At 28.8% G+C, this 56,123-nt stretch carries 63 protein-coding genes, 1 tRNA gene and 1 pseudogene (2 of these 65 cut by a window edge); 26 read left to right on the top strand and 39 right to left on the bottom strand.

Annotated features, from left to right (window positions below; all coding sequences use genetic code 11):
- The 5 genes in view from ribF to AC5SL0_RS05725 are tightly spaced (at most 12 nt apart) and all read left to right on the top strand, a layout consistent with a single transcriptional unit that may run on beyond the window.
- A protein-coding gene (gene ribF, locus AC5SL0_RS05745; protein ID WP_494577860.1) for a riboflavin biosynthesis protein RibF crosses the window boundary here: on the top strand, positions 1–138 show its final stretch. Its footprint begins 780 nt before the window's first position; only the last 138 of its 918 coding nucleotides appear in the window; its start codon lies beyond the left edge, outside the window; the stop codon is at positions 136–138.
- A gap of 1 nt (position 139) precedes the next feature.
- Entirely contained in the window at positions 140–2,857 is a 2,718-nt protein-coding gene (ileS, locus tag AC5SL0_RS05740) for an isoleucine--tRNA ligase (RefSeq protein ID WP_494618077.1), read from the top strand.
- Between the two features lie 12 nt (positions 2,858–2,869).
- Complete coding sequence (lspA, locus tag AC5SL0_RS05735; protein ID WP_271726355.1) at positions 2,870–3,370, top strand: signal peptidase II; 501 nt, start codon at positions 2,870–2,872, stop codon at positions 3,368–3,370.
- On the top strand, positions 3,357–3,809 hold the full coding sequence (locus AC5SL0_RS05730) for a DUF3035 domain-containing protein (RefSeq protein ID WP_494618075.1): 453 nt from the start codon (positions 3,357–3,359) through the stop codon (positions 3,807–3,809). Before lspA ends, AC5SL0_RS05730 begins: the two co-directional genes overlap by 14 nt.
- A gap of 4 nt (positions 3,810–3,813) precedes the next feature.
- Positions 3,814–4,956, top strand: a complete 1,143-nt coding sequence (locus AC5SL0_RS05725) for a phosphoglucose isomerase-related protein (RefSeq protein ID WP_278387138.1) — start codon at positions 3,814–3,816, stop codon at positions 4,954–4,956.
- Here the strand turns inward: AC5SL0_RS05725 and rsmD are convergent.
- Both rsmD and purD read right to left on the bottom strand, forming a co-directional pair.
- Positions 4,948–5,514 (bottom strand): 16S rRNA (guanine(966)-N(2))-methyltransferase RsmD, encoded by a 567-nt coding sequence (gene rsmD / locus AC5SL0_RS05720; RefSeq protein WP_484014174.1) that lies wholly within the window; start codon positions 5,512–5,514, stop codon positions 4,948–4,950. The two genes, AC5SL0_RS05725 and rsmD, sit on opposite strands and share 9 nt — an antisense overlap.
- Positions 5,511–6,776: a phosphoribosylamine--glycine ligase gene (gene purD, locus AC5SL0_RS05715; protein ID WP_020169736.1), complete on the bottom strand. Its 1,266-nt coding sequence runs from the start codon at positions 6,774–6,776 to the stop codon at positions 5,511–5,513. Before purD ends, rsmD begins: the two co-directional genes overlap by 4 nt.
- A gap of 21 nt (positions 6,777–6,797) precedes the next feature.
- Here purD and AC5SL0_RS05710 point away from each other — a divergent pair, with 21 nt between their 5' ends.
- Complete coding sequence (locus AC5SL0_RS05710; RefSeq protein WP_018413565.1) at positions 6,798–6,986, top strand: DUF2093 domain-containing protein; 189 nt, start codon at positions 6,798–6,800, stop codon at positions 6,984–6,986.
- A 4-nt stretch (positions 6,987–6,990) separates the two neighbouring features.
- Here the strand turns inward: AC5SL0_RS05710 and AC5SL0_RS05705 are convergent, their stop codons facing one another.
- The 5 genes from AC5SL0_RS05705 to ubiA all read right to left on the bottom strand — a co-directional run bounded on the left by AC5SL0_RS05705 (position 6,991) and on the right by ubiA (position 12,627).
- The gene (locus tag AC5SL0_RS05705) at positions 6,991–7,851 is read right to left on the bottom strand and encodes a lysophospholipid acyltransferase family protein (RefSeq protein WP_494618072.1); all 861 of its coding nucleotides are present in this window, start codon (positions 7,849–7,851) and stop codon (positions 6,991–6,993) included.
- Positions 7,838–8,782, bottom strand: a complete 945-nt coding sequence (gene lpxK, locus AC5SL0_RS05700) for a tetraacyldisaccharide 4'-kinase (protein WP_494618070.1) — start codon at positions 8,780–8,782, stop codon at positions 7,838–7,840. Before lpxK ends, AC5SL0_RS05705 begins: the two co-directional genes overlap by 14 nt.
- A complete protein-coding gene (locus tag AC5SL0_RS05695) occupies positions 8,763–9,953 on the bottom strand; it encodes a 3-deoxy-D-manno-octulosonic acid transferase (protein ID WP_494618068.1) in 1,191 nt (396 codons plus the stop codon). Before AC5SL0_RS05695 ends, lpxK begins: the two co-directional genes overlap by 20 nt.
- A 71-nt stretch (positions 9,954–10,024) precedes the next feature.
- Complete coding sequence (locus tag AC5SL0_RS05690) at positions 10,025–11,764, bottom strand: ABC transporter ATP-binding protein (RefSeq protein ID WP_494618067.1); 1,740 nt, start codon at positions 11,762–11,764, stop codon at positions 10,025–10,027.
- Positions 11,764–12,627, bottom strand: coding sequence for a 4-hydroxybenzoate octaprenyltransferase (gene ubiA / locus AC5SL0_RS05685; RefSeq protein WP_494618066.1), 864 nt, complete (start codon positions 12,625–12,627; stop codon positions 11,764–11,766). Before ubiA ends, AC5SL0_RS05690 begins: the two co-directional genes overlap by 1 nt.
- Positions 12,628–12,679: 52 nt before the next feature.
- On the opposite strand from ubiA, the gene AC5SL0_RS05680 reads away from it, so the two are divergent.
- A complete protein-coding gene (locus AC5SL0_RS05680; RefSeq protein ID WP_011281502.1) occupies positions 12,680–13,084 on the top strand; it encodes a DUF2721 domain-containing protein in 405 nt (134 codons plus the stop codon).
- Here the strand turns inward: AC5SL0_RS05680 and AC5SL0_RS05675 are convergent.
- The 5 genes from AC5SL0_RS05675 to AC5SL0_RS05655 form a co-directional block, all read right to left on the bottom strand.
- Complete coding sequence (locus tag AC5SL0_RS05675) at positions 13,081–14,055, bottom strand: quinone oxidoreductase family protein (RefSeq protein ID WP_018413559.1); 975 nt, start codon at positions 14,053–14,055, stop codon at positions 13,081–13,083. The two genes, AC5SL0_RS05680 and AC5SL0_RS05675, sit on opposite strands and share 4 nt — an antisense overlap.
- Entirely contained in the window at positions 14,055–14,894 is an 840-nt protein-coding gene (locus AC5SL0_RS05670; RefSeq protein WP_494618064.1) for a pirin family protein, read from the bottom strand. Before AC5SL0_RS05670 ends, AC5SL0_RS05675 begins: the two co-directional genes overlap by 1 nt.
- Before the next feature lie 9 nt (positions 14,895–14,903).
- Positions 14,904–16,442 (bottom strand): glutamate synthase-related protein, encoded by a 1,539-nt coding sequence (locus AC5SL0_RS05665; protein ID WP_494573947.1) that lies wholly within the window; start codon positions 16,440–16,442, stop codon positions 14,904–14,906.
- Positions 16,443–16,538: 96 nt separating this feature from the next.
- On the bottom strand, positions 16,539–16,949 hold the full coding sequence (locus tag AC5SL0_RS05660) for a DoxX family protein (RefSeq protein ID WP_018413556.1): 411 nt from the start codon (positions 16,947–16,949) through the stop codon (positions 16,539–16,541).
- On the bottom strand, positions 16,949–17,185 hold the full coding sequence (locus AC5SL0_RS05655; protein ID WP_006997769.1) for a CDGSH iron-sulfur domain-containing protein: 237 nt from the start codon (positions 17,183–17,185) through the stop codon (positions 16,949–16,951). Before AC5SL0_RS05655 ends, AC5SL0_RS05660 begins: the two co-directional genes overlap by 1 nt.
- 94 nt (positions 17,186–17,279) lie before the next feature.
- Here AC5SL0_RS05655 and AC5SL0_RS05650 point away from each other — a divergent pair, with 94 nt between their 5' ends.
- Entirely contained in the window at positions 17,280–17,639 is a 360-nt protein-coding gene (locus tag AC5SL0_RS05650; protein WP_006997770.1) for a winged helix-turn-helix transcriptional regulator, read from the top strand.
- Here AC5SL0_RS05650 and AC5SL0_RS05645 read toward each other — a convergent pair.
- Positions 17,632–18,294 carry a haloacid dehalogenase type II gene (locus tag AC5SL0_RS05645; RefSeq protein ID WP_006997771.1) on the bottom strand — a complete coding sequence of 221 codons (663 nt, stop codon included), beginning with the start codon at positions 18,292–18,294 and terminating at the stop codon, positions 17,632–17,634. The genes AC5SL0_RS05650 and AC5SL0_RS05645 overlap by 8 nt on opposite strands.
- 17 nt (positions 18,295–18,311) lie before the next feature.
- Here AC5SL0_RS05645 and AC5SL0_RS05640 point away from each other — a divergent pair, with 17 nt between their 5' ends.
- From AC5SL0_RS05640 to AC5SL0_RS05600, 9 genes are all read left to right on the top strand, one after another.
- A complete protein-coding gene (locus tag AC5SL0_RS05640) occupies positions 18,312–19,013 on the top strand; it encodes an RsmE family RNA methyltransferase (protein ID WP_011281498.1) in 702 nt (233 codons plus the stop codon).
- A 61-nt stretch (positions 19,014–19,074) separates the two neighbouring features.
- Positions 19,075–19,890, top strand: a complete 816-nt coding sequence (gene coxB / locus AC5SL0_RS05635; protein ID WP_271623272.1) for a cytochrome c oxidase subunit II — start codon at positions 19,075–19,077, stop codon at positions 19,888–19,890.
- Between the two features lie 2 nt (positions 19,891–19,892).
- Positions 19,893–21,527 carry a cytochrome c oxidase subunit I gene (ctaD, locus tag AC5SL0_RS05630; protein WP_011281496.1) on the top strand — a complete coding sequence of 545 codons (1,635 nt, stop codon included), beginning with the start codon at positions 19,893–19,895 and terminating at the stop codon, positions 21,525–21,527.
- Positions 21,528–21,559: 32 nt separating this feature from the next.
- Positions 21,560–22,471, top strand: a complete 912-nt coding sequence (gene cyoE, locus AC5SL0_RS05625; RefSeq protein ID WP_494618063.1) for a heme o synthase — start codon at positions 21,560–21,562, stop codon at positions 22,469–22,471.
- Between the two features lie 121 nt (positions 22,472–22,592).
- Positions 22,593–23,129, top strand: coding sequence for a cytochrome c oxidase assembly protein (locus AC5SL0_RS05620; protein ID WP_011281494.1), 537 nt, complete (start codon positions 22,593–22,595; stop codon positions 23,127–23,129).
- A gap of 2 nt (positions 23,130–23,131) precedes the next feature.
- Positions 23,132–23,920: a cytochrome c oxidase subunit 3 gene (locus AC5SL0_RS05615; RefSeq protein WP_006997778.1), complete on the top strand. Its 789-nt coding sequence runs from the start codon at positions 23,132–23,134 to the stop codon at positions 23,918–23,920.
- Between the two features lie 10 nt (positions 23,921–23,930).
- Positions 23,931–24,584 (top strand): SURF1 family protein, encoded by a 654-nt coding sequence (locus AC5SL0_RS05610; protein ID WP_011281492.1) that lies wholly within the window; start codon positions 23,931–23,933, stop codon positions 24,582–24,584.
- Positions 24,585–25,964, top strand: coding sequence for a threonine synthase (gene thrC / locus AC5SL0_RS05605; RefSeq protein ID WP_494618061.1), 1,380 nt, complete (start codon positions 24,585–24,587; stop codon positions 25,962–25,964).
- Complete coding sequence (locus AC5SL0_RS05600; RefSeq protein ID WP_006997781.1) at positions 25,961–26,446, top strand: peroxiredoxin; 486 nt, start codon at positions 25,961–25,963, stop codon at positions 26,444–26,446. The genes thrC and AC5SL0_RS05600 overlap by 4 nt, the downstream gene beginning before the upstream one ends.
- Here AC5SL0_RS05600 and rnhA read toward each other — a convergent pair.
- The 15 genes and pseudogenes from rnhA to AC5SL0_RS05525 all read right to left on the bottom strand — a co-directional run bounded on the left by rnhA (position 26,438) and on the right by AC5SL0_RS05525 (position 39,121).
- On the bottom strand, positions 26,438–26,863 hold the full coding sequence (gene rnhA, locus AC5SL0_RS05595) for a ribonuclease HI (protein WP_011281491.1): 426 nt from the start codon (positions 26,861–26,863) through the stop codon (positions 26,438–26,440). The two genes, AC5SL0_RS05600 and rnhA, sit on opposite strands and share 9 nt — an antisense overlap.
- Positions 26,863–27,829, bottom strand: a pseudogene (locus tag AC5SL0_RS05590) (homoserine kinase). The gene rnhA and the pseudogene AC5SL0_RS05590 overlap by 1 nt, the downstream one beginning before the upstream one ends.
- Positions 27,830–28,774: a 4-hydroxy-3-methylbut-2-enyl diphosphate reductase gene (gene ispH, locus AC5SL0_RS05585; protein ID WP_494618060.1), complete on the bottom strand. Its 945-nt coding sequence runs from the start codon at positions 28,772–28,774 to the stop codon at positions 27,830–27,832.
- Positions 28,764–29,702, bottom strand: a complete 939-nt coding sequence (locus AC5SL0_RS05580) for a Brp/Blh family beta-carotene 15,15'-dioxygenase (RefSeq protein WP_494618058.1) — start codon at positions 29,700–29,702, stop codon at positions 28,764–28,766. Before AC5SL0_RS05580 ends, ispH begins: the two co-directional genes overlap by 11 nt.
- The gene (locus AC5SL0_RS05575) at positions 29,692–30,768 is read right to left on the bottom strand and encodes a lycopene cyclase family protein (RefSeq protein ID WP_271580177.1); all 1,077 of its coding nucleotides are present in this window, start codon (positions 30,766–30,768) and stop codon (positions 29,692–29,694) included. The genes AC5SL0_RS05580 and AC5SL0_RS05575 overlap by 11 nt, the downstream gene beginning before the upstream one ends.
- Positions 30,755–31,606, bottom strand: coding sequence for a phytoene/squalene synthase family protein (locus tag AC5SL0_RS05570; protein ID WP_494574860.1), 852 nt, complete (start codon positions 31,604–31,606; stop codon positions 30,755–30,757). The genes AC5SL0_RS05575 and AC5SL0_RS05570 overlap by 14 nt, the downstream gene beginning before the upstream one ends.
- Complete coding sequence (gene crtI, locus AC5SL0_RS05565; protein WP_494618056.1) at positions 31,606–33,063, bottom strand: phytoene desaturase family protein; 1,458 nt, start codon at positions 33,061–33,063, stop codon at positions 31,606–31,608. Before crtI ends, AC5SL0_RS05570 begins: the two co-directional genes overlap by 1 nt.
- Before the next feature lie 39 nt (positions 33,064–33,102).
- On the bottom strand, positions 33,103–33,609 hold the full coding sequence (locus AC5SL0_RS05560; protein ID WP_006997789.1) for a F0F1 ATP synthase subunit B family protein: 507 nt from the start codon (positions 33,607–33,609) through the stop codon (positions 33,103–33,105).
- Positions 33,590–34,180: a F0F1 ATP synthase subunit B family protein gene (locus tag AC5SL0_RS05555; RefSeq protein ID WP_494617019.1), complete on the bottom strand. Its 591-nt coding sequence runs from the start codon at positions 34,178–34,180 to the stop codon at positions 33,590–33,592. The genes AC5SL0_RS05560 and AC5SL0_RS05555 overlap by 20 nt, the downstream gene beginning before the upstream one ends.
- Before the next feature lie 5 nt (positions 34,181–34,185).
- Positions 34,186–34,413: a F0F1 ATP synthase subunit C gene (locus AC5SL0_RS05550; protein ID WP_006997791.1), complete on the bottom strand. Its 228-nt coding sequence runs from the start codon at positions 34,411–34,413 to the stop codon at positions 34,186–34,188.
- 19 nt (positions 34,414–34,432) lie between these two features.
- On the bottom strand, positions 34,433–35,167 hold the full coding sequence (locus AC5SL0_RS05545; protein ID WP_006997792.1) for a F0F1 ATP synthase subunit A: 735 nt from the start codon (positions 35,165–35,167) through the stop codon (positions 34,433–34,435).
- A gap of 12 nt (positions 35,168–35,179) precedes the next feature.
- Positions 35,180–35,455 carry an AtpZ/AtpI family protein gene (locus AC5SL0_RS05540; RefSeq protein WP_006997793.1) on the bottom strand — a complete coding sequence of 92 codons (276 nt, stop codon included), beginning with the start codon at positions 35,453–35,455 and terminating at the stop codon, positions 35,180–35,182.
- Positions 35,456–35,463: 8 nt separating this feature from the next.
- Positions 35,464–38,037 (bottom strand): chromosome segregation SMC family protein, encoded by a 2,574-nt coding sequence (locus AC5SL0_RS05535; RefSeq protein WP_011281482.1) that lies wholly within the window; start codon positions 38,035–38,037, stop codon positions 35,464–35,466.
- Between the two features lie 8 nt (positions 38,038–38,045).
- On the bottom strand, positions 38,046–38,636 hold the full coding sequence (locus AC5SL0_RS05530) for a thioredoxin domain-containing protein (RefSeq protein ID WP_041185766.1): 591 nt from the start codon (positions 38,634–38,636) through the stop codon (positions 38,046–38,048).
- Positions 38,633–39,121: a DciA family protein gene (locus AC5SL0_RS05525; RefSeq protein ID WP_011281480.1), complete on the bottom strand. Its 489-nt coding sequence runs from the start codon at positions 39,119–39,121 to the stop codon at positions 38,633–38,635. Before AC5SL0_RS05525 ends, AC5SL0_RS05530 begins: the two co-directional genes overlap by 4 nt.
- Between AC5SL0_RS05525 and AC5SL0_RS05520 the strand changes: the two genes are divergently transcribed.
- Positions 39,122–40,102: an A/G-specific adenine glycosylase gene (locus tag AC5SL0_RS05520; protein WP_494618054.1), complete on the top strand. Its 981-nt coding sequence runs from the start codon at positions 39,122–39,124 to the stop codon at positions 40,100–40,102.
- Positions 40,102–41,253: an FAD-dependent monooxygenase gene (locus AC5SL0_RS05515; protein ID WP_494618052.1), complete on the top strand. Its 1,152-nt coding sequence runs from the start codon at positions 40,102–40,104 to the stop codon at positions 41,251–41,253. Before AC5SL0_RS05520 ends, AC5SL0_RS05515 begins: the two co-directional genes overlap by 1 nt.
- Here the strand turns inward: AC5SL0_RS05515 and AC5SL0_RS05510 are convergent.
- The 3 genes from AC5SL0_RS05510 to AC5SL0_RS05500 all read right to left on the bottom strand — a co-directional run bounded on the left by AC5SL0_RS05510 (position 41,250) and on the right by AC5SL0_RS05500 (position 43,733).
- On the bottom strand, positions 41,250–42,320 hold the full coding sequence (locus tag AC5SL0_RS05510) for a site-specific DNA-methyltransferase (RefSeq protein ID WP_494618050.1): 1,071 nt from the start codon (positions 42,318–42,320) through the stop codon (positions 41,250–41,252). The genes AC5SL0_RS05515 and AC5SL0_RS05510 overlap by 4 nt on opposite strands.
- A gap of 121 nt (positions 42,321–42,441) precedes the next feature.
- Positions 42,442–43,002 carry a ribonuclease HII gene (rnhB, locus tag AC5SL0_RS05505; RefSeq protein WP_494574848.1) on the bottom strand — a complete coding sequence of 187 codons (561 nt, stop codon included), beginning with the start codon at positions 43,000–43,002 and terminating at the stop codon, positions 42,442–42,444.
- Positions 43,002–43,733: a uracil-DNA glycosylase gene (locus AC5SL0_RS05500; protein ID WP_494574846.1), complete on the bottom strand. Its 732-nt coding sequence runs from the start codon at positions 43,731–43,733 to the stop codon at positions 43,002–43,004. The genes rnhB and AC5SL0_RS05500 overlap by 1 nt, the downstream gene beginning before the upstream one ends.
- An 11-nt stretch (positions 43,734–43,744) precedes the next feature.
- Between AC5SL0_RS05500 and AC5SL0_RS05495 the strand changes: the two genes are divergently transcribed.
- The 4 genes from AC5SL0_RS05495 (at position 43,745) to AC5SL0_RS05480 (ending at position 47,663) form a co-directional block, all read left to right on the top strand.
- Complete coding sequence (locus AC5SL0_RS05495) at positions 43,745–45,430, top strand: tetratricopeptide repeat protein (protein ID WP_494574844.1); 1,686 nt, start codon at positions 43,745–43,747, stop codon at positions 45,428–45,430.
- A 3-nt stretch (positions 45,431–45,433) separates the two neighbouring features.
- Complete coding sequence (locus AC5SL0_RS05490) at positions 45,434–46,279, top strand: 4-(cytidine 5'-diphospho)-2-C-methyl-D-erythritol kinase (RefSeq protein ID WP_011281473.1); 846 nt, start codon at positions 45,434–45,436, stop codon at positions 46,277–46,279.
- Between the two features lie 32 nt (positions 46,280–46,311).
- Positions 46,312–46,385 (top strand) — tRNA-Gln (locus tag AC5SL0_RS05485).
- Between the two features lie 3 nt (positions 46,386–46,388).
- Entirely contained in the window at positions 46,389–47,663 is a 1,275-nt protein-coding gene (locus AC5SL0_RS05480; protein WP_011281472.1) for a CCA tRNA nucleotidyltransferase, read from the top strand.
- Here AC5SL0_RS05480 and greA read toward each other — a convergent pair.
- Genes greA through AC5SL0_RS05465 form a run of 3 tightly spaced genes read right to left on the bottom strand, consistent with a single transcriptional unit; the run spans position 47,660 to position 49,426 of the window.
- A complete protein-coding gene (greA, locus tag AC5SL0_RS05475) occupies positions 47,660–48,136 on the bottom strand; it encodes a transcription elongation factor GreA (protein WP_006997805.1) in 477 nt (158 codons plus the stop codon). The two genes, AC5SL0_RS05480 and greA, sit on opposite strands and share 4 nt — an antisense overlap.
- Position 48,137: 1 nt before the next feature.
- The gene (gene hemF, locus AC5SL0_RS05470; RefSeq protein ID WP_494618048.1) at positions 48,138–48,965 is read right to left on the bottom strand and encodes an oxygen-dependent coproporphyrinogen oxidase; all 828 of its coding nucleotides are present in this window, start codon (positions 48,963–48,965) and stop codon (positions 48,138–48,140) included.
- Positions 48,965–49,426, bottom strand: a complete 462-nt coding sequence (locus tag AC5SL0_RS05465) for a tRNA (cytidine(34)-2'-O)-methyltransferase (RefSeq protein WP_006997807.1) — start codon at positions 49,424–49,426, stop codon at positions 48,965–48,967. Before AC5SL0_RS05465 ends, hemF begins: the two co-directional genes overlap by 1 nt.
- Positions 49,427–49,512: 86 nt before the next feature.
- On the opposite strand from AC5SL0_RS05465, the gene petA reads away from it, so the two are divergent.
- Genes petA through AC5SL0_RS05450 form a run of 3 tightly spaced genes read left to right on the top strand, consistent with a single transcriptional unit; the run spans position 49,513 to position 52,075 of the window.
- On the top strand, positions 49,513–50,022 hold the full coding sequence (petA, locus tag AC5SL0_RS05460; protein WP_011281471.1) for a ubiquinol-cytochrome c reductase iron-sulfur subunit: 510 nt from the start codon (positions 49,513–49,515) through the stop codon (positions 50,020–50,022).
- Between the two features lie 9 nt (positions 50,023–50,031).
- Positions 50,032–51,291 carry a cytochrome b gene (locus AC5SL0_RS05455; RefSeq protein WP_011281470.1) on the top strand — a complete coding sequence of 420 codons (1,260 nt, stop codon included), beginning with the start codon at positions 50,032–50,034 and terminating at the stop codon, positions 51,289–51,291.
- Positions 51,292–51,295: 4 nt separating this feature from the next.
- Positions 51,296–52,075, top strand: a complete 780-nt coding sequence (locus tag AC5SL0_RS05450; RefSeq protein ID WP_011281469.1) for a cytochrome c1 — start codon at positions 51,296–51,298, stop codon at positions 52,073–52,075.
- On the opposite strand, the gene ychF is transcribed toward AC5SL0_RS05450, so the two are convergent.
- The 5 genes in view from ychF to pgeF are tightly spaced (at most 45 nt apart) and all read right to left on the bottom strand, a layout consistent with a single transcriptional unit that may run on beyond the window.
- Complete coding sequence (gene ychF, locus AC5SL0_RS05445; protein ID WP_006997811.1) at positions 52,052–53,125, bottom strand: redox-regulated ATPase YchF; 1,074 nt, start codon at positions 53,123–53,125, stop codon at positions 52,052–52,054. The two genes, AC5SL0_RS05450 and ychF, sit on opposite strands and share 24 nt — an antisense overlap.
- Positions 53,125–53,685, bottom strand: a complete 561-nt coding sequence (gene pth, locus AC5SL0_RS05440; RefSeq protein ID WP_011281468.1) for an aminoacyl-tRNA hydrolase — start codon at positions 53,683–53,685, stop codon at positions 53,125–53,127. The genes ychF and pth overlap by 1 nt, the downstream gene beginning before the upstream one ends.
- A 45-nt stretch (positions 53,686–53,730) precedes the next feature.
- Positions 53,731–54,417 (bottom strand): 50S ribosomal protein L25/general stress protein Ctc, encoded by a 687-nt coding sequence (locus AC5SL0_RS05435; RefSeq protein ID WP_011281467.1) that lies wholly within the window; start codon positions 54,415–54,417, stop codon positions 53,731–53,733.
- Between the two features lie 44 nt (positions 54,418–54,461).
- Positions 54,462–55,394, bottom strand: coding sequence for a ribose-phosphate pyrophosphokinase (locus AC5SL0_RS05430; protein ID WP_006997814.1), 933 nt, complete (start codon positions 55,392–55,394; stop codon positions 54,462–54,464).
- 6 nt (positions 55,395–55,400) lie between these two features.
- Positions 55,401–56,123, bottom strand: the 3' portion of a protein-coding gene (gene pgeF, locus AC5SL0_RS05425) for a peptidoglycan editing factor PgeF (RefSeq protein ID WP_267878655.1). The gene runs 39 nt beyond the window's last position; 723 of the gene's 762 nt are visible here — the last part of the coding sequence; its start codon lies beyond the right edge, outside the window — the gene reads right to left on this strand; the stop codon is at positions 55,401–55,403.

Here is a 56,123-nt window from a genome sequence, read left to right as displayed (position 1 = left end):
AATTTTTCTGGAAATCTTTATAATAAGTATTTATCAGTAGAGTTCACAAAATTTATAAGAAAAGAGAAAAAATTCAAAAACGTTGATCAATTAAAAAAACAAATTCAAAGTGACTTAAAAGTTGCTAAAAAAAGTTAATATGAGCAAAGAAAATATAAATTTACCTAAAACAGCTTTCTCCATGAAAGCAAATTTACAGAACAAAGAACCTGAAATTTTAGAATATTGGAAAAAAATTGACCTTTATAAGGAGTTGAGAAAATCTAATAAGGGAAAAGAGAAGTTCATACTTCACGATGGCCCACCATATGCGAATGGTAATATTCACATGGGTACAGCTTTAAATAAAATTTTGAAAGATATCATTGTTAAATTTCATCAAATGGATGGTAAAGATTCTGTATATGTTCCAGGATGGGATTGTCATGGTTTACCGATTGAGTGGAAAATCGAAGAGCAATATAAAAAAAACAAAAAAAATAAAAATGAAGTTCCAATAACAGAATTTAGAAAAGAGTGTAGAGAGTTTGCTGAAAAATGGATTGAAGTTCACAAAACACAATTTAAACGATTAGGTGTTGTTGGAGATTGGGAAAATCATTACGCAACAATGAGCTTTGAAGCAGAAGCTCAAATCGTAAGAGAATTAGGAAAATTTTTAAAAGAAGGAAGTCTTTATAGAGGTTTTAAACCTGTACTTTGGTCAACTGTAGAAAAAACAGCTTTAGCAGATGCTGAGGTTGAGTATCAAGATCATAAATCAGATACAATTTATACAGCCTTCCCAGTTAAGAAAACAAATATAAAAGAATTAGAAAATACAGATGTTATTATATGGACTACCACTCCATGGACCATACCTGCAAACAAAGCTCTAGCATATAATGAAGCCTTAGATTACTTAATAATTGAATTAGGTGATGAAGGAGATTTTAAGAATAAAAAAATAGTTGTTGCGGAAGCTCTACTAGAATCTGTGATCAAAGATTGTGAAATCAAAAGTTATAAAGAAATAAAAAAATTTAAGGGTAAGGATTTTAAAGATACAATTTGTAGTCACCCTTTCTTAGAGCTAGGTTATGATTATGATATACCAATGCTTGAAGCAAGATTTGTTACAACAGAACAGGGAACAGGCATTGTTCATTGTGCACCCAGTCATGGTCCTGATGATTTTAATCTTTGTTTAAAGCATGGGATAAAAGCCATAGAGACAGTAGATGGTGATGGTAAATACACTAAAAACCTTCCTTTATTTGAGGGAACTCATATTTTTAAAGCTAATCCAATTGTTATTGAAAAATTAAAAGAACAAAAAAAGTTATTATCTAATGGGGAACTAGTTCATTCATATCCACATTCATGGAGATCAAAAGCACCTCTTGTTCATAGAGCAACTCCGCAATGGTTTATTTCTATGGAAAGTCATGGCTTGAGAAAAAAAGCATTAAAAGCTCTTGATGATACTAAATTTTATCCAGACAAAGGCAGAGAAAGAATAAAAGCAATGATTGAAACAAGGCCAGATTGGTGTGTTTCAAGACAAAGAGTTTGGGGAGTTCCACTTCCAATATTTGTTCATAAAACTACTAAAGAAATTTTAGTAGATGATAATGTAAATGAGAATATTGCGAGCATTTATGAAAAAGAGGGTTCTGATTGTTGGTTTTCTGATAGTCCTCAAAGATTTTTAGGGGATAAATATAAAGCAGAAGATTACGAAAAAATAAGTGATATTGTTGAAGTTTGGTTTGATAGCGGTTGCACTCATGCATTTGTTTTAGAAAAAAGAGAAGATCTTCAATGGCCAGCATCAATGTATTTAGAGGGTTCAGATCAGCATAGAGGATGGTTCCATTCGTCACTTTTAGAATCTTGTGGAACAAGAGGGAGAGCGCCTTATGAGTCAATATTATCACATGGATTTGTTGTGGATGGCAAAGGTCTGAAAATGTCAAAATCTGTAGGAAATGTAATTGCACCTGAGGATATTTTAAAAAAGTATGGTGCAGATATTTTAAGAATATGGGTTGCATCATCTAATTATGCTGAAGATTTAAGAATTGATTATTCTATTTTAGAACAACACGCTGATTCATATAGAAAAATTAGAAATACATTTAGATATTTGCTAGGTAACTTAAATGATGATTTCCAAAAAATTGATATGGAAAGTCTAGACATTAAACAATTGCCAGAGCTAGAGAGATATATGCTACATAGAGTGTATGAGCTAAATAATAATTTTAAAAATTATTTTAAATCTTATGATTTTCACAATCTTTATAAAGAGCTTTTAAATTTTTGCACAGTAGACCTATCTTCATTTTATTTTGATATTAGGAAAGACGCTTTATATTGTGACTCAAAAAATTCTGATAGAAGAAAGAGTAGTATAGTAGTTTTAAATATTATTTTAGAATCTTTGGTTAAATGGTTTGCACCAATACTTTCATTTACAACTGAAGAAATTTTTACCCTGATAAACAAAGAGCAAAAAAGTATTCATCTTGAACAATTCATGAAATATCCAGAGTCTTTTCAAGATGAAGAACTGCATAAGAAATGGATAGAGTTAAAAAAAATTAGAGATATCTGTAATATAAGTATTGAAGCAAAAAGAGCTAGTAAAGAAATAGGATCAAGCTTAGAAGCTAGTCTAATTATTAATCTAAATAAATCATTATTCGAAATTTCAAAAAATGTAGATTTTTCAGAAATATGCATCACATCTTCTGCTTTAGTTCATCAATCGAGCACTGATGAAATAATTATTGAAACGATTAAAGCTGAAGGAAATAAATGCCCAGTTTGTTGGAAAATCAATAAAGTTAAATGTGAGAGACATTCAGATTAACTAAAAAGGTTGATGAACAAAATTAACTTAAAAAACTTTTATTTAAATTTAGTAATTATATTAGTAGTTTTTATATTTGATCGTACAACAAAACTATATATTTTAAAACTTGCGGAAGTAGAAACTTCGGTTGATATTTATATCACTCCTTTTTTGAACTTATTTTTAATCTGGAACAAAGGAATAGCTTTTGGTTTATTTTCAATAGATGGAAGTGTTATTTATAATTTTATTACAATCTTAATTGGTCTTATTATTATTGGTATTATTTTTATGATGTTAAAAAATAATAATATTCAGCGTTACTTTTTTGCATTAATTGCAGGTGGTGCTTTTGGGAACTTTTATGACAGGATAGTTTATACCGCTGTTCCAGATTTTATTGATTTACATTTTTATGGCTTTCATTGGTTTGTTTTTAATGTAGCTGACATATTTATTACCATTGGAGTTTTTTGCCTTATTTTAGTAGAACTTTTCTTTAATAATAAAAATACAAATGAAAAAAACTAATCCATTAATAGCTTCTTTTTTAATACTTATTTTCTTAAATTCCTGTGGAACAGTTGCCGAAGGATTGGGAGGAAGCAAAAAAAAAGGAAGTGACGAATTTTTGGTTGAAAAAAAGTCTCCATTAGTACTACCCCCTAGCTTTGGAGAGTTACCAGAACCTGGAAAGGAACCTGAAGAAAACATAATATCAGATAAAAAAGATACATCAGACATTGAAGATATAATAAATCAAAGCTCTTCTATAAGCACAAGTGAAAAAAGTGATGATGCAAAAAATTCTATTGAGCAATCTATTATTAAAAAGATTAATGAAAAAAAAGTTAATTTAATAAAAACTACAGAAATAAATTTAGATGAAGTTATAGAAGATAATGAAGAACCAAAAAAAAAAGGTTTTTTTAAAAAACTAAAAGATAAATTCAATAATCTAGAGCACTAAAGAAATGATATTTAAAAATTTTTTAAATATCAAAAGTTCTAAAATAATAAAAAAAGATTTTTTAAAACTACTAAAAAATCAGCCAGCATTGTTTGAAACTTTAAAACCCACATATAAATATAGCTATTCAAAAAAAATAATTAAAAAATATAAAAAATTATCAAATTTAAGAATAATTGGTATGGGTGGATCTGTTCTTGGCTCTGAAGCTATTTATGATTTTTTAAAACCTAAAATAAAAAAAAAAATTACTTTTGTAAATAATTTAAACAGCAATGCAGATTATTTTAATAATAAAAATATAAATTTAAATTTAATTATTTCTAAATCAGGAAATACATTGGAGACAATAGCGAATGCCAATGCATTAATTACCAAAAAAGAAAAAAATATTATTATTACTGAGTCAAAAAATAGCTATCTAACTAACTTAGCAGCAAAACTAAAGGCAGAAATATTTGAGCATAAAAATTATGTAGGAGGCAGGTATTCTGTGTTGTCAGAAGTTGGAATGCTACCTGCAGAATTAATGAATCTGAATGAAAAGAAATTTAAGCAATTCAATAATCTTATTAAAAATAAAAATTTTATTAATAATTTAGTAAGCAACGTGTCAACTACCTTAAACTTAATTAAGAGTGGAAAACAAACGTCAATAATTTTAAATTATGATGAGCAATCTGAAAATTTATTTAAATGGTATCAGCAACTAATAGCTGAAAGTTTAGGAAAAAAATCACTTGGATTATTACCCGTTGTTTCTTCAATGCCAAAAGATAATCATAGTTTAATGCAGCTTTATCTAGATGGCCCAAATAAATATTTTTATACATTTTTTAATGTTCTAGAAAATAGAAATGTTAAAATTAAGAATGATAGTGTGTTAAATACTCATAAGTTTTTAAAAAACCTATCAATAGAAAAAATAAAACAATCTCAAATGATTGCTACAGAGAAAGTTTTTATTTCAAAAAAAATACCTTTTAGAAGCTTTAGAATTTTAAAAAGAAATGAACAGTCTCTAGGTGAATTGTTCTGTTTCTTTATATTAGAGACTATTTTACTTGGTCGAGCTTTAAATGTTAATCCATTTGATCAACCTTCTGTTGAGTTGATAAAAATAGAAACAAAAAAAATATTAAGTTAAAATATTTCCAAATATAATTTTTGAAATACCATAATTTTTTTCTAGAATTAGGTTGAATTCCTTTGGTAGGTCGTCATCTTCTTTTTTATGTCTATGAATAATTATGATGCCATCTGTGTTAAGCAATTCTAATTTAGTTATTGCATTCAGCAGAAAAGGTAATTTTTTTTCCTTATAGGGAGGGTCCATAAAAATAATATCAAATTTGTCATTTAATAGTTTAAGTGTATTTTCAGAAAAAATATCTTTTTCAATTATTTTTGTTTGATTTTGTTGATTTAAATTATCTATATTTTTTTTTAAAATATTTAATACTTCTGTGTAACTCTCTAAGAAGGTAATATTTCTAGCTCCTCTTGATAAACATTCGAGACCAAATGATCCAACACCTGAAAATAAATCTAAAATATTAGAATTTTCTAACTCTACATTTAATAATTTAGAATGTTTTAATATATTAAAAATTGACTCTTTTGTTAAATCTTTGAGAGGTCTTGTTAGTTTATCTTTAGGTAGAAGAATTTTTTTGCCTTTAAAATTTCCTGAAATAATTCTCATTCATCAATCACCTTATGACCAATATCTTTTCTATAGAAACCATCTTTCCAATTAAGTTTTTTAATTAAACTTATAGCTTTATCTCTACTATTTTTAAAATTTGATGACAGACTAACAAAATTAATTACTCTTCCACCATTTGAATAAACCTGATCGTTTATTTTTTTTGTACCAGCGTGAAAAAAATAATCATCCTCATCGAGCTTTAGATTTCCAATATTATCTATTAAAATTTGATTATTATATTTATCTGGGTAGCCCTTTGAACATAAAACAATACATAGACTTTTTTTATCATGCCACTCTATATTTATATCTTTTAAGTTTTCATTGCAGCACGCATTGATAATTTCAAATAAATCTGTTTTTAATTTTGGTAAAATAGTCTGACACTCTGGATCTCCCATTCGTACATTGTATTCAATCAAATAAGGTTCATCTTTAACTATCATTAAGCCAGCGTATAAGAATCCTTTATAATTAGATCCCATTTCTTCTAGAGCGTTAATGGTAGGTTTGATTATTTTATTTAATATTTTTTCTTCCAAAGGCTGATTGAGTAGTCTTGAAGGTGAATAAGCACCCATTCCACCTGTATTCGCTCCTTTATCACCTTCTAGAACTCTTTTATGATCCTGTGCAGTTTCAAAGCCCTTGATTTCTTTACCATCACTTATAATAAAATAGCTCATTTCTTCACCAACAAGAAATTCCTCAATTAAAATATTTTTTGCTAATCCAAACTTTCCATCAAAAACTTCTTTTATTGCTAAATTTGCATCATCTTTATTTTCACAAATATAAACACCTTTTCCAGATGCAAGACCATCAGCTTTGACAACAAGTGGAAACTGAGTTTTATCTAAAAAAGATATTGCATCATTGGCATTTTCAAAAATACCAAATTTAGCAGTTGGTATATTGTGCTTTTCACATATTTTTTTTGTAAATATTTTTGATCCTTCTAACTGAGAAGAAATTTTATCAGGACCAAAAATATTTATTTCAGTATCTTTAAAGAAATTCACTATTCCATCGACTAATGGTTTTTCTGGTCCAACAATTAATAAACTAATTTCATTTTTGATTGAAAATTCTTTAATCTTATTAAAGTCTGATAAATCAATTTCAATATTCTCAGCTATATCAGAAGTTCCTGCATTACCAGGAAAGCAGTATATCTTGTTAACTCTAGGCGATTTTTTGATGGACAGACATAGAGCGTGCTCTCTTCCACCACTTCCAATTATTCCAACTTTCATATAGATGTATATAAACTAAAAATGAATAAAAAATTAGCAAAATTAAAATATTTACCAAATAACTTTGAAATTATTGAAAATGGTGATCATGTCGTTTGTGCTGTATCAGGAAAATTAATTAGTTTAGAAAATCTTAATTATTGGAATGTTGAGCTTCAAGAACCATATTTTTCATATGTAGAAGCTCATAAAAAAAAAGAGACACACTAAATTCTTACTTCCATCTATCATGAGACCATATCCATTCCCCTGGATTTTTTAAAATTGTTTTCTCCAGCCAAATGTTTAGCTCTCTAGTAATTTTTTCAGTAGAGGAGTTTTTTGAAAACTCAATAGGTTTTTCAACTTTAATATTAAAATTTACACTATTATGCCTCTTAATAGAAATTGGTACTACTTTACAATTAAATTTTTTTATAAATTGTGCAGGAATTGTTGTAGTGAATGCTTCTTGATTAAAGAATTTAGATTTTATTCCTTGAGAGACTCTCTGATCAATCATTAAGGCTATAGAGTAGCCTTTTTTATATAACTTTAATAATTCTCTAACTCCACTAGTTCCTTTTTTAATTTGATTTTTGCAAATATATTTTTTTCTAATTCTTTCCATTAATATATTTAAGAAAATATTGTTTAATGGTCGATATATTGCTGATAAATTTACACCAGATTTTTCAATTTCCATCGCCATTAATTCAAAATTACTAAAATGACCAGAAACAAAAATTACTGGGGTTTTTTCAAGCTTTATTTTTTGAAGAATTTCTTTACCTGTAATATTAATATTTGATCTAAATTGATCATTTCTAAAACCTTTAAGAAACATATATTCAGACAATGTCCTTCCATAATTATTCCACATATCTTTTGTAATACTCTTAATTTTTGATGAATTAATTTTGGGAATAGCTCTTTGAATATTAGTTTTAATGAGATTTTTTGATCTGAAAACTGGACCAAATGTTTCAAATAATTTTCCACTGAAGTAAGATGAAATTTTTAATCCTAAAAATTTATAAATAATAAAAAGAGAAGATATAATTAAAAATTCAAAAAAATATTTAATTTTTTTCATTTAATTTAATTAGTTTGTTTGTGAGATTTTTCTCATCTGATATATCAAGACTTGATTTAACATAAAAAATTTCATTTCTATTTAAGTTTTCTAGCCTTAAATAATCTTTTTCAGTAGTTATAATATGTGCGTTGAATTTTTTTGCATTGATTATTATTTCATCTAAATCTTTTTTTGAATATTGGTAATGATCTGGATATTCTAAATCACTTACAATTTTTAATTTATTATTTTTTAACATCTCTACAAAAGTTTTGTGATTACCAATACCAGAAAAAACCAAGTAATTTTGATCTTTATCAAATTCACCTATGTTTAACGGCGTATATTTTCCAGAATTAATATTAATATTTGGGTTAATTCTTTTAATCTGTTCTTTGATGGCAATTAGACTTTCTTCATTTCCATTTAAAAAAACATTTTCATAAGATTTCAGATTATTAATATTTTCTCTTAAAGGTCCTGATGGTAGTGTAAGTCCATTTCCAATCCAATTTAGATTATTAAAACAAACAATTTCTAAGTCATATTTGATAGAGCTATCTTGTAGTCCATCATCAAAGATAGCAACTTCAAAACCTTCTGCGATGGCTTCATTAAGTGCATTAATTCTTTTTAAATTACTAAATAAGGTTCCATTTTTACTAAGTAGTTTTTGCTCATCAGTTTGATTAGAATAAAATTTTTTAATAAAACAAGCTTTGATATTATTTTTATCTAAAATTTCTTTTATCTTGATGGCTAGTGATGTTTTGCCTGTTCCTCCAATATAGATGTTTCCAACACAGATTGTTTTAATTTTTGAATTAGAAAATTTAGGTTTTGATTTTATTTTAGTGATTAAGCCTAAAATTATTGAAAAAGGTAATAGTAGATATGAAAAAAAGGATGGTTTTTTCTGATCCCAGAATTTAGGTTTTTTTAATTTCATTATTAAATAAACTATTTATCTCATCTTTAGTTTCATTAAGTATTTTTTTTCCTATTTTTGCAATTTTTAAATAGTTTTTTTTGTTATTGGGATTAGTAATTAATTTGTCTATTGATTGAGTTAAGCTTTTTTCTCCATTAACTTTATAAGCAATCTTTAGTTTATTGAGTAATTTGTAGGTATCTTTAAAGTTATCTACGTGTGGCCCGTACAAAACGGTAGAACCTAAGTTGGTAGGTTCAAGAGGGTTTTGACCACCATTTCCCGATATTGATTTACCCATAAAAACTATATTAGAAGATTGATAAAATTTCTTTGTCTCACCATATGTGTCCACCAAATAAATGTCTGTATTATTTAATTTTTTTGGTTTTGAACTGTGTAAAACTATATTCAAATCTAAACCTTTAATTTCATCAACTATTTTACTAACACGATGAATATGTCTTGGTATTATTATTGTTAATAAATTTTTATATTTTTTCTTTAGTTTTACGTGAGTATTTGCACAAATGATTTCTTCACCTGGGTGTGTGCTTGAAGCACACCAAACTTTTTTAAGATTTATATTTTTTAAAAAAATTTTGTCTAGTTTAGTAAATTTAGATTTTTGATTATTAAAAAACTTAAGATTTCCTATTTTTTTTACTTTTGAGATGTTTAATTTTTTAAGATAATTATATGTTTCTTCATTTTGAGGGTAGGCAATTGAAATATTCTGAAACACTGAGTTTGAAAATTTTTTTACATGTCTCCATTTATCAAAAGTTTTTTTTGTAATTCTTGCATTAAGAAGTGTTAATGGAATTTTTTTTTTATTAATAATCTTAAAGATGCTAGGCCAAATTTCAGACTCAATAAATATTGCAATAGTTGGCTTCCAGTAATTCAAAAATTTATAAGAAAAAAATATCGAGTCTATTGGAAAAAATTGATGAACAGTTTTTTTAAAATTAAATTTTTTAAATATTTGAGCAGAACTCAAAGTTGAAGTAGTTATTAAAATTTGGTTTACAGACTTATTTTTTTCAAGCTCTTGAACTAGAGGCAAAATACTTAAAAGTTCACCCACACTTGATCCATGAAACCAAATTAAATTACCACTAATACGTTTTTTTGATGGAAAACAAAATTTTTCTTTATATCTTTTTTTATCTTCTTTTTTTTTCAAAATTCTAAAAAATATAATTAATGGAGAGAATATTAGAGTAATGGTTATTATTATTTGATATAAAAAAAACATTATTCTTTACGAATTTGCTTCTCATAGAAATTTTTATAAAGTTCTGAATTATTTAACAATTCATCATGTTTACCGTTCGCAACAACATTTCCAGAATCAATAATATAAATTTGATCAGAGCTTAAAATTGTTGACAGTCTATGGGCTATTACAATGGTTGTCTTATCTTTAGTTAATATTTGTAAAGCATCTTGAATTTTACTTTCAGTTTCAGAATCTAATGATGAAGTTGCTTCATCTAAAAGAATTATTGGACTTTTCTTGATCATAGCTCGAGCTATAGACAGTCTTTGCTTCTCTCCACCTGATAATCTAATTCCATTTTCGCCTATTATTGTTTCATATTTTTTTGGTAATTTTTCTATAAACTCATGTGCATAAGAGAATTTTGCTGCTGAAATTACCTCTTCATCTGTGACATCATTTTTAGCATATTTGATATTATTTTTTATCGTATCATCAAACAAAGTCGTATCTTGACTTACAAGGGATATTTTATCTCTTAGAGATTTAATTTTCACTTTGTATATAGATTGATTATCAATCAAGATATCTCCAGATTGAACGTCATAAAATCTAGGTATTAAATTTAAAATTGTTGATTTTCCAGAACCGCTATGCCCAACTAATGAGGTCATTTTCCCCCCAGCAATATTTAGATTTATGTTTGTTAAAACATCTTTTTCATCAGTATTATATTGAAAGTTAATGTTATGAAACTTAATATTAGAATGAGTAATATTAATATCCTGAGCGTCTTCATGATCAGCAATTTTATTTTGATTGTCAATAATAGGTAGAATTCTATTGGCTGCAGATAACCCCTGTTTTAATATCATATTCATTGTAGATAGAGCTCTTACAGGTTGATATGCGAGCATCATTGCTGCAAGAAAAGAGAAAAAATTTCCTATCTCAATCTCGTCATTAAGAGCTAATTTTCCAGAATAAAATATTAAAATTGCAATCATTATTCCAGTCAAGGTTTCCATGATTGGTGACAATCTTACAAACACAGTATTGATTTTAATATTTTTTTCTTTTAGTTGATTTAAATGACCATCTGTTCTTTTACTTTCATAGTCTTCTCTTTGAAATATTTTAATTAATTTATGGTTTTTAAATAATTCGATTAAATGAGTATTTAAAAAACCAGATTTTTCTTGTGCTTCTGTCACAACTTTTCCAATTCTTTTACCGAGAGTTTTTGAAGCCATACCAGCAATAGGAATCATTATTATTGCAATTAATGATAATTTCCAATTCTGATAAAACATTACAAATAGCAACCCAAACAAAGTTAAGCTATCTTTGAATAAGCTTAAAATGGCTGTACTGAGCATATTGGTAATATGGTTTACATCAAAAGTAAGATTTGAAATAAATTTTCCAGAATGTTTTTTATCTATTAGCTGTGTATCTGCATTAATTAGAGATTTTACCATTTGAGATTGAAGAATTTTTTTAATTTCTTCAGCAACTTTAATCATGATTGCTTTTGCAAAATAAAGAGCAAACCCTTTGATAGTAAAAGCTATAATTATTAATAAAGGAATTATGAATATTAGTGACTGATCTTTCTCAACAAATATTTTTTTAATAGCGGGATCTAAAAGCCAAGCTATAGCAGAAGTGCTTGCTGCAACAAGAACTCCAAAAAAAACTGATATTAATATTTTATTAATATATTTTTTTGAGTAATCTTTATAAAGTCTTTTATAAATCTCTGAATTATTCATTAAAATTTCCCGATTAAAATATTACAAAAAATGAGAAGACCAACTAAATTATTACTTTTAAAAACTTTTAAGCACATAGATGGGCTTTTTGGGTTAAAAGATTTAATTTGGTAAAAAAATAAGTGGGCAATTGTTATTAACAAGCTTGCATAAAAAAAGTAATTATAATTCATCATATAGCCCACAATTAAAATAGAAAAAATTAGAAAAACATAACATGTGGATACAAAATTTTTTGGTTTATTTTTGAATTTTATTGAAGTTGATTTTACACCTATAATTTCGTCATCTTTAATATCTTGAAACCCATAAATTGTGTCGTATCCTAGTGTCCAAAATATGGCTCCAAAGTAAAAGATAATAGCAACAGTATTTATTTCACCCTGAATTGCAGTCCATCCTAAAATTAGACCATAATTAAATGTTATTCCTAAAAATAATTGAGGCCAATAAGTAAATCTTTTCATTAAAGGGTAAATGAAGGCTAGAGGCATAGACCCAAGAGCAAGTAAGATTGTTAAGTTATTAAAGTTAATTAAAACCAAAAGTGCAAGTAGACATAAAATAAAAGTATAAAATATTCCTAATTTTATGGAAACTTGATTAGATGCAATAGGTCTATTTTTTGTTCTTGAAACTTTTTTATCAAATTCTTTGTCAGAAATATCATTTACAATGCATCCTGCAGAACGCATTAGAACTGATCCTAAAAAAAATAATAATAAGTAAAAAAAATAATCATTTAAGTTTTTTGAGAAATCATAAGCAAGAGTTAGTCCCCATGCACAGGGCCAAAATAATAACATATAGCCAATAGGCCTTTTCAATCTTGTTAGTTCAATAAAGAGATTTAATTGTTTCATAATAATTTACTTGTAAATAACAAAGGCTAGTTTCATAATCAAATTGATTCGTATGAATATAGATTACACAGTTACAGCATTGATGTTTCCGGCCATTCCTTTATTGATGAGTGTATATAGCAACAGATTTCATTCTTTGAGCAAGCTTATTAGGCAGCTTCATGATGAACATGTGTATGAAAATCATATTCCTCCTGAGTGGAAAAAACAGTTTATAAATTTAAGTGGAAGAATTGTTCTTTTAAAATGGACTATTATGTTTGCTGCATTTGGTTTTTTATTTAATATGTTGACTGTGTTTGCCCTTTATTTGAATGAAATTTTTGCTGCAAGATTAATCTTTGGATCTTGTTGTTTATCGATGATGATTTCAATCGTTGTTTTTATGAGAGAAATTCAAGTATCAACAAATGCATTAAAATTGCATATGTCTGATATGGATGTTAATTTAGATTAATTAGGAATAATAACTGCAGGACCGGTTAATAGTCTTGCTTCTAATTCTTCATGAGCTTTTTTCGCATCATCAAGTGAGTATTTTTTTGAAATTTCAACTTTAAATTTTTCAGACAAAATTGCATCAAAAACTTTTTTAGCTGATTCAACTAATTCTTCCCTTGTCATTGTATAATGTGCAATAGAAGGACGAGTAAAAAATAATCCTTTTGCATTAATATGTTTTTTAACATCTATCGTATCAACGTAACCTGATGCGTTACCAAAAGCGACCATCATACCTCTAACCTTTAAGGTTTCAATTGATCCATCAAATGTTTTAATACCAACACCATCATAGACAACATCAACTCCATTTTTACCTGCAATTTTTTCCACCTCTTCAACAAAGTTTGTATCAGTATAATTTATTACATGATGACAACCATTTTTTTTAGCAATAGCCTCTTTTTCTTTAGAGCCAACTGTTCCAATGACTTCAGCTCCTAATGCATTAGCCCACTGGCATAATATTTGGCCAACACCACCAGCTGCTGCGTGGTATAATACTTTATCCCCTTTTTTAATTGGATAAGCTCTGTGTAATAAATATTCAGCAGTAATCCCTTTAAGCATAATACAAGATGCTATTTCATCAGAGATACCCTCTGGAACTAAAACTAATTTTTCTTGAGGAAACAATTGTTTTTCTGAATAACTTCCAATTGGCATTGAAGAGTGAGCCACTCTATCTCCAACTTTAAACAGATCAACTTCAGAACCAACTTCTTCTATTATTCCACATGCCTCTAGGCCAATTCCACTTGGTAGAGGAATAGGGTACAAGCCTGTTCGATGATAAACATCAATATAGTTAAGACCAATTGATAGATTTTTTATAAGAACTTCTTTTGGACCTGGTTTACCGATTTCAATATCTTTAACCTCTAATACTTCAGGACCACCAAATTTTTCTATTTTAATAGTTTTCATTATTTTACAAATGTATCATTATGATAATCTTGAACTGCTTGCAAGATCTCTGCTTTAGTATTCATTACAAATGGACCTCCTCTAGCAATAGGCTCACCAATTGGCTTTCCAGATATCAATAAAAACTTGGCTTTAGTTAAGCTAGAGACTTTTAATTTTTCACCTCTAGTTAGAATAATTAAAGTAGAGTTTTTAGCTTGGTCATGGTTTTGATCTCCTACCTTAATTTCACCTTCAACTAAATATATTAATGAATTGTGAGTTGAGGGAAGATCAAAATTAAATTCTTTTCCTTTTTCAAGCTCTACATCAAAATAAACAGGTTCAACATTGTGACCTTTAACAGGTCCTTCTGCATCTTGAAATTTTCCAGCAATCACTTTGACAGTTTTATCATCATCTTTATGAGTGCTCATTTTATCTGCATCAATATAAATATATTCAGGTTTAGTCATTTTCAATTTAGCAGGCATGTTTACCCATAATTGAAATCCATGAAGCTTACCTTCTTTCATTGCAGGCATTTCTGAATGAATGATACCACTTCCAGTTTTCATCCACTGAACATCTCCAGCAGTCATTATTCCTTCGCCACCTGTACTGTCTTTATGTTCAAAGTCGCCAGCAAGCATATACGTTACTGTTTCAATTCCTCTATGAGGGTGAGGAGGAAAGCCTCCAATATAATCATCTTTATTTTCAGAACCAAATTCATCTAACATTAAAAAGGGATCATGGTAATCAATAAGGTGAGTGCCAATACTTCTCTTTAATTTAACACCAGCACCATCTGATGCCGCAACTGGCTCTATTATTTTTTCTACTTCAATACTATTCATTTCTATCCTCTATTTATTGTTTTGCTTATTATTTATAACTCCACCAAATGACACACCAGATAGCTCGCTCATTTCCTTCTTCCAAGTTGTTAAATCATTTATAGAAAGTTTATTAAGATGATCATGTCCGCATGCTCTTGCTAATATCTTCATTAGATCTACAGATGCATTAAAAAATCTAGTTAATCTTGCAGAAGATTCGTCAATATTTAATTTTTTTCTAAGTTCTGGTCTTTGAGTGGCAATACCAGCGGGGCAATTATTTGTATTACACATTCTAGCACCAACGCATCCTATTGCTTGCATGGCTGAGTTAGAGATTGCAATACCATCTGCTCCAAGAGCAAGTGCTTTTACAAAATCTGCAGAAGTTCTTAATCCACCTGTTACAATTAATGATACATGGTCATAACCTTTTTTATCTAAATAATTTCTAGCTCTTGCTAAGGCTGGAATTGTGGGAACAGAAATATTATCTCTAAATATTAAAGGAGCAGCCCCAGTTCCACCACCACGCCCATCAAGAATAATATAATCAGCACTAGCACTTACGGCAAATTCAATGTCATCTTCTATATGTTGAGCAGATAATTTAAATCCTATTGGAATACCACCAGTTAACTCTCTAACTCTGTTTGAGAATTTTAAAAAATCATCAACTGTTGTCAGGTCTTTGAAAGTAGAAGGGGAGATAGCATCTTCACCTTCTGGAATTTGTCTTACCTCAGATATTTTACCTTTAACTTTGTTCCCTGGTAAATGTCCACCTGTTCCAGTTTTTGCAGCTTGACCACCTTTAAAATGAAAAGCTTGAATATTTTTTAACTTATCTTCTGAATAACCAAATTTAGCAGAAGCAAGTTCATAAAAATACTTTGAATTATTTTTTTGCTCTTCTAAAAGCATTCCACCTTCTCCGGAGCAAATTCCTGTACCAGCTCCCTCAGCACCTTTTGCTAGAGCAATTTTTGCCTCCTCTGATAGCGCACCAAAACTCATGTCAGATACAAAAATTGGAATCTTTAACGTTAGAGGTTTATTTGAGTTTTTACCTATAATTATATCTGTCTCAACTTTATCATTATCTAGAAGAGGTTTTTTTGCTAGTTGGGCTGTAAGTATTTGAATATCTTCCCACTTTGGCAAGTCTTTTGAGGGAACACCCATTGCTCCCATTTCTCCATGATGACCAAGTTTTGTTAAGCCATTTTTTGCAAGCTCATGAATGTATGCAAGATGTGGCTCTTCTTCTGTACTCTTTGTCTCATTAGTGCCTGAAACTTCTTCTGATTTATTAATTTGATCAGAGGTAAAATTTTTATGCGTACCGTCACAATAAGGTTTGGTACTACTATGTTTACACATACAAAGATAAGCATCACCAGTTTCTTCAGCTTTAAAATTTATAGGCTCAAATGAAGTACCAGCATGAGACCAATCACAAAATGGTTGGTTTTTAGATTTTCCACAAGTACAAAACATGTATTCTTCATTTTGTACTAGTTCTACTTTTTTAGGTTTGTTATCTGCTATAGTTGGCTTGTCCATTAATACCCTTACTCTAATAAATTAAATCTTAAAATAATATGTAATTTTTATAAGTGTCTTAATTTAAAGCATCAAGACACTTATATATTTAGTTAATTAACGATTATTTAATTTTTTATCTAGGCTAAAATCTTTTGTTTCATTAACAACTAAGAATAAAAAACCTCCTGCAAGAGCAATATTTTTCATAAAAGATATAAACTGCATTTGATCAGAAAGATTATTATGAAAAATAACCGCTGTGGCGATACAAAATATACTTAATAAAGCTGCTGAAACTTTTACTTTATATCCAATCATAATTAATATCGGTGCACCTATCTCAAGTATGATAGCTGGTATTAAAAAAATGCCTGGCACACCTAAAGACTCCATCCAACCAACCGTTCCTTCATAGTTTCCAATTTTATTAATTCCACTTAACAAAAAAATTAGAGAGATAAGTATTCTACCAGTCAGATCTAAGATATTGTTCATATTTTTAGTTCTTTTACTTGCTTTAATCATTACTTACTGTGTGAACCATCGCAAAGAGGCTGGTTGTTAGTTTGTTTACAAGCACAAAAAAATACTTTTTTTGTTTCTTCTGCTTTGTAAGCTAGAGGAGTGAATTCTGAACCTTGATGAGATCCATCGCAAAATGGTTGCTTTGAACTCTTTCCACATGAACACCAGTAGTAAGATTTATCTTTCTCTACATCTACTGCAATTGGTCCGTTACCTGCGTTTTGTCCTTTAGTCATATTGATCCTTTCAATTTATTTGACTTCTATTTAGTGCTTTGGTATTAATAAAGCAATAACGCAAAGTAAACATACTAGTATACAAAAACATACCATGAAAAATTTAATAGATTGTCCAGCTGAAAGAGCCGTTTACTTTCTTGGAGGTAAATGGAAAATTAGAATTTTGTTTAGTTTACTGCAAAGTAAAAAAATTAGATTTGGTGAGCTCAAAAAAGGATTAAAAACCATTACACAACAAATGTTATCCAAGCAGCTTAAGGAACTAGAAGGAGATGGAATAATTAATAGAAAAGTAATTCGAATAATGCCCCCAAAAGTTGAGTATTCACTTACAGAATTTGGGCTTTCGGTTATGCCTATCTTAAGATCCTTTTCAGAGTGGAATAAAAGAAATACTCGAACTATTTCAGTAAAACTAAATAAGAATTTTGAAGAAAATAGAATTAGATAATATCAAGCAATTGTTTTAAGTTTTTAACCTCATCTTTAGGTTTATAATCAAGATTATCAAAAATATTATTATTTCTGTTTACCCAAATAGAACTGTAACCATAATTTCCACCACCAGAAACATCCCAAGTATTAGCACTTAAAAATGCGACTTCTTCTTTTTGTATTTTGTATTTTTTAATTGGCATGTCATAAACTTTTGAGTCTGGTTTATAAATTCCAACTTCTTCAATTGAAAAAATATCATCAAATATATTATCTAAATTATTACTCTTAACTAATTCGTTAAGAAGAGAGGGTGTTCCATTTGAAAGAATACCTAATTTATAATTTTTTTCTTTTAATCTTTTTAAAATTTCAGGTACTTCAGGAAAAGGTGAGAGCACCTTATAAAGATTTAATAATTCATTTTTCATTGATAAATCTATTTCGTAAGCCTTCATAGATTTATCCAAACTATCTTCTGTCACCTGCCAAAAGTCTTTATGTCTATTCATTAGACTTCTAAGCCAAGTGTATTCTAATTGAGTAGTTCGCCAATAATTAGCAAAGCCTTCCCATTTATCACCAATTTTATCTTTACATTTTTCTGCTGCTGAATTGACATCAAATAAAGTGCCATATGCATCAAAAATTATTGCTTTAATATTTTTCATAAATTAACTTAACATTAATGAGTAATATTAGATTATTTTTTAAAGAAAGTTTATCACTTAATTTAACTGCTAAGCTTGATAAATCTCAATCTCACTATGTGAATAAAGTAATGAGAATCAAAGTGGGTGAGGTTTTTTCTTTATTTAATAACAGTGGAGAGTGGGAAGCAAAAATTTTAACTATTTCAAAAAGTATAGTTGAATTTAATATTACAAAACAATTAAGACAAAAAGAAAATGTAAAAGATTTGTGGTTAGCTTTTTCACCCATTAAATCAAATTATTTTAATTTTATGATTCAAAAAGCAACAGAGCTTGGTGTTACAAAATTTTTACCAATAATATTTGATAGAACAATTGTTAGAAAAATAAATAAAGAAAGATTAGAAAAAGTAATCATAGAAGCTGCCGAGCAATCTAATCGTATTAATGTTCCGCTTATTGAAGATCCCCAATCATTAAAAAGTTTTTTAAATCATGAAAAGATGGACTTAATATTCACAGATTTAAATTCTGAAAATAAAAAATTAGATTTTAATAAATTAGCTCATAATCCAACTTGTGTAATTATTGGTCCAGAGGGAGATTTTTCTGAAGAAGAAAGGGGGGAGATTCTTGCCTTTAAAGGGGTTCAGCCAATTAAAATAAACGAAAATATACTTAGATCAGAAACTGCTGTAATTTCAGCCTTATCAATTGTTAATTACCTAATTAATTGATATTTTGTCGCGAAAACTAAAGTGTAATTTTTTAAAAGACACTTTATATAGTGTGTAACAAATGAAAAAATTTTTAATAACAATTATAACTACAATGTTAATAACTAGCGCCTGGGCGGATCAGCCTAAAAACTGGCAGCTAGGCTTTCAAGATTCTGCCTCTCAAAGTATGACTGAGATTGTTAGTTTTCATAACAACATTCTCCTTCCTGTAATTATTGCTATTAGTGTTTTTGTTTTATTTCTTATGATTTATGTTTGTATAAGATTTAGAGCGTCAAAAAATCCTAACCCATCAAAAACTACTCACAATGTTGCTGTAGAGGTTTTGTGGACACTGATTCCATGTTTAATCTTGATAGTGATGGCAGTTCCATCTTTTAAAATTTTGTATAAACAAGATACTATTCCAAAAGCTGACCTAACAATTAAAGCTGTTGGTTACCAGTGGTACTGGGGCTACGAGTATCCTGATGAAAATATTATTTTTGAATCGTATATGATTAAAGAAGCTGAATTAAAAGAAAACCAACCTAGATTATTAACTGTTGATAATGAAGTTATTGTTCCAGTTAATAAAGTGGTTAAAGTTTTAATTACAGCCAACGATGTTTTGCATGCTTGGGCATTACCATCATTTGGAGTTAAGAGAGACGCAGTTCCTGGAAGAATAAACGAAACTTGGTTTAAAGCTGAAAAAGTTGGAACGTACTATGGTCAATGTTCTGAACTTTGTGGAATTGAGCATGCTTTTATGCCTATCACAGTAAAAGTTGTGACAGATGAAGAATATGCAATATGGTTAGCAGAGGCTAAAATGAAATTTGCAAAAGAGCCAATTGCAGTAAATGAATATAAAAAACTAGCGAGTAAATAAAAATGTACACAAAAACAGCATCACACGACGATCATCACACACCAACAGGTTGGAAACGTTGGGCTTACTCAACTAACCACAAAGACATTGGTACAATGTATTTAATTTTTGCAATTGTTGCAGGAATTATTGGTACAGCTTTTTCAGTATTAATGAGAATTGAATTGATGCATCCTGGTGATGGAATTTTAGGTGGCAACTATCACTTATATAATGTGTTGGTTACAGGCCATGGATTAATAATGATTTTCTTTATGGTAATGCCTGCAATGATTGGTGGATTTGGTAATTGGTTTGTTCCAATTATGATCGGTGCACCTGATATGGCTTTTCCAAGAATGAATAATATTTCATTTTGGTTATTACCAGCTTCATTTATTTTACTATTACTTTCAATATTTGTAGATGGCCCTCCAGGTCAGCAAGGTGTTGGTGGAGGATGGACTTTATATCCACCTTTATCGTCAAAAGCTGGACAACCAGGACCTGCTATGGATTTTGCTATTTTAAGCTTACACTTAGCTGGAGCTTCTTCAATTTTAGGAGCAGTTAACTTTATTACAACAATTTTAAATATGAGAACGCCAGGCATGACTTTGCATAAAATGCCTTTATTTGCTTGGTCTGTTTTAGTTACAGCATTTTTATTATTACTATCACTACCTGTTTTAGCTGGTGCTATCACAATGCTTTTAACAGATAGAAATTTTGGAACAGCATTTTTTGATGCTCAAACTGGAGGAGATCCAGTTTTATACCAACACTTATTTTGGTTCTTTGGTCACCCTGAAGTTTATATTTTAATTTTACCTGGCTTTGGAATGATCAGTCATATCGTTTCAACATTTTCTAAGAAACCTGTATTTGGATATTTAGGAATGGCTTATGCGATGGTTTCAATTGGGGTTGTTGGGTTTGTTGTTTGGGCTCACCACATGTATACGGTAGGTTTAAGTACAGATACTAAAGCATATTTTTTAGCTGCAACAATGATTATTGCGGTCCCAACAGGGATTAAAATATTTTCATGGATTGCAACAATGTGGGGTGGATCAATTTCATTTAAAACTCCCATGATGTGGGCATTAGGTTTTATATTTTTATTTACAGTAGGTGGTGTAACAGGTGTTGTTCTTGCAAATGCAGGTGTTGATACTGCAATGCATGATACTTATTATGTAGTTGCTCACTTTCATTATGTATTATCTTTAGGTGCAGTATTTGCAATCTTTGCAGGATTTTATTATTGGTTTGGTAAAATGTCTGGGTATGAGTATTCAGAATGGATGGGACAATTACATTTTTGGTTAACATTCATTGGAGTGAACTTAGTATTTTTCCCTCAACATTTTTTAGGTTTAGCTGGAATGCCAAGAAGATATGCTGATTACCCTGATGCATTTGCTGGATGGAATTATGTTTCGTCAATCGGCTCATACATAGCGGTTGCTGGCTTACTAGTATTTTTTGCTAACTTAATTTATTCTTTTTCTAAGAAAAAAGCTGCAGCTCAGAACCCTTGGGGAGAAGGAGCTACAACTCTAGAATGGACTGTACCATCACCACCAAATTTTCATACTTTTGAGGAATTACCAAAATTTGAAGATCCAGATGGTGCTGAAAAAGTATCTAGTTAATAAAGTTACAGCTTTTTCTATATTAAATATTGATGATTAACTCTAAATTAAAAAATAGAAATTTAAACCAAGTGAATGTGTTTAATTTTTCTGAATTATTCAAGCTAATGAAACCAAGGGTAATGTCTTTGGTAATCTTCACGTGTGCTGTGGGTTTGTTAATGGCGCCTTCTACAGTTTCTACAAAAGATGCAATGATTGCAATTCTTTTAGTATCAATTGGTGCAGGAGCCGCTGGTGCTCTAAATATGTGGTACGAATCTGATCTTGATGCATTAATGACAAGAACTTGCTTGAGACCAATTCCAATGGGAAAGGTTAATAAAAACCAAGCCTTAATTTTTGGAACATCACTTTCATTTTTTTCAGTAATCGCATTAGATTATTTTGCTAATACAATTTCAGCAGTATTACTGCTGTTTACAGTTTTATTTTATGTTTTTGTTTATACAATCTGGTTAAAGAGAAAAACTCCACAAAACATTGTCATTGGAGGTGCTGCAGGAGCATTACCGCCAGTAATTGGATGGACTATAGCAACTAATTCATTATCTCTTGAGCCAATAACCTTTTTTCTGATTATATTTTTTTGGACACCATCGCATTTTTGGGCGTTAAGTCTTTATAAATCAGATGATTATAAAAAGGCAAAAATTCCAATGCTTCCATTAACTAATGGGATAGAGAGCACTAAAATAAATATTTTAGTTTATTCATTATTAATGTTGCCAATGGTTATTTTACCCTACGCAATAGATTTTGTTGGATTAGTATTTTTAGTACCAGCCCTAATGCTTACATTGTATTATAACATTTTATGTTTTGAGCTTTATAAGTTTAAAAAAAATAAATTTAACCCCAAAAAAGCAAAAACAATATTTGGATATTCAATTTTATATTTGTTTTTGATATTCGTTATTTTTTTGATAGATAAGATATTATGATGATACCAGACAAAAAAACTAAGCGAAAAAATATTTTAACAGCAGTAGCAATAATAGGATTTATGATATTTCTGTTTTTTTTTACACTTTATAATACGGGTGTTTTTGATAGATCAATATAGTGAAAAATAAAACCTTAACTCCAATTCTTTTAGCTGGAATATTTTTTTTAATGTTAGGACTCTCATTTGCTGCAGTACCCTTGTATGATTTATTTTGTAGAGTAACTGGGTTTGGTGGAACAACACAAATATCAAGAGAAGCGCCAGATATAATTTTAAACCAAAAAGTTAGCGTTCGTTTTGATACAAATGTAAATAAACTTCCTTGGAATTTTAAAGCAAAAACAAATGTTATGGATGTTAAAATTGGTCAAGTGAACCGAATCGAATTTGAAGTTGAAAACTATGGCAATGAAACGACTTATGGAGTTGCATCTTTCAATGTTTCTCCATCATCATTTGGTAAATATTATAGCAAATTGGGATGTTTTTGTTTTGAAAAACAGGCCTTAAAAGCAGGCGAAAAGGCCACTTATATTATGACTTTTTATTTGGATCCAGAAATGGTAAATGATCCCAATACTAAAAATATTAAAGATGTAACTATGTCCTATACTTTTTTTTCATCAGATTACTATAACCAATCAAAATTATAAAAATGTCCGCAGAAAAAAAACATGACTATCATTTAGTAGACCCAAGTCCATGGCCTATCTACGTTTCATTTTCATGCTTAATTTTAGCAATAGGTTCAGTTTATTATCTACATAGCGAAGTTTCTTGGGGAATGTATTTGGGATTAGCACTACTATTATATGGAACATACATGTGGTTTAGAGATGTTGTTATCGAAGCAGAGCACCAAGGTCATCACACACCAGTAGTACAAATTCACCACAGATATGGAATGACATTGTTCATTGCTTCAGAAGTTATGTTCTTTGTTGCATGGTTTTGGGCTTATTTTGATGCAAGTTTATTTCCATCTTTAGCAATAGGAGGAATATGGCCACCCAAAGATATTGTAACTTTTGATCCATGGGATATCCCACTAATCAATACATTAATTTTATTATTATCAGGAACGACAGTAACATGGTCACACCACGCATTGCTAGAAGGTGATAGAAAAAGCTTTATTCAAGGACTAGTTCTAACAGTGATACTTGGTTTTTCTTTTTCACTACTGCAAGTTTATGAATATCAGCATGCAACTTTTGATTTTGCAGGAAATATATATGGCTCAGTATTTTATATGGCAACAGGCTTTCATGGTTTTCACGTTATCATTGGTACTATATTTTTAGCGGTATGTTTAATGAGAGCAAGAAAAGGTCACTTTACTGAAGAGCATCACTTTGGATTTGAAGCAGCTGCTTGGTATTGGCACTTTGTAGATGTTGTGTGGCTATTTTTATTTGCTGCCATTTATATTTGGGGAAGTTAATTTTTAGCTCTTGAGATATAAATTTTTATTTTCTATTTTTGTATTTTTCTTCATTTCTGTCTTTCTAGCATTAGGGAGTTGGCAAATTATTAGACTTAATTGGAAATTAGAATTAATTAATCAAATAGAGACATCTCTGAAAGACATACCTGTCAATTTATCAAACAGTAAACATAAAAATTATCTTAGAGTTAAAACTAGAGGATCAATTGATTTTGAAAAACAAATTTATCTTTATAACTTAAATGAAAAAGGGAAACCGGGCTTTGAAGTTATTAACCCATTAAAAGTTGGCAATAATAACTATTTATTAAATAGAGGCTGGATACCATTTAATAAAAAAGAAGATGAAACTATAAACGTAATAGATGAAAACTATATTAATGGAGTTTTGAGAAAACAAATCAAACCCAATATATTTAAGCCTGAAAACGATCTATCTGAAAATTACTGGTTTACATTAGATAGAGATGATATTTTTAAATTCACAGGTAAAAATTTTTCTCCTTATGTAATTTATCTTTCTGGAAATAATGAATTTCCTAAACCAAAATCAATTACAGCAAATATTTCAAATAATCATAAAAAATATGCATTAACTTGGTTTTCGTTAGCGATTTCAATTCTTTTAATATATTTATATTTGAGAAAAAAAAATTATTAGATGAAATATATAAGCACTAGAGATAATTCAAAAGAGTACAGTTTTGAGGAAGTATTTATCAAAGGACTAGCAGATGATGGCGGTCTATTTATCCCAAAAAAGATTAAAAAATACACCACTGAAGAATTAAACTCTTTAAGTAATTTAAGCTATCAAGACTTAGCAAAAAAAATAATTTTCCCATTTATTGGTGATTTCATGACAGAAGCAGAGCTGTCATTAATTGTAGACAAGTCATATTCTTCATTTCGAAAAGATAACGTTGTAGATTTGATAAAAATTGGTGATGCTAAGATTTTAGAATTATTTCATGGTCCAACACTTGCTTTTAAGGATATAGCAATGCAGTTACTTGGTAATTTTTATGAATATTATCTAAGTAAAAATAGTAAACAAATTAATATTATAGTTGCAACATCAGGAGATACTGGTGCTGCTGCTATAGATGCAATTAAGGGTAAAGAGAATATAAATATATTTGTTCTACACCCACACAATAAAGTTTCACAGGTTCAGAGAAAAATAATGTCTACAGTTAAAGAAAAAAATGTATTTAATATTGCTATAAATGGTAATTTTGATGATTGTCAAAATTTAGTTAAGGCAATGTTTGCAGATAAAGAATTCTCTAATTCAATAAACATGTCTGGTGTAAATTCAATAAATTGGGCAAGAATTATTGCACAAGCTGTTTATTATTTTTATACATATTTTCAAATACGGGATGACAGGCTTGTTAATTTTTCAGTTCCAACTGGTAATTTTGGGGATGTTTATGCTGGTTATCTTTCTAAAAAAATGGGTCTACCAATAAATAAACTTATAGTAGCGACAAATCAAAATGATATTTTGCATAGAGCAATCACAAATGGAAAATATGAAGCTGAAACAGTGCTTGAAACAAATTCGCCAAGTATGGACATTCAAATTGCAAGTAATTTTGAAAGATTAATTTATGATTTAAATGATTTTAATGATGTTGAAACTGGCAATGTTATGAAAAAAATTAAAGAAGAGGGAAAATATATTATTCCAAAAGATAAATTACAAAAAATTAGTAATGATTTTCTTTCAGAAAATATGAGTGAAACTGAAGTTTTGAATATTATTAAAGATGTTCATAATAGATATAATGTTATATTAGACCCTCACAGTGCAATAGGCTTTGGTGCATTAAAAAAAATTAACCTAGAAGGTAACAATATTGTTTTAGCAACAGCACATCCCTGTAAGTTTCCAGAGGCAATTGATAAATCAATTGGTATCAAGCCAAGTCTTCCAAATGAATTACAATATATAATGAATGAAAAAGAAAATTATGATATAATTTCAAATAATATAAATGAAACTCAAAAATATATTAAGGAAAAATTACAATGAAATTAAAAGAGAACGATAACATACCAAATTCAGAATTTTTTATTATGGAAGATGGTAATCCTACTAAAAAAAATACGCATGAATTTTATAAGGATAAAAAAATTGTTCTTTTTGGTTTACCAGGAGCATATACATCCGTTTGTTCAGCTAAACACTTGCCTGGATACGTAAATAACTATGAAAAATATAAAGAAAAAGGCATAGATCACATCGTCTGTATTTCTGTAAATGATCCGTTTGTAATGGACTCTTGGGGAAAAAGCCAAAATGTAGAAAATAAAATTATAATGATGGCAGATCCTTTCTTAGAATTTACAAAAGCAATAGGTGCAGATGTAGATAAAAGTGCCAGAGGATTGGGAATTAGATCTAATAGATACACAATGTTAATTGATAATCTTAAAGTTATTAAATTACAAGAAGAGGAAGACGCTGGTGCTTGTGAAATTTCAGCAGCACAAAATTTTCTATCTTTAGTTTAATTCGGCAGCTTTTTTTGCGAGTAAATCTACTTCTTCATTTAGGGCATTACCTGCATGTGCTTTAACCCAAATCCATTTTATTTCAAATTGATTTGTTAGCTCGTATAGTTGTATCCAAAGTTCTTTATTCTTAACAGGTTCTTTCTTTGAAGTTTGCCAATTATTTTTTATCCATTTATGCACCCATTCAGTAATTCCTAATCTTACATATTGTGAGTCTGTATAGATTTCAATTTGATCATTTTGTTTAATTTGTTTTAGAGCCATAATAGGAGCCATCAACTCCATTTTATTATTAGTAGTGTCTTTTACGCTCCCACTAATTTCTTTGACTTCACCATTTTGGTTTATAATTGCAGCCCAACCACCATTACCGGGGTTATTTAAACATGATCCATCTGTATAAATTTTAATCATTACTTATAATAATCTTTATAGTGACCAAGATTATTGTGAATAATTAATTTTTGTAGATATTCCATAGGGTCTTTTATTTTAATCAAAGCAGTTTTTGGAGTGTTAAAATAATCATATATCCTTGTTAAAAGATATCGTAACGCAGCGCCTCTACACATTACATTTAGTGCATCTTTTTCTTTTTTAGATAAAGTTCTTATACTTTCATATCCATTAATTAAGTTTTTAATCTTACTACTATTCATTACAAACTTATTTTTTTTTATCGAAACATAAAGCATTAATGCAGATTGCAATTTCATATATCAAATAGTCATTAGATGAAAAATAAAAATCAATAAAACCTGAAAATTTATTTTTATTAAAAAAAATATTATCTATAAAAAGATCCCCATGAATAATTCCTTGAGGTAGATTCTTGGGCCATTTATTTTTGATATCTTTTAGACACAGGTTGAGCGTGTTTTTAAGATTAGGTGTAATTTGATTAGATTTAAATTTTATAGTTTTCAACAAATCATTAAGTCTATGTATCGACATAGAATTTTGCCTATATAATTTTAATTTTGCAGTAACTTTATGAAATTTTGCAATATTTTTTCCCACATCAAAACAGTTTTTATTGTTAAGGATTGTTTTATCCTTGCCTTCTAAAAAAGTTACAATACACACTGATTTTGTTTTAATATTGGTTATATGTGTTCCTTTTTTAGTTCTTAAAGGTTTAGGACAAATAATTTTTTTATGATTTAACTTCTCCATTAAATTCATAAAAAAAGGTAGATCCTTTTTTTTAACCCGCTTTTCAAAAATTGTTAAAATAAATTTATTCTGTTTTGTTTTTAATAAATAATTTGTATTTTCAATTCCTTTTTTTATACCTTGGAATTTTTCTATTTTATTAATTTGATAATTGTTAATTAATGATGAAATATCTTTTTTAATTAACTTCGTGTATACAGCCATTTAATTCAATTTTCCTGGAACTTTAAATACAATATTTTCTTTTATGATCTCAACTATTTCGATTTTTACTTTAAATTTACTTTTAATTTCGTTAATAAAGTTTTCAACTAAAATCTCTGGTGCAGAGGCTCCAGAGGAAATACCAATAACTTTGCAATTTTCTAATTTTTCAAATGGAATTTCACTATCGGAGTGTATCAATTCAGAATGAGGACACCCTGATTGTTCAGCTACCTCAACTAGGCGCACAGAATTTGAAGAATTTCTGCTTCCTAAAACAAAAAACATGTCACATTTTTTAGCTATATTTTTTACAGCAGATTGACGATTAGTAGTTGCGTAACAAATATCCTCTTTAAATGGTTCTTTAATTTTAGGAAATTTTTTTTTTAAAGCTTTAATCATATTTTTTGTGTCATCAACTGAGAGTGTTGTCTGGGTAACATAAGCAATTTTTTTATTATCATCTAGTTCATAAGTCTCAACATCATGTTCATCCTGAATTAAATCAATTGAGCCTTCAGGCAATTGCCCCATAGTTCCTATAACTTCGGGATGATTAATATGTCCTATAAGGACAATATGGTATCCAGCTTTATAAAGATTTTCTGCTTCTCTATGTACTTTGGATACAAGTGGACAAGTAGCATCTATATATTCCATTTTATAGCCATTTGCTTGTTGTGGTACTGACTTTGGAACACCATGAGCAGAAAATATTACAGGCCTATTTTTATCTTTAATCTCATCAAGTTCTTCTACAAATATTGCACCAATTGCCTTAAGACTATCCACAACATATTTGTTATGAACTATTTCATGACGCACATAAACTGGAGCTCCATATTTTGTAATACTTTTTTTGACAATTTCTATAGCTCGCTCAACACCAGCACAAAAGCCACGTGGTGCTGATAATAATATTTTAATTTCTTTATTTTTCATTTTTTTCTAGAAAGTATTCAAGCAATATATGTGGAAAGGTTAAGGACGCCAAACCAATAAATATAACTTTATATATTGCCTCGTTTACTAGATAGTGATTTGAAAGATAATATAAGCTTAACAAATAGAAAATAGCAGTCAAAATCGTCAAGGGCGCAGCTTTTTTAATAAAAATTAATAGCCCATTTTTAAAATTATATTTATCTAATTCAGTAATTAATGAGAGAGAGTGCCTAAAAGAATGCAAAAAGCAAAAATATAATGTGAAGGCTACCAAAGGTGCAAAGAAGTAATTTAAAATTAAAATTGAAGTGAAGTCAAAAAATATTAATAAGTTAACTAGTTTGAAACCTTTTAAAAAAAAATAAATATTTGTGAGTAAGGAGATTAAAAAAATAAAAGAAATTATATAATTATTTTCTATAAAATTTAAAAATAAATAAAAACTTTCATTTTGTATTAATAATAATTTAAAAATATTGATTGTCTCAACAAAATGAAACATTAAGGGTGTAATAATAATTAATATCCCTTTTAGAAAATAAAGAATTATATTTATGTTAGATTTTTTAGTTATTAGAAATTCTGTATCTTCTTTACCAAAATGATAGGCAGCAAAAACTAAAAAAATAATCAGTGATAAAGTTGGTGCAAGTAACCAAATAGTAATTGTAGTAGCAGCAATTATTAAATAAATTAAGTAAAAATAATAAATATTATTAATATTATATAATTTTATCAGTCTTTTACCTTTTTGATTGTCCAATGCACCATGTGAGATTCCAATTGATAGGATTAGTAATAGACAAATAATTGGAGATATAGACAGACTTTTAAATTGATCAAAAATAAGAGCAAGTGAAGCAGAAAAAAATAAAAAAATAATAGAGTGAAAGAAATTAATTTTTTTAATTTGATTATTTATCATTTTTAAAAAATATTTTGATAAAAAGCCATTTAGGCATTTTGAGTATTATAAATAAATCTTGTAATAAACTACTTTTATTAGACAAAAATTTAATAATTGTCTCAGGCGAATTGCTAAACATATCAAAAAATATATTTGCCATTTTTTCAGGATGGTAATTAAGAACTTTTAAAAATATTTCGTCCAAAAATTTATATTTTTTATTAATTTCATATCTTTTACTCTCTTTGATAGTGTGAATATTTTTTCTTATGTATTTGCTCTGCTCTTGTATATTTAAAAAGGTATAACCAGTACTCAATCGAGTCATTCCTCCAGCAGTACCTATATTCATTTTATTTCTTTCATTAGAAACTGTGGGATGAAATAATGGGATTGCACCTACTTCGCTATAGTTAACCTTATAATCTCTGATATTAAGATGATTTCTTATATAATTTTTTAATTGTTCATCATAATCTTTTAAAGAATCATTTTTTATCTTAGATAACCAAGTAGTTTCAATTAAAGCTTTATTTTTTGTATAAGGTAATGTGTAAAAAAAATGAACACTATCACGTTGATCACAATCAAAATCCATCAAATTAAAAATTTCATCATCAAATACATTTTTTTTAGTTTCGATCTCAATACCTTTAAAATGTTGCCAGAGCTTATCCTCTTTAGAATCCAGTAGGGGAACGCTATTAAAGATAAAAGCACTATTTAGGTCTATTTCATTAGTATTTTTGTAAAAGCTAATATTTTTATTTTTTTTTAATCGTGTATTTATTTTTTCATAAAATAAACCACTATCTATAGCTTCATAAGGTAATCCGTTGCACTCTAAAAATTTTATTTTTCCAGGTATATTTATTGAAAAATTATTCCAACTTTTCTGAACACAATCTTGAAAGTTATGATCTATGGTCTTCCAATAAGACCAAGTCTTATCTCTTTTGTATTCTAATCGTGGCTCTATGATTGCTAAAGTTGCATCTTTTAGTTTGTTATGAAGGTCTAGCTCATACGCAAGTGACAATCCTGCACATCCACCTCCAATTATGATATAATCAAATTCTTTCATTTAAATCTATTTCTTCATTGATTAAAAGATGCTCTTTATTTCTAAGGTGGTTTTTTTCATTTATAAATATGAGTTTTATCAAGTCTAATATAGATAGAAATGTTTGGTACAACTTACCTAAATTAGCTACATAGATTTTTCCGCTTCTATTGTAATTGTATATATTTTCTTTTTGTAAAATTTTAGCACCAATTTTTCTATAAATTCTTCTAGCAACAAGTATTGCAAACCTAAACCTAAAAGGAATTTCTTTTATAGAGGCAAAGGAGCTTTCGTAGAACAAATCAGCCATACTTAATGTATTCTTTATAGTCTCGAAGTCATGATTAATATAAAATCTATTATTATTCATATCCTCAATTACATCTCTTGAAATATTTGTTAATTGCATTGCAATACCAAGATCTATTGCTGATTTCATGGAGTTTTTATTTTGTACACCTAAAATTTTTGCCATCATTAAGCCTACAGTACCAGCAACCCTATAAGAGTATATTAACAATTCTTTTTTTTTGTTAAATTTAACTACTTCATTTAAATCAGACTCAATACCGTCAAATAAATCTTCAACAATCTTGATTGAAATTTTATTTTCCTCCATAAGGATCCACATATTTTTTATTATCAAATTATCAAAGTTTTTATTTATAAAATCATTCTTAAAAATTAATAAATTTTTCTTTTTAATATTTAGTTCATTTTTATCATCAGCAATATTATCTATTGTTCGACAAAAATCATAAAGAGATGAGCATTTTTCATAAATATTTTTTGGTAAAAAAAAACCTGCCCAGTTAAACGACTTGGCATAAATAGATAAATAATTATTTTTTGACATTATAATATTTTATCTAAAACCTTTGCTGAAGAGAGTACACCTGGAACCCCTGCACCGGGGTGCGTTCCTGCTCCAACAAAGTATAATCCATCATAAATTTCTGATTTATTATGAAATCTAAAATATGCAGATTGAGTAAATTTTGGCTGAATCGAAAAACCTGATCCAAATTTGGTATTCAATTCATTTTCAAAATAATCTGGCGTTAAGTAGAAATCTTCAATAATGTTTTCTCTAAGATTCGGTAGTAATGCTTTTTCCATTTTATCTATTACTAAATTCTTCATTTTTTCACCTTCAATTTTCCAATCAATTTTGGATTGATTGTTTGGGACGGGTACAAGAACATAAAAGCAATCATTTCCTTCAGGCGCCATTGATTTGTCTGTAGCTGATGGTCTATGAAGGTAATAGCTTATGTCATCATTTAATTTTTTATTATCAAAAATATCACACAGGTGTTCTTTATATTTATCACCAAATTTGATTGTGTGATGCTCAACATCTGGGTATGTTTTTTTTGTTCCAAAATAGTAAACAAATAGACCCATAGAATACTGCATTCGATTTTGTTTCCATCTAAATAGAGGGCTTGTTTTATTTAGACTTAGAAGTTTTTCATATACAGCAGGAGGATCAGCATTACATATTACATTATTTGAAAGTATTTCTTTTTGATTGTCTAATTTTACTCCACTAATTTTCCCATTATCAGAAATTATCTCAGTAACCTCATGTCCTTTGATCACTTCAATTTCTTGTTCAATCATTAATTTTTCTAAGCCACTGATTATGTTCCCAGTTCCACCCATTGAGTAATGTATGCCCCATTTTTTTTCGAGATATAGAATTAATCCGTATATTGATGTTGTAGTAAAGGGGTTTCCGCCAACTAATAGAGGATGCATACTTAGCATACGTCTTAATTTTTCATTTTTTATATATGAAGAAACTAATGAATAAACTGATTTATAGCTTTTAAGTTTTAGTAAAGAAGGCAATTGTTTCATCATCACAAGAGGTTTATCAAATGGAACATCAGCTAGTTCTGTGAAGCCTTTATCAAATATTTTTTTTGTAAATTTTACAAGTTGTTCATATCCTTTGACATCATCTTTGTTTATTTCTTCAATTTGTTTTTTCATTTGATCTTCATCACCAGAGTAATCAAATACACCTCCATCTTCATAAATAAATCTATACCAAATTTTTAAGGGAGTGAGTTTTATGTAATCTTGAGACTTCTTATTAAATAAAGTGAAAAGCTCTTCAATTAGATATGGCGCAGTAATTACTGTTGGACCAGCGTCAAAAGTAAAACCATTTTTTTTAAACACTCTAGCTCTTCCACCCAAGTCAGGGTGTTTTTCTATTAAAGTTACTTTATGATTTTTGGCTCTTAATCTTAATGCTGCAGCTATACCACCAAATCCAGAACCAATGACAATAGATTTCATTGGGTTAATTTATAGTTTTTTTAAAAAATTGTAAGGTAATTATGAGCTTATTTTTTTTAAAGCTATTTTTGTTTCTTCAAGGTTTTTTTCAAAAAGACCATCAAGTTTTGATTTATCAACAGATGTGTTAATAATTTTTTTAACAGAATCAACAGCAATTTTAATTGAAACATCTTTTATTTCTTTAAGTGCAGCTTCTTTCATTTGTGAAATTTTATTTTCTGCTAAACTTTTTTTAATTTCTGAAGATTTATGAAATTTATCATTCATTTCGATTATAAGATGATCGCTATCTTTTTTGGCTTGTTGTAAAATATCATTGCTCACAGTTTGTGCGGTATCAAGTTTATTTTGAGCGTTATCTAATAAAACCTTTGCCTCTTGTCTTAGTTTTTCACTTTCATCTATTTCATTTTTAATATCAAGGATAAGCTTATTTAAAAGTTCATTAATCTTTTGAGGTATTTTTAAATAAACTAAAGCTCCAATAAATATTAAAAAGGATATAGCTACCCAAAAAGTTGCATCAATTACCATAATATTCATCCATTTTTTTTCTTGAAAGATCTTCTACTATTGCAGAAATACTACTACTGTTAACTTCAGCTCCTATTAGTTCCTGCAGTAAGTCCGAAGAGGTCTCTACAGCAATTTTTTTGATTTTTTCTGGTGCATTATCTCTAAAAGTTTTTATCTCAATCTCAGCTTTATTAACTTCTTCATCAAGCTCTTTTTCCAGTATTTCTTTCTTTACACCAATATCTTTCAGTACTTTTTCTCTAGCTTGTTTAAAGTAGTTTTTTGCTTCATTCTTGCTAGATTGTACTATCTTTTCGTATTCTTCAATTTTTTGTTCACTTTCTTCTCTTTGTTTTTCCGCAGCCTCAATATTTTCTAAAATTTGAGATTTTCTAGTTTCTAGATTGGCACTTATTTTTGGAAGTATAAGTTTAGATAAAACAACATATAAAATTCCTAAAGTAATAATTAACCAAAAAATTTGAGAAACCCAAAACTCTGGATTTAATTGAGGCATTCCACCGCTTTCAGCTGCAAAAGCTTCCATAAAAAACAGGAAGCTTAAAAATATCGACTGAAAAAATATTTTTTTAATCATTAAATTTAAAATGCAAATAAAATAATTAACGCTACAACTAATCCAAATAGGCCAGTTGCTTCAGCTAAAGCAAAACCTAATAAAAGATTAGGAAATTGTTTTTGAGCTGCAGATGGGTTTCTCATTGCGCCAGAAAGGTAATTACCAAAGATAATTCCAATCCCAACACCGGCACCCGCTAGAGCTATTGCTGCTAGTCCTGCTCCGATCATTTTTGCTGCTTCTAATTCCATTATATCCTCCTTATGTTAGTTAATGGTGTAAATTTAATGCATCATTTAAGTAGATGCAGGTTAAGATTGCGAAAACATATGCTTGAAGAAAAGCAACTAGTATTTCCAAGCCAGTTAATGCAACCGAAAAACTCAGTGGAAGCCATCCACCAACTATTCCAAGGCTTATTACAAAGCCTCCGAAAACTTTCATCATTGTATGACCAGCCATCATGTTTGCAAATAAACGAACTGAAAGACTAACTGGTCTACTTAAGTAAGAAATTATTTCTATAACAACTATTAGTGGTAATAGTACAGCAGGTACTCCGCTAGGTACAAATAGTTTTAAATATCCTAATCCATGTTTCATAAATCCAATAATTGTTACACCCACAAAAATAAATGAAGCCAAGATAAAAGTAACAATGATATGGCTAGTTACTGTAAAGGCATAAGGGATCATCCCAAACATGTTACAGAATAGCACAAACATAAATATTGAGAAGATAAACGCAAAGTAAGGTTTTGCTTTTGATCCTGCGGTATCACTAATCATTTTGGAAACAAAAGTGTAACTTAATTCAGAAAGAAGTTGCATCTTGCTTGGTAGTAAAGAATTTTTTTTTGACCCTAAATTAAAAATTAGTAAGATTGCAAGAGAACTAATCACCATAAACAAGCTTGCATTTGTGAAAGAAATATCTATTGCGCCTAATTTAATTTCTGGTCCAATTCTATAAACTTCGAATTGGTTCATCGGGTTTGTAGCCATAATTTTTTAAATCTATTTTTGCATATTTTTTGCAGATCTGAATACGTTTATAATTCCAGCAACAACACCTACAAAAAAAAATATTAATATTAACCAGGGCTTAGTACCAAAGGTCTTGTCTAAAATAAACCCTATAATTGTCCCAACTGCCACTGCGGACACTAATTCTGTACTTAATTTAAAGGCAGTCCCAATAGAAGAGGGCGCCTCTTCATTTTTATACAGATTTTTCTTAGAAAGCTTATTTTTTGCAATCTCCAAGCGAGTTTTAAGGCTATCTTTTGGCATTCAAATTGTTAAGCAACCATGCTCTCTGCTTTTTGTAAATCAACAGCAACAAGTTGGCTAATACCTTTTTCAGGCATTGTAACTCCATAAAGTCTATTCATTTTTGACATAGTTAGAGCATGGTGAGTTACGATAATAAATTTAGTGTCAGTTATTTTAGTTAAATCATCAAGAAGTCCACAAAATCTTGTTACGTTAGCATCATCTAGTGGAGCATCAACCTCATCTAAAACACAGATTGGAGATGGGTTAGTAAGGAACACTGCAAAAATAAGAGACAAGGCTGTTAAAGCTTGTTCACCACCAGATAATAAAGTTATAGACTGAAGTCTTTTACCAGGAGGACTTACCAGCATTTCTAAACCAGCTTCAAGAGGGTCATCAGAGTCTACTAACTCTAGTTTTGCATTTCCACCGTTAAATAGTTTTGTATAAACTTCATTAAATTTTCTATTAACTTTTTCAAAAGCTTCTAATAGTCTTTCTCTTCCTTTTTGATTTAATTCATTAATACTTTCTTTTAATTTTATAATAGCAGATACAAGATCTTCTCTATCTTGTTCCATTTTTTTAATTTCTATTTCATATTTACTAGTTTCTTCATCAGCTCTAAGGTTAACTGATCCCAATTTTTCTCTTTCATTTTTTTTTTTATCTAAAGCATCTTCTTGCGCAACAGAGTCAGGTAGCTCTTCAACACCATTTAAATTAGAATTTTCTAGAATATCATTTTCTTCAAGATTAAGTTCAGAACTAACTCTTTCTAACAGATCTTCTTTACGTTTTTTTAAACCTTCGACAGTTGCTCCTGAGCTAGCTTTTCTTTCTCTGATTTGAATAGATCTTTCTTGAACGTCATTTAACTCAAGTCTTAAAGAGTTTATCTTTTTATCTGTTTCTTCAATTATTTTTTCATTTTCAATTTTTTCATTTTGTGAAATTCTTAGACCCTCAGTAATTTGCCCTTTTCTTTCTGCTTGGGCTTTGGGTTGTTGATCACGCTCATTTAACTGTGATAGTAATTTATTTTTTCTTTCAGTTAATTCTGTTACCATTTTTTCAGAATTAGAGAGTAAGTTTTTCCAACTTTCAACTTCTGATTCTATGGCTTTAATTCTTTCATTTCTTTTTACAGACTCTTTTTTTATTGATTGATTTTTACTAAAACTATCAGCATATTTTTCTTGCAATAATTTTATATTTTCATTTTTTTCATTAATATTAGAAAGCTTTTTCTTACTCTCTTCATCTTCAAGATTATCTAAAAAACCATCTATTTCAATTTGACATCTATCAAGTAAAGTAAGCGCTTGATTAATTTCATTGTTATTAATCAATTCTTTAGCTCTGGTGATTGTATTTTTAACATTTTTAATTGGCCCAATAGCAATATTTATATTTCCATCAGCAAAAATATTAATAATTTCATCAACAGATTTTTGTTCATCTTTTAATAGGTTTTTTGCCTTCTCAAGATCTTCGTTTGATAATTTTTCTGTTTCAAAATATTTAGAATCTATTTCTATTAATTCAGCTTTCTCTTCTTTTAGGCGTCTTTCATTTGAGTTAGCATCAATTACAATCCCTTTTTCTCTGTCTATATCTTCCTCGATAGTTTTTAGGGATTTTTTAATATTTTCAATTTCATCTTGAGTTCTAACATTTTCTTCATCTAAATTTTGTAGCTCTAAATTTAATCTTTGAATTTTGGATAGATTTTCTATATTTTTTTCTCTTAAGGGAGAAACTTTATCTGTTTCAGTTTTAATTAAATTTTCAAATTGAGCAATCTGTTGATTGAAGTTACTTACTTCTCCTTCAGCTTCATTGTTAATTTCATTTTCTATTCTAATCTCATTATCAATGTCTAATAATTTTAAATAATATAGCCCTGCTTCAATTTTTTTTATTTCTTCAGATATAAGTTTATATTTCGTTGCCTCTTCAGCTTGTTTCTGAAGGTTTGCTAATTGTTTTTCTTGTTGTCTTCTTAATTCATCAGCTCTTTTTAAGTTTGTCTCTGCAGCATTTAATCTAAGTTCAGCCTCATGCCTTCTCACATGTAACCCTGAAATATTAGCTGCTTCCTCCAAGATTGCACGCCTGTCAGTAGGCTTAGCAGTTACTAAAGCTCCAATTCGTCCCTGACTAATCATTGATGGTGAATGAGCACCCGTAGATAAATCTGCAAAAAACATTTGAGCGTCTCTAGCTCTAACTTCTTTGTCATTTATATAAAATTTTGAACCCTTATCTTTTTCAATCTTTCTTCTAACTTCAATATGATCTAAATCTTTATATTGCATTGGACCATCATGACTTGCATTATCTACACTAATAGAAACCTCTGCTATATTTTTAGAAGATTTATTAGATGTACCATTAAAGATAACATCTTCCATACCTGAACCACGCATACTCTTAGCTGAGGTTTCACCCATAACCCACCTTAAGGATTCCACAATATTAGATTTCCCACAACCGTTTGGACCAACAATACCGGTTAAGCCATGTTCTATAAGAAAATTTGTTTTTTCAGCAAATGATTTAAATCCGTTTAATTGGATTTTTTTAAACTCCATGGACTAACTTATATCAGTTTTTCCAGATATTTTTTTAAATTCTTATAATTTAGGGCTTTATCAAACTTTTTATCATTAATTATTATCGTAGGAGTAGCATTAACTTCAAATTTTTTTACCCCATCGATTCGATCATTTAAAACAAAATCTTCTATAGCTTTATCACTTAAGCATTTTTCAAAATCTAAGTTTACACTTTCACTTTCTAAGAATTTTTTTAAATAACCCGTTGCTTCTTCTGGAGTTTTTCCTCTAGCCCATTTTTTTTGCCCAGAGTATAAAATATGCAAAATATTTGAATTACCATCGTTATTACACTGAGCAATTTTTGATGCATTAAAAGCTGCTAAATCTAATGGAAAATGTCTAAATTCTATTTTTACTAATCCTTTATCAATGAAGTCCTTTTTAAGTTCAGGTAATACATCTTTATGAAAATTTGCACAGTGACCACAAGTCAATGACTCGTATGCAATTATTGTTATTTTCGCACTTTCTTTTCCTTCAGAAATTCTTTTGACCATTTCATTATCTGCAGCAAGCGCTTTAGTGGAGAAGATTAAAAATATTATAAATAATGTTGAGGTGAATTTTTTCATCGTTGTTTAAATAGTTTTGTTAATTCAAGTAATGATTTTTTAATTTTATCATTCTTAATACTATTTATCCTATCTGCATATTTAATATTTGTCACATGATTTTCATTAGTGTCTAATTTTTTGAACTTTGTTTGGGCGTCATCAAAGCTTATGAATTTCAATTTCTCAACAACGGCATAGCCAAAAAAACTATTCATTTTATCCATTATTATTTTTTTAGAATACTCTAAATCAATCTCATGTCCTCTCTTTACCATTATTTGAAGAGTGCTTACTCCAAATTTATTCGAATTTTTAAAGGATTTGGGATAGCATATTTGAAAAAGATCATCTCCAACTATGTACTTCCAGTTATTAAGTGTTTCAGAAAATATATGACCCTTTTTTTTGATTATTTTTTTAATGTTTTTTGGCAAAGTGTCTTTAAAAGACCTTAAGCCTTGAATAGTTTTAAACCTCTGCTTAGTATTATTTTTAAATTGCATATGACCAAATCCATACTAACAAAAAAAATTCTTTATTGGTACGATAATAATAAAAGATCACTCCCATGGAGAAAAGAGCTATCACAAGTTAAGCGAGAATATTATACGTTAGTGAGTGAATTTATGTTACAGCAAACGCAGGTTGCAACTGTAATTCCATACTTTAATAATTTTATAAAAGATATTCCAGATATTAAATCTCTATCAAAAATTAAGGAACATAAGCTTTTAAAATATTGGGAGGGCCTTGGTTATTATTCAAGAGTAAAAAACTTAAAAAAGACTGCACAAATATTAGAAAAAAATTTTAACAGAAGGTTACCAAACACGATTGATGAATTAAAATTATTACCTGGAATAGGTGACTACACTTCTAATGCAATAATGGCAATTGCCTTTAACAAGCCATTTATTCCCTTAGATGGAAATATTGAAAGAGTAATTAAAAGATTATTAAATTTAAAATTACTCAAAGAAATTACAAAAGATAATCTTGTTAAGAATAAAAAGATATTAGGTAATTCAACTAGAGCAAGCGATTATGCTCAAGCGCTAATGGAGCTAGGTGCATTGATTTGTCGACCTAAAAATCCCTTATGTCACCAATGTCCTTTAATTAAAAATTGTAAGTCTTTTAAAAAAAAAGATTTTGAAATAATAAAAGAAAGAAAAAAGAAGATTGATAAATTTTATTTATTAGAAGTTTATAAAAAGAATAATAAATTTTTGTTAATCAAAAATACTAAATTTAATTTTTTAAAGAATTTGCAAATATTTCCCATGAAGCAAATATCCAAACCTGATAATTTAGCAAAAGCTTTAAACTTCAAGATATCCAATATGAATATGAATGTAATAATCAAGTTTTCCAAGTTAAAAGGTGAAATTTCTAACTCTTCTTGGATTGATAGCTCTAAGCTTGAAGATTATACTTTGCCCACATTTACTAAAAAAATTTTTAATTATTTAAAAAAGATTTAATGAAAAATATAGCAATAATAGGAGCTGGTATTTCAGGTCTGTATATTGCAAATCTTTTAAGTCAAAACTCTAATTACCAAGTGACAATTTATGAGAAAAATGCTTCTGTTAATTTGGAAAAAGGATATGGAATTCAACTTTCAGTTAATAGCATCAAACTGTTAAATCAAATAAATTTTCAAAAAATCAGGATAGAAGATAAATTTCACCCCAATAAACTAGATTTTTATTCTTTAAAAAATAATAAAAAAATATGTGATTTAGATATATCCATGTTTAACAGCACTGATACAAAATATACTACCTTACAACGCTCTACTTTAATTAATTTCTTAAAAGATGGGCTTCATGAAAATATTATTCATTATAATAAAAAAGTTATAAAAATTAATGAAGAAGCAGAAAGTAAAGAAGTTTCTTTTGAGGATGGTTTATCTGTTAAATGTGATTACTTAATTATCTCCGATGGAACTTTTTCAAAGACAAAATCATTAATTGCCAATAAAGAAACTAAGCCAAAGTATTTTAACTCTATTGCCTTAAGAGCAACAATTGACCAGGATGCCCTTAAGGGCATTAACTCACAGAATATATCTTTGTTTTTAGGGTCTAATTTACACTCAGTTCTTTATCCGGTTAATAGCAAAGGACAGTTTAATTTTATTACCATTTTTAGAAAAAAGCTTAGCACTAAAGAGTTATCTGATTATTCTTTATTTGAGAACAAAGATTTTGCTGCATCTATTATATCTGAAATATCAAAGCAAGTACCCACTGAAACAATGAACAATCTAAAAAGTATTAAATGTTTTCCAATATTTGTGAGTTCTGATGTCAATGAACCAAAAAATAAAGATACTTTTATCATTGGAGATGCCTTTTTTGCTTTACCCCCAACCTTTGCTCAAGGCGCCTCTCAATCAATAGAGGTTGCCAATGAACTTTATAAAAATTTAGAAAATGAAAACACTCAATTTAACTCTGAAAGAGTTAAAAGAGTAAGGATGATTGATATGAAATCAAAACTCAATTATTTTGCTTTTCATTTATCTAATCCATTAATAATTTGGATTAGAAATTTAGTAATAAAAAAATTAGTTAAAAATGAAAAATTTATTAACAGTTATCTTGGTAAAATTTATAAAGACTAATTTTTAGAAATTAATCTTTGTCTTAAATTATCAATTGGCACAGAAACACCATTCACTGTACAATGCCAATAAGTCCATCCATTACAGCTTTCAGAACCAAGTATTGTTGCTGCAACTTTATGAATTGATCCTTCAGCTTGATTATGCTTGATACTTCCATCTGCCATAATCTTAGCAACTATTTTTTTCTTTTGATCAAAAATACTTGTTCCAGGCTTTATTATTCCAAGCTCTACTAGTGATCCAAAAGGTATTCTAGGCTTAGATCGATTATTTTTTAAAGTGTCTAAGAAATTATCCTCCAAAGGTTTTGTATTTTTTAACCTTTCTTCTGCTGCTTTAAAATAAGTCTTCTCTTTCTCTATACCATAATATTTTCTACCTAATTTTTTTGCAACCGTTGCAGTTGTTCCAGATCCTAAGAATGGGTCTAGAATTAAATCGTCCTTGTTTGATGATGCCAATAAAACTCTATGTAATAAAGATTCTGGTTTTTGAGTAGAGTGAACTTTTTTACCATTTTTTTTAAGTCTTTCTGCACCATTACAAATAGGTAAATTCCAATTAGATCTCATTTGAAGATCGTCATTTAAACATTTCAAAGATTGATAGTTAAAAGTATATTTTGACTTCTCACTTTTAGAAGCCCAAATTAAAGTTTCATGAGCGTTTGTAAACCTTGTTCCTCTGAAATTAGGCATTGGGTTATTCTTATTCCAGATAACATCATTTAAAATCCAAAAACCCAAATTTTGTATTGCAGTGCCTACTCTAAAAATATTATGATAGCTTCCGATAACCCAGATGGCTCCATCTTTTTTTAATATTCTTTTACATTCAGAAAGCCAAGCAAGCGTAAAGTCATCATATTTTTTAAAGCTTTCAAACTGATCCCATTTATCGTTAACAGCACTGACTTTGCTTCTATCTGGTCTAGTAAGTGAATTTTTTAATTGTAAATTGTATGGTGGATCAGCAAAAACAAGATCAAAGGTTTCGCTTGGAATTTTTTTTAATTCCTCAAGACTGTCACCATTAATAATCTTATTTTTAAAATTGTTTTCCATTTTGTATAAAACAATTAGACTCCAAACAGATTCCACGGTCAACCTGTGATTGAATTAAATGGATTCAATTTGTGTTTATTATTTCTTAAACAACCAGATCTTGTGTTGCTATTATTAGGATTTATAGAAGATCACTAACAGGAGAAAATGTTTTACGGTGATATTTGGTAATACCAAATTGTTTAATTGCCTTTAAATGTTCTTTGGTTCCATAACCAGAGTTTGTATCCCATCCATAATTATTAAATTCTTTTGAAAGTTTTGTAATAAATTTATCTCTACTGACTTTTGCAATAATTGATGCAGCAGAAATGCTTGGAATTTTTTGATCTCCTTTAATTACATATTCTAATTTATAGTTTTTTAAATCAGGTAGTTTGTTACCATCAATTAAAACAAGTGAAGGTTTTATCTTCAATTTAAGAATGGCTCTTTTCATTGCAAGTAAACTTGCATGCAATATATTAATTTTTTCAATTTCTTTAGTCGACGCCTGACCTATAGCCCATATAGAATTTTTTTTAATATATTTTTCAAGCTCTTCTCTTTTGTCTTTTGTTAGAGTTTTTGAATCTTTTAATAATTTTTTATCAATAGAATTATTTAATATGACAGCTGCTGCATAAACGGGTCCGATTAAGCTTCCTCTACCAACTTCATCAACACCTGCTAAGATTTTCATTAAACGGATAGGTTTAGTTCTAAGATTTTTTGTTTAATCTTTTTTAAGTCATCCCATGAATGTTTTTTATTTTCAGGAGCTCTTAAAAGATAAGAGGGGTTAAAAGTTATGATAACGTTGTAACTTGTATTCTTTACAATTACTTCTTTCCATTTTCCTCTTTCAATAGAAATTTTACTATTTAAACCAGTTAAAGATTCCATAGCAGTACTACCCATAAGAATTATTATTTTAGGATTTATTATTGAAATATGTTTTTGTAAAAATTGAGAATATCTTTTAATTTCTGTAGAGTTTGGCTTTCGATCTTCAGGGGGCCTAAAGTTTACAGCATATGTTGTATAAATATTTTGTTTTTCAATATTTATTGCAATTAGCATTTTTTTTAAAAGATCTCCTACCTCACCCATAAAAGTTAATCCGGCATTATCTTCTTCAACGCCTGGAGCTTCACCAATTAACATTATAGGGCTATTAATATTTCCATCTCCTAAAATTATTTTTTTTGAATTATTCTTTAAGTTACAATCACTAATTGAGTTTATTTGTTCTTTAAGATTCTCAAGCTCTTTAACTTTATCTATTTTTTGAATACTCAGATCTTTTTTTAAGTCATTACTAGTATTTTTTAGTCTATTGATTGGTTTTTCATCAAAAATAAAGTCAGATCCAGTAGAGTTTAAGAACTCAGAGTCAAAATTCGTTTTTTGATTTATTACTTTTTTAGACATAGAATGGCCAAATGTTGGTAAAGTTTTTTAAATTCTTTTTAATATTAATACTTTATCAGAGTCCATTATACTCAAAAAATACCAGTTTAAATGATTTTAATGCAAGGTATTTGTCTAATTATTTTTCAGGAATTGTAGCTTATGAAAATCTAGATAATACAGAAGCTTTAAAATTTTTTAATTCATCAAAAATATTAATAAAACAGCATGATGCCTATCTTGAGAGGTATGTATTTTCCTTAGTACTTGATGGCAAAGTTGAGAAAGCAATTAATCAAGTTAAACAGAACTCAACAAAAAACAACTCTGACTTTTTTCAGGCTAATTTGTTGCTGGCGGTTGATAGTTTAAAGAAAAAAAACTTTAAAAAAAGTAAAGTTTATATTGATAGATCATATGAATTTATTAACAATGATAGACTTTCATTAATCATTGCAGAAACCTTCAAGCAATATTTATCAGTTTTTGAAGAAAAAAAATTAGTGAAACAAACAAATACGTTTGGAAATTTTTCATTTATTAACGAAGTTTTTCAAAGATGTTATTTAAATGATAAAGATACAGAGAGATATTTTAATACATTAATTAATTCACAAAACGATGCTGATTATTCAAGGTATGTATTTTTTTTGATCAGTTATTTAATCAAGAAAGATAATTACGATAAGGCAAAAAAAGTTACTAATAATTTTGATTATTTAAATTCATCAGTATTAATTTCTCAAGGTAAAAAATGGATAGAAGATAAAAACTTAGATAATTTCCAAGAAATTTTTTCATGTACAAATTCGAATGACATTGTTAGTGAACTATTTTTTCTAATAGCAAATCTCTATTCCTCTCAGAATGATTATGAGAAATCAAATTTTTATTTAAATATAGCAAACTATTTAAATCCTAAATTTATTTTCAATTTGTCTTTATTAGCTGAAAATTATTATTTGAGTGATGATTATTCCAATACATTAAAAACTCTTGAAGCATTTGATAAAAAGCATGAATTTTATTATTGGTTTAAGTTAAAAAAAGAGTCTCAAATTATTTTAAAAAAAAATAATAAAGAAGCATCTCTAAAATTTATCAATGAAAAATTTAAAGAAATTAAAAACCCAAATAAAAAAATTATATTTGATATTGCAAATATGCATAAAAATGCAAAAAAATATATTGAAGCAATAAATTTTTATGATCAAATACTTTTAAAAATGAACGCTAATTCTGACTTATACGCTGAAATATTATATAGGCGTGGAGGAAGTTACGAGAGATCTGGAGATTATGTAAAAGCAGATAAAGATTTATTAAAGTCTCTAGAAGCCAACCCAGATGATGCTTATGTATTAAATTATTTAGCTTACTCATGGTTGGAAAGAGAGCATAAAATTGATACTGCTCTTAAAATGCTTGAAAAAGCTTATGAAGCCAGAAGTAACGATCCATACATTATTGATTCAATCGGTTGGGCATATTACTTAGTTGACGAATATGAAAAAGCAGAAAATTTTCTTAAAAGAGCAGTTGAATTAATGCCTCAGGATCCAGTAGTTAATGATCATTACGGTGATATTCTTTGGCAGCTTGATAGAAAAATTCAAGCAAGATATTTTTGGCAAGCTGTTTTAAATTTAGATGAGACTGAAGATGCCATGAAAAAAACTATTAAAAATAAATTATTAGAGGGATTAAAAAATTCCTAAATTATGAATAGTTTTAAGATAAAGTCTTATGCAAAGATAAATTTAGCTCTAAACGTTACAGGAAAAAAATCAAAGCTTCATAATATCGAAAGTTTAATTTCTTTTATCGATTTACATGATTCAATTACAATAACAGAAAGCAATACAAAACAGCATAAAATCAATTTTATTGGAAGATTTTCTAAAAACATCAGTAAAATTAATACTATTTCAAAATTGTTAAAAATTTTAGATAACAAAAAACTTTTGAATAATAAAAAATTTGAAATTAAAGTTATAAAACATATACCTCAAAAAGCCGGAATGGGAGGTGGGTCTATGAATGCTGCCAGTCTATTAAATTTTTTTATTGAAAAAAAATTAATTAAAATAAAAAAAAATGACTCAAAAAAAATAAGTAATGAAATAGGATCAGATGTGATTTTAGGTATAAAGCCATCACTTGCTATTCTTTTATCTAATGGAGATATTAAAAAATTCAAAAATAAAATTAAATTTCATATATTGGTTGCGAAACCTAACTTTGGATGTTCTACAAAATATATTTATTCTAAAGTTGATTCATTCTCTAAACCTCAATTTAACCCTCCTAAACAGAAACTATTTGAAGCAAAATATTTAAAAAATTTGGACAATGATCTTGAAAAGGTTGCCTTAAATAAATATCCAGAACTTAAAAGAATTAAATCCTACCTCAATGGTTTACCCAACACCCTATTTGTTAGAATGTCCGGATCAGGATCCTCAATAGTGGCTTATTTTCATTCCAAAAAGGCCTGCAAAAAAGCATGCAGCCAATATAAACGAAAATTTAATAACCACTGGTGTATTGAATCAAAAACTATATAATTTTTTTTTTTTGTGATATATGCAACTAATATTGGCCCATGGTGAAGTGGTATCACATCTGTTTTTGGTACAGAGATCCGAGGTTCGAATCCTTGTGGGCCAGCCATATATGAATAGCTTATTAGATAAAATTTTTTTTAGATCTCAAAACCTTAATCACATAAATTTAGGCTTCAAAAATATTAAAAAGGAAACAGAGGTTTCAAAAATATTTGAAGCAATTCATTCATACTCTAGCAATAGTGAAATCCGGTATGTAGGTGGATGTGTAAGAAAGATTATTAATAAAGAAGCATATGATGACATAGATTTAGCAGTTAATTTAAATCCAAAAGAGGTTTGTGAGGCTCTTACTAAAAAGGACATAAAATATTACGAGAGTGGAATAGAACATGGAACAATTACAGCGTTAATTAATGATATAAAGTTTGAAATTACATCATTGAGAAAAGACATTGATACAGATGGACGACATGCAAAAGTAGAGTTCTCTGATAGCTGGAAAGAAGATGCTTCTAGAAGAGATTTTACTATCAATTCTATTTACGCGGATATTGAAGGAAGTTTATTTGACCCATTTGATGGAAAAAAAGATTTAGAAAGAGGAAAAATTAATTTTATTGGAAATGTAGAAACCAGAATTAAAGAGGATTATTTAAGGGTATTAAGATATGTCAGATTTTTTCTTAGTTATTCTAAGCATAGTCATGACCCACAAGTTATTAAAGCAATTAAAAAAAACCTAAGTGGTGTTTCAAGTATTTCCTCAGAAAGATTAATAGATGAATTTCAAAAATTATTAAAATCAAATGGTTTTCTAAAGTTAACTAAGGATAAGGATTGTTTAGAGATTATAAATCTTATTTTTCCACAAATAAAAAATATTTCTCTATTCAATAAAATGAATAGTTTTGCAAAAAAAAACTTTCTTGAAATGGACTTTATTTTCTTATTATCTTTAATGATTATTGATGGAACTGATAATGTAGATTACTTTATTTATAAATTTAATTTATCCAAAAAAGATCAAAAAAGACTTATATTTTTAAATAAGTTTAATTTAGAAAAAAATACGAACCAAACCTTTTCAGAAAAAAATCTAAATAAAATTTTTTATTTTAATGGCAGGGAGGCATTATTAGATGTTCTTTATTTTAAAATTTTTAAATCCAAAAAAGTAGACAATAAGTTAATTAAAATGATTGAAATTTTTAAAAAAAAAGAAATGCCTGTTATGCCATTTAAAGCTAGTACTTTGATGGAAAAATATAAAATTCCTGAGGGAAAGGAGCTGGGACAGAAGTTAAAAGCAATAGAAGAAGTCTGGACTAGTAATGATTTTAAAATTTCAGATAAAGAACTTCAAAAAATAGTAAGTAATTAAACGTACTTTACATCTTTAATTTCAAAGTTTTTTACACCTGCGGGAGTTTTAATTTCAACTAAATCATTTTTGTTTTTTCCAATTAAACCTCTACCTATAGGTGATTGAAAAAATATCAGTTTTTTTTGAAGGTCAGCCTCGTCTTTTCCAACTATTTTATAGGTAATTTTTTCTCCAGTATCCAAATTTTCTAAATCTACAGTTGAGCCAAAGATGACTTTGCCATCATTACTCATTTTGGTTACATCAATAACATTTGCTCTTGCAATAATATCATTTATTTCTGTAATCCTTCCTTCGTTATGAGATTGTTCTTCTTTTGCAGCATGATATTCAGCATTCTCTTTCAGATCTCCATGAGATCTTGCTTCAGATATCGCAGCAACTATTTGAGGTCTTTTTTTTTCTTTTAAAAAAATTAACTCTTCCTTTAAACTTTCAAGACCATCTGCTGTTATTGGTTCTTTATCCATTTTAATTCCATTTTACTATTGGAGGTAAAGACATTAATATTGCCTCAACATTACCACCTGTTTGTAGGCCAAATTTTGTTCCTCTATCATATAGTAAGTTAAACTCAGCATATCTACCTCTTTTAATATATTGTATCTCCTTTTGTTTTACAGTCCATTTCTTTTTGTGTTTCAATTGTATTATCGAGTTAAATAACATTTGAAAGGTAACTCCAAGATCTGTTACAAATTTAAAGTCTTTCTCCCAATCTTTTTTTTTGTAATCAAAAAAAATACCACCAATTCCCCTTGTTTCTTTTCTATGGGGTAAATAAAAATATTCATCACACCACTTTTTATATTTTTTATAAAATTTTTTATCATGTCGATCACACATTTTTTTTAATTCAGTATGAAGGAAGCTTTTTTCTTTAAGATCTTGGATGCAAGGGGTTACGTCCATACCACCACCAAACCATCCATGTGTTGTGTAGATAAATCTAGTGTTAAAATGAATTGCTGGAACATGAGGATTTTTCATATGCATTACAATAGAAATTCCTGATGCCCAAAAATTTGGATTTTTAGAGGCACCTGGGATTTTTTTACTCATTTTTTTTGAAAACTTTCCATGCACTTCTGAAAAATTTACACCAACTTTTTCAAAAATCTTACCATTTTTTAAAATTCTAAACTCTCCACCACCTTCATCCTTAATTTCACTTCTATTCCAAGTTTTAGATTTAAACTTAGATTTCTTACCTTCTAGTTTTTCAATGTCATTACAAATTGTGTTTTGCAGCAACTTAAACCAATTAGAAGCAAGTTTTTTTTTAATTTCTTTGTCCATTATTTATTAAAGTTAGTTTGCCTTAAATTTTCTGAAAGAATTATAGCAACTGAAGAGGCTATATTTAAAGATCTTTTATTGTCCATCATGGGTATTTTTAACCTATACTTAATTAAATTATGAACATGGTCTGGTACGCCAGCACTTTCTCTTCCAAATAAAAGTGTATCATTACTCTCAAATTTGAAGTCAGTATAAGAATCTGCTGATTTAGTTGTTAATAATATTACTCTCTCATTCTTTTTTGATTTAAAAAATTCATCTGAACTTTGATAAAATCTTATCATTTTTTCATCCATATAATCCATCACAACTCTTTTAAATCTTTTATCGCTGAATAAAAAACCACATGGTTCAATTATTTCTAAATCAGCCCCTAGACATGCACATGTTCTGATAATAGCAGCTGTATTTTGAGGAATATCAGGTTCATATAAGGCTATTTTAGGTCTCAAATTCATGTTTTATGTGTCATTGTTTCAGTGGAAAAAAAACTTTTTTCTTATATGAAATCATATATTAGATAACAATATACAAAAAATTAAAGATGTCTGAAAAAAAACCTGAAAGAAGAGAATTTTTATTTACAGCCTCATATGCGGTAGGTGCTGTTGGGGTAGGAGCTGTTGTTTGGCCACTTGTTGATCAAATGAACCCAGATGCATCTGTTAAAGCATTAGCTAGCACAGAAGTTGATGTAAGTTCAGTTCAACCTGGAAAAACAATCACTGTACTCTGGAGAGGAAAACCAGTTTTTATTAAAAGAAGAACACCCGAGGAAGTAGCTGAAGCAAGAGCTGTTAAAATGGAAGATTTAAAAGACCCTCAAAAAGATGAGGATAGAGCAAAAGATCCAGAATGGTTAGTTATGTTAGGTGTCTGTACGCATTTAGGATGTGTCCCTTTAAATGATAAAGGAGACTACAATGGTTGGTTTTGTCCTTGTCATGGTTCACATTATGATATCTCTGGAAGAATTAGAAAAGGTCCTGCTCCAACAAACATGGAAGTTCCAAAATATGAATTTGTTAACAGCAACACTATTAAAATTGGATAATAAATAATTATGAGTGATCACGAGTACGTTCCTAGTTCAAAATTTGGAAAATGGTTTAATGACAGGCTTCCACTTTTATCACTCGCTAGTCATTTAACTGATTATCCAACACCTAAGAATTTAAATTATTGGTGGACATTTGGTGGGATTTTAACTTTTTGTTTAATTACACAAATCGTTACCGGTTTAACTTTGGCTATGCACTACATTGCTCATGCTGACATGGCTTTTGAAAGTGTTGAACATATCATGCGGGACGTTAACTATGGTTGGTTAATAAGATATATTCATGCAAACGGTGCTTCAATGTTTTTCTTAGCAGTTTATATTCACATATTTAGATCTTTGTTTTATGGATCATATAAATCTCCAAGAGAAATTATTTGGATTATTGGAATAATAATTTACCTTTTAATGATGGCAGCAGCATTTATGGGATATGTTTTACCATGGGGTCAGATGAGTTTTTGGGGAGCAACAGTTATTACAAATCTTTTTAGCGCCATACCTTTAGTGGGTGAGGGAATAGTTAATTGGTTGTGGGGAGGTTATTCTGTAGATAACCCAACTTTAACAAGGTTTTTCACATTACATTACTTAATACCATTTTTAATCTTGGGCTTAGTCGTTCTTCATATTTGGGCGCTTCATGTTCCTGGAAACAATAACCCAGTGGGGATTGATGTTAAAAAACCTTCTAAGGATACAGTACCATTCCATCCATATATTGTGATCAAGGATGGCTTTGCACTATTAATGTTTATGATTGTATTTGCATTTTTTGTTTTTTATTCACCAAATATTTTAGGGCATGCAGATAATTATATAGAAGCAAACCCAATGGTAACACCAGCCCATATCGTTCCAGAGTGGTATCTATTACCATTTTATGCAATCCTAAGATCAGTTCCTGATAAATTAATGGGAGTAGTTGCAATGCTATCGGCAATTTTAATTTTAGCTGCACTGCCTTGGTTGGATACTTCAAAAATTAGATCAGCAGTATTTAGACCTCTTTACAAACAATTTTATTGGATACTAGTAGTGGATGTATTAGTTCTAGGTTACGTAGGTGCGATGCCAGCTGAAGGGCTTTACTTATTGATTGCCAGGGTTGCCACAGCTTACTACTTTATTCACTTTTTAATAATCTTACCGGTATTAGGATTTAAAGAAAAAACCATACCATTACCCTTAAGTATTACAGAACCAGTGCTTGGAGGGATGCCAATGGCATCAGCTGTTAAAAAAAAAGAAAGTTTAAATTAATTAAGTGAAAAATATTTTAAAAATTAGTTATTCAATTATTTTTTTATTAGTAGGAACTCTTACAGTTAATGCTGCAGAAAAAGTCGATCTTTTAAAAACAGATTGGAGTTTTAAGGGATTATTTGGAAAATTTGACAGAGGTTCACTTCAAAGAGGATATCAAGTTTATACTGAGGTTTGTGCATCGTGCCATTCAATGAAATATGTAAGTTATAGAAACTTATTTGAGCCAGGTGGACCAGAGTTTACAGAAGAGCAGGCTAAAGCAATAGCTGCAAGTTTTGAAGTTACAGATGGACCCAATAATGATGGAGAAATGTTTGTAAGACCCGCTAAGTTATCTGATAAATTTGTCATGCCTTATGAAAATGTTAAAGCAGCTCAAGCAGCAAATGGAGGAGCTTATCCTCCTGATATGTCTGTGCTAGCAAAAGCTAGAACTGGTGGGGTTGATTATATTTACTCATTGCTACTTGGTTACGAAGATCCACCGAGTGGTGTAACGCTTGATGATGGTGTTTACTATAACAAGTTTATGTATGGAAATAATATTAAGATGGCAGAACCATTATCAGATGGTTTGGTAGAATATAGTGATGGAACTACAGCATCTAAAGAGCAAATGGCAAAAGATGTTACAACATTTTTAATGTGGGCAGCTGAACCTCATTTAGAAAGCAGACACAAGATGGGCTTTAAGGCTATCTTGTATTTAATTATTTTAACTATTCTAGTTTACTTTAGTATGAAGAAAATTTGGTCACGTATTGAATCTGAAGTTTAATATATCACCATCTTTGACAATATAATCTTTTCCTTCAAGTCTCATTTTTCCATTTGTCTTTGAATTGACCCAACCATCATTAGCTATGAAGTCTTCATAAGCAATTGTTTCAGCTCTTATAAAACCTTTTTCAAAATCAGTGTGTATTTCACCAGCTGCTTTTGGTGCAGTACAATTTTTTTGGATAGTCCAAGCTCTAGTTTCTTCAGGCCCAGATGTAAAATAAGTGTCTAGCTCTAAAATATTGTAACCTTTTTGAATTAACATATTTAAACCAGTTCTTTTTAATCCAATCATCTCCATATAATTTTCTTTTTCTTCATTTTCTAATTGATTTATTTGGTTCTCAATATCAGCTGAAACTATTAAGGTATTTTTTTCACCATATTTATCAATAAATGCTTGAGTGTATTTATTTCCATTTTGAACACTTGCCTCATCAACATTACATACAAAAATTTTAGGCTTTAAAGATAATAAACCACTTTGGCTTATTAATTTTTTATCAAATTGTTCATAAAGTATTTGAATATCTTTGGAATTATTTATGCAGTCAGAAGCAATTTCTAATATTTTTAATTGCTCCTCATCTACATTTTTCTTATTATTTTTTTCTAATCTTTTTTGTATTGACTCAAGGTCAGCCAACATCATTTCTGTTTCAATAATTTCCAAATCTCTAATTGGATCAACAGTTGGGTTCACATTTTGAATATCATCAGAGTCAAAACATCTGATCATATGAATGACTGCATCGACTTCTCTTATATGAGATAAGAATTTATTTCCTAAGCCTTCACCTTTAGAGGCGCCCGCTACTAGTCCGGCTATATCGACAAACTCAATAGTAGTATTAATTTTTTTTTTTGATTTTGATATTTCTACCAATTTGTCTAGTCTTTCATCTGGCACAGGAACCACACCAACATTTGGCTCTATCGTACAAAAAGGGAAGTTTGCTGCTTGTGCCTTACTAGAATTTGTAAGTGCATTAAATAGTGTAGATTTACCAACATTAGGTAAGCCAACAATTCCACACTTAAAACTCATTATTTATTATTTACAGTGCTTGAGAATAAATCTAATTTTTTATCAATTAATATAGCCATTGAATCAATAATATTTTTAGTAATTTTTTCTAGTTGTATCATTTCATCTTCATCAAAATCTTTTAATACATGATCTGCAACATCAGCCTTAGTTTTGGGTCTTCCAATTCCTATTCTAACTCTTGAATAATCTTTACCAATAAATTTATCTATAGATTCAATTCCATTATGTCCTGCACTTGATCCTGCAAATTTTGCTTTCACTTTTCCAAATTCAAGGTCAAGGTCATCATGGAAGACAATCACATCTTCAGCATCAATTTTGAAGTATTCAATTAATTCCCTTATACAAATTCCAGAATTATTCATAAAGGTTAATGGTTTTATTGCATAAACCTTTTTATCCTCAACATTACCTGTAGTTAATAATCCTTTAAATTTTGGTTTTTGTTTAGACAAACCAAACTTTTGATTAAGAGCATCAATTAATTTGAAACCAATATTGTGTCTGTTGTTTTCGCTATCGGGTGTTGGATTTCCTAAGCCTACAAATAAAAGCATATTTTTTTTAAATCGTATCTAGGAGTCTTCACTATGATAAGTTGATTATTTTTTTTCTTCAGTGGCTTTTTTTTCGCCGTCATCTTTTTTATCACCCTCAGCTGCTGGTGCTGCTTCTTTACCATCTTCTGCTGCTTCTGCTTCAGCTTCAGCTGGTTTTTCTGGCTCTTTCATCACTGTAGGTGCTGCTAAAGTTGCAATTACAAAATCTCTTCCAATAATAGTTGGTGTAACACCTTCTTCTAATTTTACTGAAGATATTTTGAAACTTTCCCCAATATCCACCCCATCTAAATCAATAGTTATTGCAGATGGAATTTTTTCACTTGGACATTTTAATTCTATTTTTCTTCTCACAATGTTTAGTACTCCACCTCTTTTTAGGCCTGGTGAAGTTTCATGATTAATAAATACCACAGGCACTTCTATTCTAATTTTTACACCTGGTACAACTCTTAGAAAATCAATATGAGTTGGCTCGTCAGATATTACGTTATAAGTAATTTCTCTTGGTAAAACATTTTGAGGTTTGCCATCTAAATTAAGAGTTATTATGTTTGATAAGAAACTTCCTTTATCTATTAAAGATTTTAATGTTTTTTTTAATACAGTAACTTTTTGATTTTGATCTGGTCCCCCATAGATTATGCCAGGGATATTTCCAGCCGATCTAAGAGAACGGACATCTCCTTTTGACTTAGTATTTCTAGTATTTGCATCAAGTGAATTCATAAAAAGATGGCTTTTAGCCCAAGTTTCTTAATAACTCAAGATAATTATTTAAATAAATCGGATACAGATGTTGAGTTAGAGATCCTTTTAATTGCCTCACCCATAAGTGCTGAAATAGGCAAAACTTCTATATTTTTAACATTTTTAATTTTATCGTGATTATCAATTGTATCCGTTATTACTAATTTTCTAATAACTGATTTTTTAATTTTATCTACTGCTTCTCCACTTAAGACTCCGTGAGTAATATAAACATAAACCTCTTTAGCGCCTCTATCCTTTAAAGCTTTCGCAGCGTTTACTATAGTTCCACCTGAATCAATTATATCATCAACTATAATACAGGTTTTCCCTTTAACATTTCCTATAACATTCATAACTTTGGATTGTCCTGGTTTAGGTCTTCTTTTATCCACAATAGCAAGTTCCACATTTAAAATTTTACCAAGTGCTCTCGCTCTTTCAGTTCCACCAACGTCTGGTGCAACACAAATAATATTTTTACTTTTAATATTTTTTTTAGCATGTCTTGCAAAAATTGGTGTAGCAAATAAATTATCTACAGGAATGTCAAAAAAGCCCTGAATTTGTCCTGCATGAAGGTCTACAGTAACAACTCTGTCAGCACCTGCTTTAGTAATTAAATTAGAAACCAGTTTTGCAGAAATAGAAGTTCTAGGCACTACTTTTCTGTCTTGTCGTGCATATCCAAAATAAGGAATGACGGCAGTAATATTTTTTGCTGAAGATCTTTTTAAAGCATCAATGCAAAGTAGTAATTCCATTAGGTTGTCGTTTGCAGGTGATGAAATAGACTGAATTATAAAGATACTATTACCTCTAATATTTTCATTAATTTCTATATAAATTTCTCCATCAGAAAACTTTTTTATACTTGAGTTTACAAGCTTAGTTTTTAAATATTTTGCAATATTTTTACTTAGAGGTTTATTGCTGTTTCCAGTTAATAATTTCATGAGATATTATGAATTAATCATAATTACAGAAATATTTCTACCATAATCATTCTCATTGCGGCTAATAGATCTTCGTGCACTAAAAAAATTATTTTTAGGATTAAATGTATTCTTATTAATTATATCAATTTTCTTTATATTTAAGGCTTTTAATTGAGAAAGGACGTATTTCTTTAAATCAAAGAAATCTTTATTTTGAATTTTTTTAAAAAATTTTTTATTTTTTCCATCCTTTTTAATGAGTTTTTTAATAAAATCTTTTTTTACCTCATAATTTTTTACTGAAATACATGGACCAATAACTGCAGTAACATTTTTAGGATCACATCCTTTTTTGATCATAAAATTTAAGGTTCTTTTAATTATCCCTTTGAAAGCACCCTTCCAGCCAGCATGGATTGCAGCAATCATCTTTTCTTTCTCATCATAAACAAGTATTGGAGCACAATCTGCAGTTAATATAGCTATAGGAAATTCCTTTTTATTTGTGACTAGCGCATCTCCTTCAAAATTATAATTTTTAAGTTTTAGATTTTTATCTATAAAATGAAATTTATTGCTGTGAATTTGCTTTAGTAAAATAATTTTTTTAAGCTTAGTTTTAATTTTCCTTTGAACGATTTGAAGATTTTTTAAAACATTTTTTTTATTGTCTGAGGACCCAGGGCCACAATTTAAGCTCTTAAAAATACCTAGAGATTTTCCACCCTTTCTATTAAAGAAAGCATG

The organism is Candidatus Pelagibacter sp. PS_16, assembly GCF_059417965.1.
The sequence above is the reverse complement of the archived record's forward strand: the minus strand, read 5'-3'. Positions and strand labels throughout refer to the sequence as shown.

Excerpts from the sequence above, each read along its gene's own strand:
- coxB (WP_271623272.1), top strand. The coding sequence starts at position 19,075 with ATGAAAAAATTTTTAATAACAATTATAACTACAATGTTAATAACTAGC.
- AC5SL0_RS05550 (WP_006997791.1), bottom strand. The coding sequence starts at position 34,413 with ATGGAATTAGAAGCAGCAAAAATGATCGGAGCAGGACTAGCAGCAATA.
- rnhA (WP_011281491.1), bottom strand. The coding sequence starts at position 26,863 with ATGATTAAAATTTATACAGATGGATCATGTTTAAATAACCCCGGTAAT.
- crtI (WP_494618056.1), bottom strand. The coding sequence starts at position 33,063 with ATGAAATCTATTGTCATTGGTTCTGGATTTGGTGGTATAGCTGCAGCA.
- lpxK (WP_494618070.1), bottom strand. The coding sequence starts at position 8,782 with ATGAAATTAAAAAAACCTAAATTCTGGGATCAGAAAAAACCATCCTTT.
- AC5SL0_RS05535 (WP_011281482.1), bottom strand. The coding sequence starts at position 38,037 with ATGGAGTTTAAAAAAATCCAATTAAACGGATTTAAATCATTTGCTGAA.
- AC5SL0_RS05600 (WP_006997781.1), top strand. The coding sequence starts at position 25,961 with ATGAAATTAAAAGAGAACGATAACATACCAAATTCAGAATTTTTTATT.
- petA (WP_011281471.1), top strand. The coding sequence starts at position 49,513 with ATGTCTGAAAAAAAACCTGAAAGAAGAGAATTTTTATTTACAGCCTCA.
- thrC (WP_494618061.1), top strand. The coding sequence starts at position 24,585 with ATGAAATATATAAGCACTAGAGATAATTCAAAAGAGTACAGTTTTGAG.
- AC5SL0_RS05615 (WP_006997778.1), top strand. The coding sequence starts at position 23,132 with ATGTCCGCAGAAAAAAAACATGACTATCATTTAGTAGACCCAAGTCCA.
- rsmD (WP_484014174.1), bottom strand. The coding sequence starts at position 5,514 with ATGAGAATTATTTCAGGAAATTTTAAAGGCAAAAAAATTCTTCTACCT.
- lspA (WP_271726355.1), top strand. The coding sequence starts at position 2,870 with ATGAACAAAATTAACTTAAAAAACTTTTATTTAAATTTAGTAATTATA.
- AC5SL0_RS05730 (WP_494618075.1), top strand. The coding sequence starts at position 3,357 with ATGAAAAAAACTAATCCATTAATAGCTTCTTTTTTAATACTTATTTTC.
- hemF (WP_494618048.1), bottom strand. The coding sequence starts at position 48,965 with ATGGACAAAGAAATTAAAAAAAAACTTGCTTCTAATTGGTTTAAGTTG.
- purD (WP_020169736.1), bottom strand. The coding sequence starts at position 6,776 with ATGAAAGTTGGAATAATTGGAAGTGGTGGAAGAGAGCACGCTCTATGT.
- AC5SL0_RS05705 (WP_494618072.1), bottom strand. The coding sequence starts at position 7,851 with ATGAAAAAAATTAAATATTTTTTTGAATTTTTAATTATATCTTCTCTT.
- rnhB (WP_494574848.1), bottom strand. The coding sequence starts at position 43,002 with ATGAAAATCTTAGCAGGTGTTGATGAAGTTGGTAGAGGAAGCTTAATC.
- AC5SL0_RS05480 (WP_011281472.1), top strand. The coding sequence starts at position 46,389 with ATGAATAGCTTATTAGATAAAATTTTTTTTAGATCTCAAAACCTTAAT.
- ctaD (WP_011281496.1), top strand. The coding sequence starts at position 19,893 with ATGTACACAAAAACAGCATCACACGACGATCATCACACACCAACAGGT.
- ileS (WP_494618077.1), top strand. The coding sequence starts at position 140 with ATGAGCAAAGAAAATATAAATTTACCTAAAACAGCTTTCTCCATGAAA.
- AC5SL0_RS05570 (WP_494574860.1), bottom strand. The coding sequence starts at position 31,606 with ATGTCAAAAAATAATTATTTATCTATTTATGCCAAGTCGTTTAACTGG.
- AC5SL0_RS05555 (WP_494617019.1), bottom strand. The coding sequence starts at position 34,180 with ATGATTAAAAAAATATTTTTTCAGTCGATATTTTTAAGCTTCCTGTTT.
- AC5SL0_RS05675 (WP_018413559.1), bottom strand. The coding sequence starts at position 14,055 with ATGAAAACTATTAAAATAGAAAAATTTGGTGGTCCTGAAGTATTAGAG.
- AC5SL0_RS05560 (WP_006997789.1), bottom strand. The coding sequence starts at position 33,609 with ATGAATATTATGGTAATTGATGCAACTTTTTGGGTAGCTATATCCTTT.
- AC5SL0_RS05690 (WP_494618067.1), bottom strand. The coding sequence starts at position 11,764 with ATGAATAATTCAGAGATTTATAAAAGACTTTATAAAGATTACTCAAAA.
- AC5SL0_RS05670 (WP_494618064.1), bottom strand. The coding sequence starts at position 14,894 with ATGAATAGTATTGAAGTAGAAAAAATAATAGAGCCAGTTGCGGCATCA.
- AC5SL0_RS05465 (WP_006997807.1), bottom strand. The coding sequence starts at position 49,426 with ATGAATTTGAGACCTAAAATAGCCTTATATGAACCTGATATTCCTCAA.
- ubiA (WP_494618066.1), bottom strand. The coding sequence starts at position 12,627 with ATGAAACAATTAAATCTCTTTATTGAACTAACAAGATTGAAAAGGCCT.
- AC5SL0_RS05510 (WP_494618050.1), bottom strand. The coding sequence starts at position 42,320 with ATGGAAAACAATTTTAAAAATAAGATTATTAATGGTGACAGTCTTGAG.
- AC5SL0_RS05495 (WP_494574844.1), top strand. The coding sequence starts at position 43,745 with ATGTTGGTAAAGTTTTTTAAATTCTTTTTAATATTAATACTTTATCAG.
- AC5SL0_RS05530 (WP_041185766.1), bottom strand. The coding sequence starts at position 38,636 with ATGAAAAAATTCACCTCAACATTATTTATAATATTTTTAATCTTCTCC.
- AC5SL0_RS05575 (WP_271580177.1), bottom strand. The coding sequence starts at position 30,768 with ATGAAAGAATTTGATTATATCATAATTGGAGGTGGATGTGCAGGATTG.
- AC5SL0_RS05540 (WP_006997793.1), bottom strand. The coding sequence starts at position 35,455 with ATGCCAAAAGATAGCCTTAAAACTCGCTTGGAGATTGCAAAAAATAAG.
- greA (WP_006997805.1), bottom strand. The coding sequence starts at position 48,136 with ATGGATAAAGAACCAATAACAGCAGATGGTCTTGAAAGTTTAAAGGAA.
- AC5SL0_RS05665 (WP_494573947.1), bottom strand. The coding sequence starts at position 16,442 with ATGGACAAGCCAACTATAGCAGATAACAAACCTAAAAAAGTAGAACTA.
- AC5SL0_RS05640 (WP_011281498.1), top strand. The coding sequence starts at position 18,312 with ATGAGTAATATTAGATTATTTTTTAAAGAAAGTTTATCACTTAATTTA.
- cyoE (WP_494618063.1), top strand. The coding sequence starts at position 21,560 with ATGATTAACTCTAAATTAAAAAATAGAAATTTAAACCAAGTGAATGTG.
- AC5SL0_RS05545 (WP_006997792.1), bottom strand. The coding sequence starts at position 35,167 with ATGGCTACAAACCCGATGAACCAATTCGAAGTTTATAGAATTGGACCA.
- AC5SL0_RS05645 (WP_006997771.1), bottom strand. The coding sequence starts at position 18,294 with ATGAAAAATATTAAAGCAATAATTTTTGATGCATATGGCACTTTATTT.
- AC5SL0_RS05680 (WP_011281502.1), top strand. The coding sequence starts at position 12,680 with ATGAATATAGATTACACAGTTACAGCATTGATGTTTCCGGCCATTCCT.
- AC5SL0_RS05435 (WP_011281467.1), bottom strand. The coding sequence starts at position 54,417 with ATGAATTCACTTGATGCAAATACTAGAAATACTAAGTCAAAAGGAGAT.
- AC5SL0_RS05455 (WP_011281470.1), top strand. The coding sequence starts at position 50,032 with ATGAGTGATCACGAGTACGTTCCTAGTTCAAAATTTGGAAAATGGTTT.
- AC5SL0_RS05520 (WP_494618054.1), top strand. The coding sequence starts at position 39,122 with ATGACCAAATCCATACTAACAAAAAAAATTCTTTATTGGTACGATAAT.
- ispH (WP_494618060.1), bottom strand. The coding sequence starts at position 28,774 with ATGAAAAATAAAGAAATTAAAATATTATTATCAGCACCACGTGGCTTT.
- AC5SL0_RS05490 (WP_011281473.1), top strand. The coding sequence starts at position 45,434 with ATGAATAGTTTTAAGATAAAGTCTTATGCAAAGATAAATTTAGCTCTA.
- AC5SL0_RS05515 (WP_494618052.1), top strand. The coding sequence starts at position 40,102 with ATGAAAAATATAGCAATAATAGGAGCTGGTATTTCAGGTCTGTATATT.
- ychF (WP_006997811.1), bottom strand. The coding sequence starts at position 53,125 with ATGAGTTTTAAGTGTGGAATTGTTGGCTTACCTAATGTTGGTAAATCT.
- pth (WP_011281468.1), bottom strand. The coding sequence starts at position 53,685 with ATGCTTTTATTTGTAGGCTTAGGAAATCCAACACCCGATAGCGAAAAC.
- AC5SL0_RS05525 (WP_011281480.1), bottom strand. The coding sequence starts at position 39,121 with ATGCAATTTAAAAATAATACTAAGCAGAGGTTTAAAACTATTCAAGGC.
- AC5SL0_RS05500 (WP_494574846.1), bottom strand. The coding sequence starts at position 43,733 with ATGTCTAAAAAAGTAATAAATCAAAAAACGAATTTTGACTCTGAGTTC.
- AC5SL0_RS05430 (WP_006997814.1), bottom strand. The coding sequence starts at position 55,394 with ATGAAATTATTAACTGGAAACAGCAATAAACCTCTAAGTAAAAATATT.
- AC5SL0_RS05655 (WP_006997769.1), bottom strand. The coding sequence starts at position 17,185 with ATGACTAAAGGACAAAACGCAGGTAACGGACCAATTGCAGTAGATGTA.
- AC5SL0_RS05725 (WP_278387138.1), top strand. The coding sequence starts at position 3,814 with ATGATATTTAAAAATTTTTTAAATATCAAAAGTTCTAAAATAATAAAA.
- AC5SL0_RS05580 (WP_494618058.1), bottom strand. The coding sequence starts at position 29,702 with ATGATAAATAATCAAATTAAAAAAATTAATTTCTTTCACTCTATTATT.
- AC5SL0_RS05650 (WP_006997770.1), top strand. The coding sequence starts at position 17,280 with ATGAAAAATTTAATAGATTGTCCAGCTGAAAGAGCCGTTTACTTTCTT.
- AC5SL0_RS05660 (WP_018413556.1), bottom strand. The coding sequence starts at position 16,949 with ATGATTAAAGCAAGTAAAAGAACTAAAAATATGAACAATATCTTAGAT.
- AC5SL0_RS05710 (WP_018413565.1), top strand. The coding sequence starts at position 6,798 with ATGAATAAAAAATTAGCAAAATTAAAATATTTACCAAATAACTTTGAA.